Below are 57,671 nucleotides of genomic sequence, written 5' to 3'. Positions count from 1 at the left end.
TTCCACTGCTTCTTCGTCATCAAGTGAATTGGTAATAGCCATCAACACCATGTTGTGTTCATCGCCTTGTGCTGCAATACCGATAACCATCTTCGCGACATCATCTTCATCTTCGCCCCACTGAATACCTTCAGGGTATTGGCAGAAAACAATGCCTGTTTTTTGTACGTATTGTTTTGCTTCGATTGTGCCGTGTGGTACCGCGATAGACTCACCTAAGTAAGTAGACACGAGCTCTTCACGAGCAAACATACCGTCTACGTATTCAGGTAATACGTTGCCAAGTTTTACTAATTGGTCGCCAGCAAACTTAATAGCGTCTTCTTTCTGAGTCGCTTTAAGGCCAAGGAATATGCTGTCGTTAGTCAGTTCAAGCTTGTTGTCTTCTCGTGCTGGCGCTGCTGAAGGAGCTACTTTCGCTTCACCACTTTGCGCGTTTGTCAGTTCTGCAACTAGCTGGTCATAGACACTACCGTCTAGGAAGTTACTCAGAGACATGTGTATTGCACCTGGTACTGTGTTACTAGCACGATCTGTTAAGTCTTTATGCGTAATAACAATTTGCGAATCAGCCGGTAGATTGTTGATTGCGTAATTAGTTACTTCAATGTCTAGGCCTGCTGCGGCTACTTTTTTACGAAGTAAACCCGCCCCCATCGCACTTGAACCCATGCCCGCATCACACGCTACATATACCGCTTTTACATCGGCTAGATTCACGTTTGCTTCTGATGTTGCACCTTTAGAAGACGCTTTCATGTCTTTCATTTGTGCAGATGCTTTTTCTAGTGAATCTTCGTCATCACCACCTTGAGCTGAAGTCTTAAGTAGGATTGAAGCTACGATGAAAGACACAGCGGTTGAAGCAATAACTGAAAGTACGACACCTAGGTAAGAGCCTTTTGGCGTCATCAGTAGAACTGCGAAGATAGAACCTGGAGATGCTGGAGAGATAAGACCAGAGTCAAACATTACGTTAGTGAATACACCCGTCATACCACCTGCGATAACAGCAAGAATTAGACGTGGGTTCATTAGTACGTACGGGAAGTAAATCTCGTGGATACCACCTAGGAAGTGAATGATAGATGCACCGGCAGCAGACTGTTTCGCGCTACCTTTACCAAATACCATGTAAGCAAGTAGAAGACCAAAACCAGGACCTGGGTTAGCTTCAATTAGGAAGAAGATTGAACGACCAATCTCTTCAGATTGCTGGATACCTAGTGGAGAGAAGATACCGTGGTTAATTGCGTTGTTTAGGAAAAGGATTTTCGCAGGTTCAACAAAGATAGAAGCTAGAGGAAGAGCACCTGCTTCAACCATTGCGTTAACACCAGCAGCAAGTCCGCCAGATAGAATCTTAACCGCAGGACCAATCACGACAAACGCGATGATTGCGCAGATCATACCGATGATGCCAGCAGAGAAGTTGTTCACTAGCATTTCGAAACCGCTCTTCACTTTACCGTGAACAGCTTCATCGAATTTCTTAATTGCGATACCACCTAGAGGGCCGACAATCATTGCACCCATGAACATAGGGATATCTGTACCAACGATAACCCCCATTGTCGTGATGGCACCGACTACCGCACCGCGGTCACCACCAACCATTTTACCACCGGTGTAACCGATCAAAAGTGGCAGTAGATATGTGATCATAGGACCAACCATTGATGCTAACGTTTCGTTAGGCCACCAACCTGTTGGGATGAATAGTGCAGTAATGAAACCCCACGCAATGAATGCGCCGATGTTTGGCATTACCATATTGGATAAGAAACGACCAAAGTTTTGAACCTTAATCTTAGCTTCTGGTGATAACATAGGTAGAACCCCGTAATGTATTGGTTGGTCAAATGACCGAAAGTGTTTACTCAAAAGTCGATTAAAATGTATCACAACATTTCTAAAATGCACCTCGACCCAACTTTAGTGATGAACATCACACTCAAAAAACACTTTAGGGTTAACAAGGGCAATTTAGATCACAAAAACACCATGAATTAAAATTACAAAGACAAATTAGTGAGAATAGCTCCCATTTAGCGGTGATATGAATCACATTTTATTTTGTAATACTTAAAAATAAATAGTGACAGGAGTCACACTTAGTAAAAGATAGCATCTATAAACCATATAAACTGTATAAAAGAGCATCGCACCATGTATGAAAAACATGCACCCAGATGAATTAAACTGCTGATTACGTAATTTAATTACAGATTAAGCTACATTTTTCTAAAAATACAAAAGAGAGCAAACACTCATTAAAAACATAGACCAGTGAACTGCAGTTAGCATCAACAGTTGTGTTATTGTATTTCCCTATCCTATACAACAGCCCCTCAACATTAATCAGCAGTTCTACTGCTAATTGAGAAACAGACTATGCCAGACAAGATTTCCACATCAGCACTAGCCAAACAAAAAGGGATAGAAGCGAAGGCTCTATTCAGTGATTTGAAAACAGCTGGCTATATCGTGCGTTCACAGGAGCGTTGGGTACTCACAGAACGAGGCGAAAGCTTTGGTGGGGAATATGTCGAACATAAGAAGTTTGGTGTCTTTATTGTCTGGCCAGAAAAACTACTCATCGACCTAGATTCTTTCTCTGGAAAAACGCTAACGGCAACTCAACTAGGCAGTGCCTTTCAACTTAGCGCAAAAAAAATCAACCTGCTGCTCAGCGAGCTTGGTTGGATAACACGTGAAGAAGATGGTTGGCATGTCACCTCTACAGGCTTAAAAGCCGGTGGTGAGCAAAGGGAAGATAAAGCGACTCAAAACCTATTTGTGGTATGGCACGATTCGTTGGTTCGCAACAAACGTTTGAAGCAGTCTGTTGTCGAATTTCTAGGGCATGATGCTGAAAGCCACTCTACCGATGTCTCGTTTTCTAGCTTTCGTCAGAAATTTGAGGCGAAACACCGAACCTTAGACGGACATTATGTACGTTCAAAGGGAGAGCTGATCATCGATAACTGGCTTTATATGGCGGGAGTGGTTCATGCCTATGAACGTCCGCTCCCAATATCAAAAGAAGTAATGAGCGATTTCTACCTGCCAAGCGGCAAGGTATACATTCAGTTCTGGGGAACAGATTCAGGCCCTATAGAAGAAGACAAACGAAATGCGACCAAGAAAGTTTACCAAGAGCACGGTTTTAGCTTGATTGAACTTAACCCTGAAGATATCCCAAACCTCGACAGCGTACTTCCCTCTTTATTACGCCAATATGGAATCAAAGCTTACTAACTGGCTGATTTCCGAAAACCAACACACATCCAGATCACACTAATCAAATCATTATGGATATTTTTCACCATAGTAATTTGATGTGTTCGCTATTTTTCCCGAGTCATTCTTCTATTATCTTACACCCATCGACTTGAGCTACCCGATTTATTGGGGCATGTTCGATAGCCATTTAAGCGTTCGGTCTTTTAGAGGCTGACTGTTCTAGAAACGACTTCTATAGAGATATAGCCTAAATGCGTTATCCGTTTATTGTTGACGTTACCGAACATAAAACCCTACAACATTTATATTGATAGATATTAGGATTCAACATGACTCATCCAATCATTTCAGATCTAAACACTCGCTACACAGCTAAAAAATACGATGCAGAAAAGCGCATCTCTGCGGAAGACATGGAAGTAATCAAAGAAGCACTTCGTTTATCAGCTTCTTCTATCAACTCTCAGCCTTGGAAATTCATCATCATTGAGAGTGACGCAGCAAAACAACGCTTCCACAATACTTTCGAGAACATGTTCCAGTTTAACCAACCACATGCGAAAGAAGCGTCACATACGATCCTGTTTGCTCACGATCCTAAGTACACTAAAGAGAAATTCGCAAAGCGTGCTGACACCGAAGTAAGTTCTGGTCACCTACCCGCTGAAATGTATGAGCAATTCTTAGGTGCTTACGCATTCGCAGAAATGAACACAGACGAAACGGGTTTCAACGGTAACTGGACTAAGTCTCAAGTGTACATAGCACTAGGTAATACCATGCATACACTGGCTCGTCTTGGTATTGCATCAACACCGATGGAAGGCGTAGATGCCGCTATGATCGGCGAAGAGTTTGCTGACGAACTAGACGGTCACGTTGTTGATGTAGCGCTAGCTATCGGCTACCACAAGGACGGCGAAGACTACAACCACGGTAAACCAAAAGCGCGCCTAGCTCTTGATGAAGTGGTTACTACGTTATAACAGCTACTAAGCTATAAGAGTCACTACGCTGTAATAGCTAAAACAAACAAATCGCACTGCTTTATTTGGCCAGACTCTCGTCTGGCCTTTTTTATATACGAAACCAACCTAGCCTTCTACGATTAAAAGTTCACCGCAAGACCCACACATTGTCGTTGTTACCAAAGCCCTTATATACATATATTTATAATGTGATGAGGCCATATATCTTCCATTGTAAACTTTCAAGGCCGCTTTACTCACGTGAGACGGTGGCCATAACTCAAACACAATGACCGTTCAGAACCTCATAGATTCGATAACGGCTGAACGCTGAGGTTAACACGTACAATCTCTCAAAGGTCAGGCTCCGTGATTAATACGCACAAAAAAAGCCAGTCAACTGACTGGCTTTCTTGTATTCATCTTAGTGCGATTAGCTTATCGCATTTAGGCATAGACGAACATTAACCGATAAACGAGATGTACCCTTGCAGGATAATTAGGTTAACGATATCGATAAAGAAGGCACCAACGATTGGCACAACCATGAAGGCTTGTGGTGACGGGCCAAATCGGTTCACCAAAGAGCCCATATTCATTACCGCTGTTGGTGTTGCACCTAGGCCAAAACCACAGTGACCACCCGCCATAACCGCTGCATCATAGTTAGAACCCATTACTTTGAACGTCACAAAGTAAGAGAAGATACCTAACACCACAGCCTGAACCGCAAGGATAGCCAAGAACGGAATCGCAAGGTCAAAGATGTTCCACAGCTTCAGGCTCATTAACGCCATCGCTAAGAACAGTGACAATGACACCGTACCAAGAATATCAACCGTTTCGCTGTCCGTCTTATGCAGTTTAGTCACTTCAAAAACGTTAGTAATGAACACACCGATAAACAACGCGTAAACGAAGTCAGGAATCATCAACCAAGAAATTTCAAAAGTCGCTACCCACTGCTCTAAATATTTAGCACCCGTAATACAGATAAGAAGAATGAACAATACTTCAATCACCTTCTTCGCCGTCACTTTGTCTTCTTCATATTCGTTGTAAGTAACAAGTTCAGGAAAACGTTCGTGGGTTTGCGTGCCAGTGCCGTACTCAGATTCAAGCTGGTTCTTATCAATCAACTTTTGAGCGACGGGGCTACCGATAATACCACCGATAATCAAACCAAAGGTCGCTGAAGCCATCGCGATTTCTAGAGTATTCGCAATGCCAAACGTATCTGCAAAGGTTTGAGACCAAGCCGCGCCGGTGCCGTGACCGCCAGATAACGTGATAGAACCCGCGATCAAACCCATCAAGGGTTCAAGGCCTAGTGCCGTCGCAAGTGTTACGCCTACACCGTTTTGGATAATGATGTAAACCGAAGCCACCCCTAAGAATAGGAATACCTTAGCACCACCTTTCATCAGCTGTGTGTAGTTAGCCGCAAGGCCGACCGTTGCAAAGAACATCAGCATGAAGGTGTTCTGCAAGGGCAAAGAAAACTCAAGATCAAGGCCGTTAAAGTGCAGACCTGTAATAGCAAAAGCGACAATCAAGCCGCCGACAATGGGCTCTGGGATATTGTACTTTTTGAGAACAGGAAGCTTTGCATTGACGAAATGACCTAGAAACAAAACACTAATCGCGATTAGGAAGGATTCTAGTGGCCCAATTGAAATTAATTGATTCATATAACCTCTATTTTTTACGTTCTCATCTTCCTTAACGAGTCTAGTTTTATCTGTAATTATCTGTGCTGCTCTACCTATATTTATACAAACTGGAGAGAAATTGTAGATTCGAAAAGCGAACACATTACTGCGTTCACTTGGTGCCATGTTAGTGGCACGTTAACTTTTACAGGAGATCAAAGGATTTGTGACAACAATCACCTCTAAAAAGTTGAAAACGGCGTGAGTATTCTTGCCGCTGACTCCGCTTTTTTAATACCTAAAAAAGCAAAAAGGAGCTATTGCTAGCTCCTCTTTCATCACCATCGCTGGTAATTAGAATTTTTTCGGTGCGTAACCAGTCATAACCTCAATACGAAGCTCTTTACCGATCTTGGTCATTGGGTGAACAATCACGAGTCCTTTAACAGACTTCTTTAGTTTACCCATATCCGCTTGCTCAGCCTTAGTAATCTCACGCTTAAATGGCATATCAACCAGAGATTTACGCTCTTGGTTTACATCAAAGCTTTCTTTATGTTTCAGCTGAGCGATTTTCTTGGTTAGCTTCTTAATCTCATCTTCAAATTGACGAACAACAGGACGATCATTACGAGTTTTAGCAGCCGCTAACTTGTTGCGACACTTGTCTAGACGGTTGTTAATTTGTTGAAGTTCGTTTTTAACACTCATAATAATTTCCTAAGATTTAACAAGCCAATTCGGATTGGGGCGCGGATTATAGCACAAGGGTTCACTTGAACCGAAATTTATCTTAAACATCGCAACCTAAACGAATCATTTAAGGCCAACACAATAGGTCTAAAACAGAAACGCCCTTATTCTTTCGAGTAAACAATAAGGGCGAATGAGCATTTCCTAAGGAGCTGATTGACCCCATATTTTTTCGCGAAATTGAGGAATAAGTTGGCCAGCACCAAATTCATTCAGGTGATCGTCATCAACGTATGTTGGGTGATTGTTGATATCCCCTCGGCACTGCTGATCATCACAAAATATCGGTTCAGGGTCTATAAGAGTAACTCGACAGTTTTGGCTGATTTTTTCAAAAGATTTCGTAATCAATGCGGTTCTTTGTCGGTACTCTTCAAGAGGAATAGAAACCGAAATATCAGATTGATTTAGAATCGAATACTTATACATAGTTTTAGGTACATCTTTCTTAAGCTCAGGGATTGGCTTGACCAAATAAACAGGGTTAGATTGACTAAGCTCGCACATGGTCTTTTCAAAACTGGATAAGATTGAGTTCAGGTACTCTTCCGATCTGGTCTGAAACCTTTTGTCTCCTGCGATTAAACTGATCTGTACGTTCGCACTTTGCCATCCATCTTCATTCGAACCATATAGATAGCCACCCATTCTGTTAATGACAACAACAGGAACGTTAGGGTAATTAGTTTTAGCTTTAATTAACGATGCTGAGACAAAATCCCCACACTCTTCTGATAACTCACCACTTGAAAGCACTCTTTTGATACCTGAAATCGTCGGACATGCGCTTCTCGTCCAGTCGATGACCGATGTATCGTTAGGTGCTGACGCCTCAACACTTCTCACTATCGATGCGCCATGACTATCGCCTAAAACAATCGCGGATACGGGTCCTGAGCCATACTGACACTCAGGAGATGGTCCAAATTCGACGTGGCACTCTCCGCTTCGTGGATTCCGGTCATAGACACTTTGTGCAATGACTAGCTGTGTTTTATCCAGGCGCCAAAGTAATCCTTCACTTTCATAAATAACCTGCCCTATCAAGGCAATAAAGGAAGCAAGAATGAGAGGGTAATAGTTCAAAAAGAACTTACCGCCTTTGCGTGTCTCCTTAGGTCGGTAACTTTCAATGAACTTAAATGAAAGGATCCCCATCAATACCGATACCATTACTCCAACTATATTGTGAGTAATAGTGTTGCTCATGAGGTTCTTAATGAAAACACTAATAGGCCAATGCCAGAGATAAATTGAGTAGGAACATAACCCAACCCCTTGTATCAGCCGTGATTTATGAAAGGTAAAATTGAGGTCCAAATTCAAAAGCAGAATTATCGCGGTAGCAATGACCGGAATAAGCGTCACATGACTAGGCCAAAGTGTGCTGCTGTCGATCATGAAAGGAGATATAAACAGTGAGGCAATAGCAACTAACAGCAATAACTGAACATTGGATTTTTTGAATTCAATGGGCTCTCTTTTCAAAGCAACTACCGAACCTGCGAGCAGTTCCCATGCACGAGACGGTAATGTGTAATAAGAAGCCGAACTCCCCAAATACGCATAGTTATAAGCTAGACTTCCTATTAGAGTCGTTCCAATAGCAACGGCTGCACCTTTAGCTCCGAATAACTTGTAGGTCGCCATTAAAACGAGAGGATATAATACATAGAATTGCCATTCTACGGATAAAGACCAAGTGTGAAGCAACCACTTGCTTTGCGCGGCCACATCAAAGTATCCCGACTCTTTTAAATAGGTATGGTTAGAAACAAACCCGACACTGGTGAGAATATGCTTACCTAGTTTTCTTAACGCCCAAGGGTCTAGGTAAATAATGCCAACGAGTAACACAACAAGGCACATGACCGCTAAAGCAGGAATAATGCGTTTTGCCCTCGCTAAGTAAAAGCCCTTTAATAAGAAGGTATTAGTTTCCAAACTCGACATGATAATCTTTGTCATCAGGAAGCCTGAAATGACAAAAAACACATCCACACCTAAAAAGCCGCCAGTGATAAAACCCGGGAAAAAATGGAAAATGACGACGATTGAGACAGCTAATGCACGTAATGCATTGATGTCATACCTGAAATTTTTATTCATTATTTATTCGTTATAACCTTAAATCAATAAACGGCCTAAAACTACCCACAATGAAATTGGCGTAATATACCGGTTTCATTACGCTTCTGTTCTCACTTGTAGTTTTAGTAGTACTCCAATAAACACAAAGTACATGACAGCTAAATCACCATTCCTGAAAGGTGAATCGAATAGACACATGAAAGAAAAATAAACAACCGGTAACAATACAATAGGCGATAGCTTGTATCTAGAATTAAACAAAGGGTACATCAAACTAAGCATGAGAAGGGCAATGCCTACCAAGCCAGATGACGCTGCTTTATCAATATAATTGTTATGCAGGTGTGCATTAACGATAAACCTCTTTCCCGAATTTGTTGGAGTAAATGAGAGTTTATCTAATTGCGCTTCTTTATCGCCTCCAATGCCGAGCAAGGGGCTATCCACAAAGAAGTCGAACCCTGCTTGATACATTTGTAATCTTAAGCCTATGGAAGTATCCATGTTGCCTTGTGATATCTCATGGTACTCATGCAAGCTATAGTCAATACGTTCACTTACCACGTCATATTTCGACATCAAAAACACAGAAAAAACGACCATGGCACTACTACCAAGCAGCGTCTTGTACTGGCGATTCTTTATCATCATTTTGAATAGGACAACTAAACCAATAATAATAACGGCTAGTAGAGGTCCTCTTGAGCCCACCAAAAACATGGATAGAAAGCCTATAAATGCCAAGATAGCTATTGCTTGGGGCATTTTCCCTTCATATGAAATACTGCCAAGTGCGAGCAACAAAACAACAGCGAAGCCCTGTATTGAAGCAAAAATTAGAGCATTAGACGTCAAGCTCCCCCGATCCCCAGAGAGAAAAAAGATATAGTAAGCAACAAGGACAGTTGTACTGACAACAGAAGTGAAACATAAGTTCTGTATATCTGATAACTTAACAAAGCCATTTCGATAAAAAAGGAAAAATACCAAGCCAATCAAAGTTGCCCGCAACTCTTGACTGCTGAAACCATGCAACTCATAAGAGACAACAGCAAAAACAGAGAGCAAGAGCAGTATCCACACCCAGCCATCTTCAAACCAGTCATGCTTCTCCTTGTTTTTTCGGTACAAAAAAGCACAACAGACCGCAATCAATAAAGTGATACCCGCAAGTGGCTTACTCCCCTGACCTAGCCACACCTGAACGGTAACAATCCAAAACAAAGGCAGTGTAATGAGTATCTTTTGAATTAAATTCGTGTTGATTCTAACCATAACTAATCTAAAAATGCTGAGAAGAGTTGCACTCTAAAACAAACTTGCCACTGTCGCAAACGAACTGTAGTGACATACAGCGGAAAACAAAGAAACTCGTCCCTTTAGGGCATTGTCCATGAATCATTTACCTATAATTCATATGTCCAAACTCAGTCCATCTAACGGCTCTAGCACTTACAAAAAGAGCCACACGAATTGATCGAACACCACCCTCCCCGCGTATATCTCCTCGGATTACATTTGAACTAAGGAGCGCTATGTGCCTAATACACCTAGGAAGACCACACGGCCAAAAGCCGAATCAGAAACACCCGTAGAGTCTTCTCTAGAACTCGCTGTGTTTCCCCTTCCCATATTCCTGTTACCTGGAGGGAGACAGAGACTGCGCATTTTCGAGCCCAAATACCTTGCGATGGTTGCACACGCAGCGCAGGGCGATGGCTTTATCATTGCGACTCAAGACAACACCAGCTCCGAACGCCTGAGTTCTTGGGGGACAAAAGTGTCTATTGTCGATTTCAATATGTCCGATGACCAAATTCTGGAAATCGATGTTGAAGGCGAACAGTTGGTGCAACTTCACTCGTCCTTTCGCGACACAGATGATTTAATAAAAAGTGATTTCCGCCCTTTACCTCACTGGCCACAGCACAGCTATAAGGTGCCGAACGTGGTGACTGCGTTTCTTGTCGAGTTGTTTCGAGAACACGATTCAATCAGAGCGCTCTACCCCACACCTAATTTTGAAAGCCCTCAATGGATCTGTGCTCGACTACTCGAAATGATGCCTATCCCATTGGAAAAGAAAACAGAGTTCACCGAACCCGCTAGCTTTCCTTCTTTAGTTCCTTTTTTGAATCAAATCATTACAGGGCAATAAGCTCTTTTATTCACTATAGTTTTGTATAATATAAATTATTTAAATTAGAAGTGATCCCTCTCCGCCTTCACCACGTAATGTTAGACAAATTCGAACAACGGTAATTTGCTATGCAAGTGGAAAGTAGACGTTTGGGGATAGGTAAGGAGCACATCATTATTCCCGATAATAATTCACCTACCAACAACAAAGTTCCTACAGAGCTCTCAAGCTGGTTGATTTCGGTTGGTACAGATCGAGACAAGCAGGCATTTACCTGTTTGTTCAAGTTCTTTGCTCCCAAGATAAAGCGTTTCGGAGTTAGCAAGTTAGGCGGTGAAGCTGCTGCGAATGAGCTGGTTCAAGACACCATGACTAACGTTTGGAAGAAAGCCCATCTTTATAATGCAGATAAGGGCGCTGCGACGACTTGGGTCTACACCGTGATGCGAAATGCCGCTTTTGATATGTTGCGTAAGGTCAAAGCCAAAGCGGAACAGACTATCGCAGACGACATCTGGCCTATCGACGCGATGGTTGCAGAATCTCAAAGCGAGGAACTACCGTTTGGTGATCATTTGATGAGCCGACACGTAATGACTCAAATAGACAAGCTGCCTCTGGCTCAGAAAACCATCGTCAAAGGGGTCTATTTTCAAGAACTCTCTCAAGAGCAACTTGCACAACAACTTGGCGTCCCACTTGGAACGGTGAAATCACGTCTAAGACTCGCTTTAGCCAAACTTAAAGTTCACATGGGGGAACAAAGCCATGATTAAACATCACCCGAACGAAGCAATGTTGAAAGACTTTGTTGACGGCACGCTTGCTGACTCAGTGTCACTAATTGTTTCTAGCCATGTTGAGCTTTGCGAACACTGTCAAAAACAAGTAAGCATGTTGACAGCGCAAGCCGCTGACTCAGTCTTTGAAAGCGATACATCTGCCTTTGAAAAGGACACAGCTGGGCTAAAACTGTCTAACAGCGAAATTGATGCGTTCCTAGCCGACGAAGAATTTGATTTTGATGCTATTGATCATATCACAGCTGATTTGTCTCAGGCTGTCGAAGTCGCTGTTGAAGCGCAACAAGAGACTGTATCCAACACAACCTTCACGATTCCTCGCGCACTCAATTCAGTCGAAAGAAAAGACTGGTTGAACTTGGGCAAGATCTCTCGCGCACGTCTCGACTTCGATGACGAAGCTCACCACACGAGTTTGTTGCACATTGACAAAGATGGACAAGTGCCTTGCCACACTCACAAAGGCTTCGAAATCACCCTTCTTTTAGAAGGCAGCTTTGAAGATGAAATGGGTGTCTACAACAAAGGCGATTTCATCTGGTTGGATGGTAATCACACGCACCAACCTGCGACCAAAGAAGGTTGTGTGTGCTTGACCGTTTCAAGCGATGCGCTCTACTTCACAAAAGGCGTAAGTCAACTATTCAATCCACTTGGAAAATATATCTATTAATCCAGTTGCACGCTATAAATATACAGGATGGCATGATGCTATCCTGTATATCGTCAATACAGCTGAATAAAAACATCTACGGTGTAAAAATTAAAAACACACCCAGCTCTATAAGTATGATTAGCAATGTTGAAATATAAGAAAGTGCTCAGAGCAAGAGCAAAGGAGTTGGCCAATGGAAAAAAAAATTAAAATAGGTATCAGTGCATGTGTCGCTGGACATAAAGTACGTTTCGATACAGGTCATAAACGCTCTCGTTTTTGTACAGACGACCTAGCAGACTACGTGGAATTAGAACCTGTTTGCCCAGAAATGGCTATTGGCCTTCCAACCCCTCGTCCAACCATTCGCCAAACAAGAATGCTGGATGACATTATCCATGTATCTCGCCCAGACGGGTCAGGTGACGTGACCAACAAACTGATCGAGTTCGGTCAAAACTACTCAAAGAACAACCAACACATTGCTGGATTTATTGTGTGTCAGAAGAGTCCCACTTGTGGCATGGAGCGTGTGAAGGTGTACCACCACCATGGTCGCGGCTCTGAATCAACAGGTGTGGGTATGTTCACCCAGCAGATAATGGACGGTAATCCGCTGCTTCCCGTTGAAGAAAATGGTCGTCTTAACGATCCTATTCTGCGTGAGAACTTCATGACTCGAGTGTTCACTTACCAGAAGTGGCTAGACCTTGTTGACGAAGGAATTACGAAGCACAAACTGATTCAATTCCACAGCGTTCACAAGTACTTAGTGATGTGCCACCACGTAGAAGGTTATAAACGATTGGGTAAGCTGTTAGCGGGAAATGATCTCGACATTAACGAGCTTGCAGATCAGTACATCGAAGGTTTGATGACAGCGTTATCACACCATGCGAATCGTGGTAGCCATGCTAATACTTTGCACCACTTACAAGGTTATTTCAAAAAACAATTAAGTAGCGCTCACAAACAAGAGTTGACCAAACAAATTGCAGCTTTTCGAGAAGGTGTTATTCCCCTGTTAGTGCCGTTGACACTGATCAACCACTACTTAATGGAGTACCCGAACGAGTACTTGGAATCCCAGGTTTACCTCAACCCCCACCCACAAGAACTTAAGCTGAGATACGGATATTGAGCGACATTCTATGGATACGACGAGACCTGCGGATTCACGATAACCCGGCTCTCGTCTCTGCAGTTGAAAACGGCGTCTCTATCGCCGTTTTTATTTCAACTCCGCAGCAATGGCAACAACACCACCTTGCTCCAATAAAAGCAGATTTCATTTACCGACACCTCAAGCAGCTCGAATCACAGCTCGCGGAATTCGGTATCACTTTGCTGCACCTAAAAGCCACAGATTTTAACGACCAAGCCACAAAGCTTATCGACTTGTGCAAACAGCTCGATTCTCAGTCTGTTTACACCAATTCAGAGCCGGAAGTGGATGAGCAAGTTCGCGACCAACAACTCATCTCACGCGGTGTGAACCTCCAAATAAGCCACTGCGACGTGATGCTGCCATTGGGTAGCGTACTTAACCAGCAAGGCGAGATGTTCAAGGTATTCACTCCTTTCAAAAACGCTTGGTTAAAACAGGTTCAAGCTAAAGGCATCGAGTGCAGTCATGCTCCGGTGATACCAGCTGAAAGCCCTGATGACCAATGCTTAAAAACGCAGTTACCTGACAGCCTTTCAGCCTATCGACTTGCCGATGATTACGACTTCGATTTCCCTCGTGTTGATTCAAGTCGCTGGCCAATGAGCGAAAATGTGCTAAGCAGCGTGATCCCCAACTTCTTGGCTAACAAAGTCAATGATTATGCACACCTGAGAGACATCCCTTCGGTAAAAGGGACATCTGGACTGTCACCTTACTTGACGATCGGTGCAGTGAGCCCAAGATGGTTAGCGATTCAATTGATTCAGCAACAACCTGATCTGCTATTTGACTCGCAATTACCTGCCTTTTCTTGGCTTAATGAATTGATTTGGCGGGATTTTTATAAGCATTTAATGTTTCATCATCCTAAACTGGTTAAAGGCGCTAACTTTCAACAAAAGTACAATGGCTTAGATTGGTACCAGGATCACCCAAGCTTCAAAGCTTGGTGTGAAGGAAAAACCGGCTATCCGCTAGTTGATGCTGCCATGCGCCAATTGGTTGATACAGGTTGGATGCACAACAGACTAAGAATGGTGGTGGCGAGCTTCCTGACCAAACACCTGCTGATTGACTGGCGTTGGGGCGAGCGATTCTTTATGACGCACCTTATCGATGGCGATTTCAGCGCTAACAATGGTGGTTGGCAGTGGGCTTCAAGTACTGGCTGTGATGCTCAACCTTACTTCCGAATTTTCAATCCAATCACCCAGAGTGAAAAGTTTGATCCGGAAGGAATTTTTATTCGTAAGTACATACCAGAGCTGCAAAATATTCCTGACAAGCATGTGCATTTTCCACATAATTACATTGCAAAAAACGGAATTAACAGCGAATACTGGCAACCCATCGTAGAACACAAAGAAGCACGATTGAGAGCCTTAGCCTTTTTCAAATAATTAGAGTGAATATTATGGATAACTCTCTATGGCTTGATAATTTTCTCAACATGTATCGAGAGCTCGGAACCGACAAATTCGACGTGCTAAAGACGGTTTATCACCCTGATATCGAATTCCAAGATCCGCTGCATCATGTCAGCGGAATTGCTGCGCTAACTCATTACTTCGAAAACATCTACACACAAGTGACTAGCTGTGATTTCCACATCGAGCATGTTTTTGAAGCCGATGGTGAAGCCGCGGTGTATTGGACGATGCGATTCGCTCACAAGCAACTGAATGGCCAAAAGCCTATCGAAGTTCAAGGACACAGCCGTATCAAAATGCTCGATGACCAAGTGATCTATCACAGAGACTACCTCGACGTCGGTTCTATGTTGTACGAGCACATTCCGGTATTGGGCTGCGCAATCAAATCCATCAAAAAAAGAGCGAGCCGATAATGCGTATTATGATCACAGGCGCGACCTCTGGTATCGGCCAATCACTGACACTCAATTATGCTCAACAAGGGCATCAGGTGATTGCCTGTGGCCGTAACCCAGACAAACTACAAGCCTTAGTCGATTCTCACGAGACAGATTTATCTCACTCGTCGATAGAGTCACTTTGCTTTGACCTAACCGATTACCACAACTTCCCCGAGCTAGACCAAAACCAGCAGCTCGACCTGCTGATTTTAAACGCGGGGGATTGTGAGTACATCGACGACCCATTGAATTTTGATGCAGAGCTTTTCGAGCGCGTCATCAACATCAATCTAATCTCAATTGGCTACGCCTTAAAAGCGTGGCTCAAAAATATCAAACCCGGCGGTCGCTTGGTTTTGGTAAGTTCAAGCGCCAGCTTTTTGCCTTTGCCTAGAGCCGAGGCTTATGGTGCTTCAAAGGCGGCACTCACATATTTAGGTAGAACGCTTTCGGTTGACTTAGCACAGCACGATATCCATGTCTCAATTGTGCACCCTGGCTTTGTAGAAACACCATTAACCGAGCGAAATACATTCTCTATGCCTATGATTATTAGTAGTGAGGCCGCAACTCAGCGAATCGTAAACGGTATTGCTCAAGGGAAGAGTGAGATCGATTTCCCAAGACGATTCATCATGTTAATGAAGCTATTAAGAATGCTTCCAACTTCAGTTTGGCAAAAACTCGCTTCAAGGATGGTATAACAATGAAGAAAATCGCCATTATTGGTTCAGGCATCTCTGGACTCACTTGCGCGCATATATTAGATAAGCACCACGACGTAACAGTATTCGAAAAAAATGATTACGTTGGGGGGCACACCGCCACCGTTGATATTGAACATCAAGGCTCGGCGTTTTCTATCGACACAGGCTTTATCGTATTCAACGATCGAACCTATCCAAATTTCAACCAACTCCTCGAGCAACTGGGCGTCGAAAGGCAACCCACCGAGATGAGTTTCAGCGTTCACAACACCACCACTAAGTTTGAATACAACGGCCACAGCATTAATTCGTTGTTCGCTCAGAGGAGCAACATCTTCAAACCTCAATTCTGGTCTTTGGTTTCTGACATTCTCAAGTTCAACAAACTGTGTAAGGCTCAGTTTGAAAGCAATGAGTTTACTCCAGACGTTACCCTTGGCAGTTTCTTGCGTGATAACCAATTTTCTGACTTCTTTAGTCAGCACTACATTCTGCCGATGGGTGCCGCTATTTGGTCGACAAGCTTAGAAGAGATGGAAGAGTTTGAGCTCAAGTTCTTTATCCAGTTCTTCTATAACCATGGCCTACTCGATATTGCTAACCGCCCGCAGTGGTATGTGATTCCTAAAGGGTCTCGCTCTTATGTTGAGATCATCCTTTCGCGTTTGAACAAACCAGTCGCGTTGAACACATCGATCAAACAGGTCACCCGCCAAGAGACTGGCATTACCATTGAATTTGAAGATGGCGGTACACAAGACTTCGATGACGTGATATTCGCTTGTCACTCAGACCAAGCCCTGCAGCTACTGGGTGACGCAACTGAACAAGAGCAACAGGTACTAGGCGAGATCCCTTACAGCCGCAATGAAGTGGTTCTGCACACAGACACCAACCTGCTACCAGACAGAAAACTAGCGTGGGCGAGCTGGAACTACATGCTCGATGGCAATAGTAAACGACCAGCTTGTGTTACGTACAACATGAACATTCTGCAAGGTATCGAAAGCCAAGACACCTTCTGCGTGACCTTGAATCAGAGTGAAGCGATTGCTCCAGAGAAAATCATTCGAAGCTTTGTGTATCACCACCCTGTTCTGAATTCGAACACGGTGAACGCACAGCAGCAACGTGAAAAAATCTGCGGCCAAAACAAGACCCACTTTGCAGGCGCTTATTGGTACAACGGATTCCATGAAGATGGCGTCCACAGTGCACTCGATGTGACTAAACGCTTCGGCCTAGATTTGAGTACGAGTTCAACACTATGAACACGCACACCATGACACCCGACATGGGAATTGCATCCGAAAAGAGTGAAGAGCTCAGCGGCATTTACTGGGGTAACGTACGCCACCGCCGCTTTGGCGATATTACTCATGAATTTAGCTACCAGTTGTACATGATGGGATTAGATCTCGATGAAATCCCTCAAACAACCACTCGCAGTCGCTTATTCGGTACTCAATGGTATAACCCGATTCGCTTTGTCGAATCGGATTATCTCGCTGAAAAAAAAGAAAATTTCACGACTGATGAACCTAAATCACTAAAGCAACGTATAGCTTCCAAAGTACAACAACTTGGTGGGGTTTGGTCTGATTCAAACCGCGTCATAATGTTGGCTCAGTGTCGTTGTTTAGGGGTTTATTTCAGCCCAATCAACTGTTTTTTCTGTTACGACGAGACTGGTGATTGTCGCTACATGTTGGCTGAAGTGAGTAACACGCCTTGGCGAGAAAGACACTATTATCTCATCGACATGCACAAAGAGTTGAAAGTTAAAAAAGAGTTTCACGTTTCACCGTTCATGGATTTAGACATGAACTACTTGTGGAAAATAAAACCACCAACGAAACGGACTTTAGTACACATCGAAAGTCATCGTAGCGACAAGATTTTTGATGCGACACTAGCACTCTCAAAGCAGTCGGTAACAAAAGTAAACATTAGGAAAACGGTACTGCGGATCCCAGCAATGACAATCAAAGTTGTAATGGGTATCTATTTTCAGGCTCTCAAATTATTTCTGAAAAAAGTACCGTTTGTGGCGCATCCAGACTCAGCGTCTAAAACGCCTTAAAGGTATATAAATTGAAGGCTTGGGTTGGCTTAACGAGACCAACAGTTCAACCCTCAGCCAGTAAAACTAAATTTAAAACAATTTCTCAGCGAGGTTTCCATGGAACAGCTTGCCAAACAAAACAACGTAGAACAACAAGCTAAAGCCGTTGCTGTTTCAAGCAACTGCAAATATCGAGCTCTGATTTTCAAGGTTCTAGAACGTCTGCAATTCGCAAAACTCGAAGTGATAGAACGAGACCAACATTCGGTGTTTGGAGACAGAGAAGCGACCTTAAGCGCTCAAATTGTTATCCATGATGCGAGCTTTTATCGAGATGTTGTGATGAGCGGCAGTATTGGTGCATCTGAGGCCTACATTGATGGAAAATGGACCAGCCCAGATCTTACCAAAGTGATTCAAATCATGGCTCGAAATCAAGCACAATTAGACGAGCTTGATGATAAAACACAATGGATATCTCGCATCAAAAACCTTTTATTGCGACGTAAGAATGCCAATACCGAGCAAGGGTCTAAACGCAACATTTTAGCTCACTACGACATCGGTAACGAACTGTACGAGCGATTCCTAGACAGCTCAATGCAATACTCATCGGCTATCTACAGCGAAGACGCGTTAACCCTTTCTCAAGCACAACAAAACAAGATGAAAACCATCTGTGAGCGTTTAGAACTGTCTGAATCAGATAACGTGGTTGAGATAGGCACTGGCTGGGGCGGATTAGCGATATTTATGGCTCAGCACTACGGCTGCCACGTTACGACCACGACCATTTCAGACGCTCAGCACGAGTTGGCAGAACAGCGAGTCAAAGCGCTCGGCTTAACCGAAAAAATCACCCTACTGAAAGAGGATTATCGCAACCTCACTGGTGAGTATGACAAGTTGGTCTCTATCGAGATGATAGAAGCGGTTGGGCACGAGTATCTACAAACCTTCTTTGAAAAGTGCTCTTCTCTGTTGAAGCCTTCAGGAAAAATGCTGATTCAAGCGATTACCATTGCCGACAGTCGTTATGATAAATACCGTAAAGGCGTCGACTTTATTCAGAAGTACATATTCCCCGGTGGTTGTTTACCTTCGGTAGCCGTGATGACTCAACATCTTGCGACCAGCACCGACCTTGTCGTCCAAGAAATTGATGACATTGGCCTGCACTATGCTCGAACGCTTAATGATTGGAACATCGCCTTTGAAAACAGCTGGGAAGAACTCGAATCATTGGGCTATTCAGAAGAGTTTAAACGCCTTTGGGTCTTCTACTTCTGTTACTGCGAAGGGGCATTCCTAGAGCGCGTGATCAGCACTCATCACCTTGTCGCAAGAAAACCTCGTTACTTTGGAGCAAAAGATGAAACGGTTTTGGATTATTAATCTCGTTCTGTTTCAAGCGACCTGGGTTTGCAGCGCATTCTTTACCGCGCAAGCCCCGTTCGTTACGCCACTGATCGTGGTGCTTCACTTCATTCTCTCTCCAACTCGCAGTAGCGACTTGAAAATACTCGTCTTATTACCATTGGGGCTATTGCTTGATAGCCTCATGCTTCACTTCGGCGTGTTTACCGTCGACTCTGATATTGCTAACCAATCTTGGTTCCCAGTTTGGCTCATTTGCCTGTGGATCATGTTCTTAATCAGTTTCAATCACAGTCTGAATTGGCTTTTAAAATGCTCAAAAGTGATCTTGTTTGTCATAGGGTTCGTAGCAGGTACTAGTAGTTATTGGGGAGGCATCAAAGCAGGCGCCCTTCTTACTACCTGGCCAGATGCATCGGTGCTCGCTGCCCTTGCAATAAGTTGGGGGATTTTGTTGCCCTTACTGGTGGCCGCTTACTCCAACTTAGTACAACCCAAAATGGCAACAACGAGGTGACTTATGGCTTATTCACGCAACCCGACACAAACGTTCAAATCTGAGCGAGGTATTGTTCGCACTCATCAGCAAGCAAAAAACACACTTCTAAGCTTTATTACTCTCTCGATGATTTTTGCTGCGTTGTTATTTGCCGGAAACGCCAAAGCCTCTGCTGTCGATGATTTAAGCAAACGTGGCCAAGGCGAAATGAGTTATCTGTTCTGGACTCTCTACTCCGCTGAATTCTACGCGACTCCAACCAACTCTGAACGAGCCTTAAAGCTTGAATATTACCGCTCTATCGATAGCAAAGACCTCGTAGACGCTACCGAAGATCAGTGGAACAAGCTTGGCTACTCTAACAGCAACATTCAACGTTGGTTGAAACCCTTGTACTCGATGTGGCCAAACGTAGAAGCAGGAAACACGCTCACCATTCGTGTCGCTGAAGACAACGTAAGTCGCTTCTATTTCGATGAACAACCGATCGGCACCATCCAAGACAAGCAATTTGGTGAAGCCTTTCTAGCGATTTGGTTATCTGAAAACACATCCGAGCCCGGCCTTCGCAAACAACTATTAGGTTTAAATAAATGAGTCCAAAAACAAAAATAATAAAATTCGCTCTGGCACTGCTTTCTCTCACTTGGTTAGCGGGTTGTGGCTCGGCAAGTTTAGATAACCACGTAGACACCACTCCCGAACTCAAACTTGAAACCTTCTTCAATGGCGAGTTAATGGCCTACGGCATCGTGCTCGACCGTTCTGGCAATTTACTGCGACGTTTTGACGCCAAGCTAATCGCCACGTGGGACGGTGACAATGGAGAGATCAAAGAGTGGTTCTCCTTTGCTGATGGTGAGCGTTCAACTCGCGTTTGGAACCTCATCAAAACCGGTGACAATACCTACACAGGCACCGCCAACGATGTCGTTGGCACGGCATATGGAGAGACCCAAGGTTCAGCGCTTTACTGGAAATACGATTTAGAAATCGAAGTAGACGGTAGCACCTATGAAGTAGTGCTTGATGATTGGATGTTCTTGATGGACGACAAACGCCTGTTTAACAAAACCGAGATGTCTAAGTTCGGCTTTAAAGTTGGTGAAGTGATTTTGTATATCGAGAAACTTTAATTAACTGTCGTTTCTGATTCTCATATCCATCAGCGATCACCTCTACACCAAAAGACAATCTCAGCCCGCAAACAATCTCAACCCACAACAGAAAATTGTGGGTTGTTCTGTTTAATCCCTCGAATAGCATACCTGTATGCTCAAGCCTTTGTGCTAAGATGCGCCACCAGCATACAAATGGGCTAAACTCAGTTGAGCGAACGTGATACACAGTTCCACCAATTATGAGCACTTCCCCATTGGTTTCGCTAAGCGTAGATCCCCTACCATGAATAATTGAAAAGGCTTTAAAGCATGAGCAAGTTGACCTCAGCGGAGCGTAAAGCTCGCGACAATGAACGTTTCTCACAACGTGTAAACGACCGCAGAGAAAAAGGCGAAGACGTAGTTGCTTACGCACTGACCAACAAAAAAGCTGTAAAATTCCTGACTAAGTCAGAGAAAAAACGTTTCAACGAAACAAGAGCAACTCTTCAAGAAGAGAAGCGAGTAAAAGAACAAGAAGAGCTTAACCGAATCGAAGACGCGTTCACGACTAAACAGTTCGACGACGAATAATCACGTTTGATTACTCAAAAGCGCTGCTCTGCTTAGAAAACCTAAGTAAGCGTGATCTTTAATTATTATGTCTGGGTGAGCACGAAAGTGTGCGACAATGCTCGGCGTAAATTCATATTCAAGGTTTATTATGAAACTTCTAGTTCGTAACCTATCGCGCTCTACTGCAGAGCAAGACATCCGTGTTCTATTTTCTGAGTTCGGCTCAGTAAAAGAGTGCAGCCTAGTTTTAGACCAAGAAACTGGCGAATCTAAAGGCTTTGCTTTTGTTGAAATGCCAGAGCACGAAGAAGCTAAAGCGGCACTAAACAAGCTGAACTTGTCAAAGCTTGGCAAAAACACGATTCGTGTAAAAGTAGCGAACTCTTAATCGAGCCACGCTTCATAAGCCACGTGGCTTAGCTTAATGCAGCACAGATGATAAAGCCCGTAACGATATGACGTTTTCCAGCGCAATATCGTTACGGGCTTTTTGCTGCTCGCGATTCTCTTATCACAACACGATCGATTTACTTAAAGCTCGCGCTTATAACCCTTCATGTTCATCAATCGCACGCCTTGCTTCTGCCATTGAACATCCAGATTCCATCACCAGCTGAGCGACCGTCATCGAGGGCGTAGCGGCTAACAACGATGCTAAACACACCACAGGTTTAGGCAGTACTTTGTCTATCGCAATGGCGATCCAACCGTCTTTTTCGTGAGTGAGCAGGGTTTTAAATTCAATCAGTTGATGTTCTTGAGCGACCAATAACCAATTGCGCGAACGACGAACTCGTTTCAACTGACATCCACATTCTGCAGCATGCGCCATCACTTGGCTTTTATCACTCACACGATGTACAAAACTATTCAGTGGGACGCTAAACATAACTCTCTGCTAACCAATCTATTCCTACCATTCAAGAGATCGCTACCTATCTCTCAGTACTTTCTAACTGTTACTCAATAAAACCGTACGTAGGATTACACAGACATAAAAAAACCGCCAGTGATGCACTAAGCAGCCTCGCGGTTTTTCGATGTTAACGTGTGTTGTTTACGCTTTAGTTTCTACCACAATTTCAGTCTTGACCGAGTTCGCGATAAAGCAGTTTTTGTGCGCCAAATGATGCAGTTTGTCGAGTTGTTTGGCTGTTGGTATCTTAGATCCGGAGAACACAATATCAGGTCGCAGAGTCACCTTAGTGACAGACGAGCGGCCTGATTCATCTTCTTCCAGCACACCAATCGCATCATCTACATAAGATTCAATTACGTACTTCTGTTTAGCTGCGATGCCCAAAAAGGTCAGCATGTGACAGCTAGAAAGTGCCGCAATAAAGGCTTCTTCTGGGTCAACATTCGCTTCTACCGAAAACGGCAGTGGCACAACATGAGGTGACGACGAGGCAGGCACAGTGACACCACCATCGAACTCCCATGTGTGGCCGCGGCTGTATTGATTGTCGCTAAAGGCTTCATCTTTCGCTTTTTGCCAACGAATGACCGCACCATATTCAGACATAAACACTTCCTTTTTAATACCTAATAAATTAACGATCAGCGGGGTGATTGACACCATCGTTGGTGACCACTTCACCAATATCAAAAGGATTCACCCCTTCCAAGCAACCGATATTAAAACCATATTCATTTGGGCTTGAGCGGCGTTGGTGATGGGTATAGATGCCGCAGTTTGAGCAGAAGTAATGCTTCGCGGTGTTGGTGTTGAATTGATAAAGCTTAAGATGCTCAGCGCCTTTCAAAACCTTAATACCATCCAACGCCACAGAACCTACAATAGCCCCTCTACGACGGCAGATAGAACAGTCACAACGGCGTGGCTTTTCTATTCCGTTAGGTAGGCTGAGTTCTAACTCAACTGCACCACAATGGCAGGTTGCCTTGTGAAAAGGTTTGATAACCGTGTTACCGACGACTTTCATTGTTCTCTCCAATCACGTCCTTGTAGTCAAACTATCTTAACGAGAGCGATTTACGTTGTCCGTAACCAAGCTTTGAATTTAGCGCTTTTAGAACAATCTACTTATCCATAAAATCTTCAATAGTTCTCAGTTTAACAACGACATCGCCCTACATTAATAATCGTTAATCTAAGCACAACCGATCCTTAATCCTTATGCAAGTAAGCTCTACCTATCAATAAAAATAGAGAGAGAAAAAACGTGAACATACTTGGATACTTACAAAAAATTGGTAAGGCACTGATGGTGCCGATCGCCGTACTGCCTGCCGGTGGTTTGATGCTAGGGTTGGGTTATGCCCTCGACCCATCAGGTTGGGGAGCTAACAGTGCTTTAGCAACCATACTGGTATACGGTGGTAAGGGCATTATGGATAACCAAGCGTGGTTATTCGCGGTTGGTGTCGCTTATGGTTTAGCGAAAGACAATAACGGCGCTGCTGCTCTATCTGGCCTATTAGGTCTGCTCATAGTGGAAATGATCGCGGGTAACGTGAATGTTATCTCACAAATCACTGGTGTTCCTGTTGACCAAATGGGCGCATCTGAACTTATCGCTTCCAATGCAGCGGTGAGTGCGTTCACCGGTATCATGATAGGTATTGTCGCCGCCACTCTATATAACCGATTCCACACCATAAAACTGCCTGCGGCTCTCGGATTTTTTGGTGGTAAGCGTTTCGTTCCAATCATCACTTCTCTGGCCGCGATTAGTATCAGCTTAGTCATGGTTTATGTATGGCCTGTCGTCTACGGAGCACTGGTTGAGTTCGGCATCTCTATTTCTGAAATGGGTGCGACAGGCGCTGGCCTCTATGGTTTCTTTAATCGCTTACTTATTCCTGTTGGCTTGCACCACGCACTCAACCAAGTTTTCCTATTCGATTTAGTGGGCATCAATGACATTTCTAAATTCTGGTCGGGCACCGGTGAACTCGGTGTAACAGGTATTTATCAAGGTGGCTTCTTCCCTGTTATGGGTTATGGCTTACCAGCGGCATGTTTAGCGATGTACCACTGTGCTAAACCAGAAAACAAAAAGAAAGTCGGCGGTATTCTAGGTGCTTCCGCATTAACCGCTATCTTAACCGGCGTAACAGAACCGATTGAGTTTGCCTTCATGTTTGTAGCACCTGTGCTTTATGTTATTCATGCACTTCTTGCCGCTATGTCGCTATACATTGCCGCCAGCATGCAGTGGATCGCTGGCTTTACCTTCAGTGGTGGCTTGATTGACTTCGTGTTGTCTTACAATCTTCCGCTCGCAGTAAAACCTTACATGTTGATACTTCAAGGTCTGTTCTTTGCGACGATTTACTACTCAATATTCCGCTTCGCCATCCTAAAGTTCGATTTAAAAACACCGGGACGTGAAGATGTAGACGTAGCAGAAGTAAACCAAGCTTCATCGAATGAGAAAGCGGCGCAATACTTAAAAGCGCTAGGGGGGCATGCCAACCTAACCAGTATTGATTCATGCATCACAAGACTGCGTTTAACACTTAAAGACATCAGTATTGTTGATGAAGCGACACTGAAAGCGATTGGCGCAATGGGCGTGGTAAAGATTGGGGCTAACAACCTTCAGGTTATTATTGGCACAGAGGCAGAGGAGATCGCTCATGCGATGAGTCAAATCCCTAAAAGCCAAGATCTAACATCGGTCCCACTTCCAAGTTAAACCCAGCGTCACTAAAACACAGCACACGTTGCGATTCACATTACAGCACTCAGGCCAAAGCGATTCGCTTTGGCTTTTTTGCACGCGCAGCGTAAAGAGATTATGGGAGAGAAAAAGACGGGCTCTTGACGATGGGCATGCATAGGACGAACAACCGCTTTAAGACTTTGATTAATCCTAATTCAAAGACCAATTCAGAGTGAGGACGTGCCCCACCTAGGCAGTAATGTGTGCTTACACGGTTGCTCACTTAAACGATAGATCCACTTTATGTTACAGACGCAATATTCAGTTGGTAATAAGCAACAATCTTGATATGTTAGGCGGGTAAATTCGTGCTCGCACGATATTAAAATTTTAGAAAAGGGGTTCAATTTGAAATTTTCGTTAATAAGTCTTTTAGTTACAGGTGCGGCATTATCTTCGAGTAGTTACGGCTATGAGCTAGATAAACAAAAGGAAGCTCTTAATTTAATAGTCACTACGGCGAAAGAACTTTGTGAAAATGTCCCGTTATCAGGAGGGACAGAAGGCGTACAACTTACCAGTGAAGCAAAAGCTAAGGTGAGTGGCATAGTGAAAAAATTAGCTGATTTAGGATTAAAAGGGGCGGTAAAATATGAGAGCAACGAATATGACGGTGTGCTTCAAGAGGATTTGGCTGCAATTGTAAACAAGTCGGCTAATTGTAAAATGGATGTCTGGAGAGATCTCCAAGATAAGCTAGTATTACCTCCTGAGTCAGCTAGTTCGACGAAAAATAGTGAAGCTCTTATTAAAGATCAGAATCCTACAGACATAGAAATTCAATCTATCGAACTTAAAGAATACTGGGGAATTGATGAACCATATGTGGTTGCCGTTGTTAAAAATGACTCCACAGTGTCGGCTAAAAATGTAACTGCTACTTTTTGGAAAGGAACAGACCAAGAAATCATTTCAAAAGATAATATTCATAAGCAATATCACATAAGTAACTTGATCATTCGATCTGGCGCTGAGCATGATTTTCCAATAGCACCATTGTCTAAATATGTACAAGAAATTAGCGAAAGTTCATCACCAGAAGATTTGGTGGACTTTACTGTTTCAAATGAAGACAAGCTCCCTTTTGCTTTGCAAGAGAAATTGTGCGGCAAGCTAGAAAATCAAAGTTGTAGATTTGATTCGTTCACAAAAGGAACATTTGTCCAGTTTAAGTACGACACCATATTTGATGATCGTGTTACGAAAACTACAAGCTTTTCCAATACATTTTTAAATGGAGATGTACGGGTATACTAATTTTTCTAACAAATAAAGAATAAGATGTTGCGCAGCCAACACTACATTCCGAGTGTTGAACAAGCCCGACGCCACTTTATTAAGTCAATTGTACGGTTGGATTTGAAGGACACATTACTTTGGTCTTTAGCGGCGCAATTAACTACCACATAAGTATGGCAACATCTGGGAAGGGGAAGTTACATGTCATGCATTATACGCCTAGACAATCAAGCCCACATCGGCATGGGCTTGTGTTTATTTGTCGTTTGAGACTAAGTGAAGAGGGAAGATCAAAAGACTTAAAATTAGAGCATAAAGCATTGGCAACAGAGCTACACTAAGCCCCATTAAGGTTCCTTCTACATCAAAATAGCCATTTGAAAACGTTAGTATTACTCCTAGAACCAGTCCCAAAAAACCGGTAAAAATAGATGTTAACATCACGTATTTGAAACAGTGTTGCTGTTTCTTTGTTACTAAGAAAACCAGAATACATGGGACAAACACTAAGGACAGACTTGTAAAATCAAAGTAGTTAATCAAATCTTGACCATTGATCAGTGCACGCAATACAACAAGTGATGTTATAGCTATGTAGAGACTTAAAAATGCACGTTTCATTATCGTTACCACCAATATCCATACATTATGCTATTTGGGTCTCTCGGCAATGATAACATTGACTCGCGATCTTCCATGTAACGCCTTTTAAAATTATTGCGCTTAGCCCCAACAGGAGCAAGATTGGCTATTGCCTCTACTAACTTGTTTAGTTGAGGGTTTGATAAAGGAGTACCTCGTTCAAGTGCTTCATGAAGTTCTGGAACAAGTAGTTTGTACCACTCATTTGCTTTCTGTTTGCCAGATATCTGCCCGTAAATCTGCTCTACAGCACTAGATATAAGTGACGCCGACATATACGGCTCCTCTGTTAGTAACTTTTGTGCATTATACTGTTTGCCACTTAGTAAGTAATTGTTCATATTGGCTATTTTTGTAGGCAGAATGACTTTTATTCCTTAATCCGGCTTATAAGGATTAAGGTGTTGTTCTGCCTAAAAACGTCCACTAAGGTTAACGTTCAAAATAGAGGCGCGCTCTTAACCCTGGGATATTGTCTCTTAAGATAAGGTGAGCGTGGTGACGCTTTACTACGGCATCAACCAAAGACAAGCCAAGGCCGTTGCCAAATTCCGTTCTACTTTTATCAGCACGGAACATAGGCCGACATACATTCATCTTATCTTTGTCTGATATCCCGATACCGTTGTCTGCCACCGTGACACCAAAGTAATCAACCACCACTTCAATTTCGCCCTTTTCCGGTGTGTATTTCACTGCATTTTCAACCAAGTTGAAGACAGCCCTAAACAGTAGACTTTTATCCCCCAATACTTCGCACTCTTGGTCTAGCCGACAAACCAAACTCTGTTGCTTCATTTCAGCAATAGGGCTGATAAATTCAATCGCATCTTGAGCTATTTTTCCTAGGTCTACGCGCTCTGTGGCGATCAAGGTTTGCCCGCTATTTAGCTTGGTGATCTCTAACATGCTATTGAATAGGGATAGAATGAGTTCCAACTCATCATGACAAGCAGAGAATTGATTTTGATGTTCGTCGGTCAATGTAGAATCCGATAATACCTCTTCTAAGCGTAACTTTAGCCGAGCCATAGGAGTGCGCATATCGTGAGCCATTCCCACCGTTAACGACTTCAATGACTCTTCATTTTTAGCCATTTGCTCAATCATGAAGTTGAGGTGAATAGCCAAAATATCAAATTCATCATCTTGTTTAGAAACAGGGATTTTTACGCTTTTTTCACCACACAGCACTCGATTCATCGCTTGGTTGACTCTTTCTAAACGCTTTAAGATCAGAACCGTAAAAAACAGAGCCGCGATCAGCATAACTGCAATAGGCAGCACGATGCCCGAAAATACAATCGGGATCAGAGTTTTTCGATACTCTTCTACCGCCTGTCTATCAATACCAATCACCAAGCGATGCGTATCTCCAATGCTAATGTTGGCGGTTTCAGACATAAGAGAAACAACAGGATAAGACGTGGTTAGTAAAGGGCTTGTTCGCTCAGAAAGGCGATAGTAAAAATTGGTGTCAGACGTTTGCTTTACCGCAAGTAACCTTTCAACATCCTCTTTACTTTGATTGGCTGCATAGCTGAATTCGGATGATTCATCTTGCAGTTGTCGAACGAGCTGCGCCCGATGGAACGCATCTGAGTCTTTGTATACCTGCCTAATCACGATGACATTAATCACTGTCACCAGCACAAACAAACCGACTAGAGTCTTAAATACAGAGGAGCGAGTAAGGGAGTAATCATCGACGAAGGACATAACCTGCCCCTCTCACTGTATGAAGCAAATCAGGGCAACCTGCTTCTTCAAGCTTCCTTCTTAAATTGGCGACATGAACATCAATGACATTGGTTTTTGGGTCAAAGTGGTAGCTCCAAATAGCCTCAAACAAGCGCATTCTTGAAACAACTTGCTCACTGTGCTCAACGAAATACTGAATCAGTTGAAATTCTTTAGGCTGAAGCTGAAGTTCTTGATTCATGCACATCACACGGTGTGCTCGTAAATCTATTTTTAGGCAATCGTACGCGAGGCCGTTATCGCTAGAACTTTGACGTTTAGTTCGATTGATAATGATATCAACCCTTGCGACAAGCTCAGCCAGAGCAAAAGGCTTGATCAGATAATCATCACTTCCTGCTTGAAGGCCATTCACGCGCTCTTCCACGCTGTCCATAGCACTCAAAATTAATACCGGTAAATTTTCTTCTGTCGCTTTGATTGCTGAGAGAACTTTCATTCCATCCAAATACGGTAACATGCGATCAAGAATCACCAGTTGATACTCGGAGCTTAACGCCATCATTAAGCCTTTTTTGCCATCTTCTGCTTGGTCGACCGCATAACCATGTTCTTCAAGACCTTTGGCCACAAATTCTCTTGTGGTGGTGTCATCTTCGATAATTAGTATTTTCACTACTTCCCCCTTTATCGGAGATAAATATTATCGTAAACCAAACACTTATCGCCAAAAAAAAGAAAGGCTCGCGTGACTAATGCGAGCCAGATGCAACTTAGGGGGTAAACTGCAATTCGGTAATAAAGTTTATTTGATCAATAAAGCTTCAAAGGCACTATAGATCTATCGTCATTGAGGTTTCATTTTCAATAGATTAACAATAATTAATCTCTGCCTGATTTCTCGACCAAGTCATTAAAATTCTCAAACAGAAAATCCAAAAACAGCCGAATACGTTTCGGCTGATATTTCTTGCTGATATACACCACATTCAAGTCGGCGCTCGATACTGAAGTCGAGGTGTTGAAGTTCTTCATGTAGCCATTAAGTAGCGTCACAAGGCGTTGGTTATTGATGTCATCTTGCACATCGAGTACCGACTTCAACGCAATCCCCTCGCCTTGTAACGCCCAATAACGAATCACTTCGCCATCGTCCGAAAAGCGCTTCGGCACAACCGTCACAGCCTTCTTCATATCATGATCTTGAAAGTGCCATGTCTTAAGTTCTTCATTGCTGCGCAGCATCGCCAGACAAGCATGATCAACCAAATCTTGAGGCTTGATTGGCGTCCCGTGTTTGGCGAGATATTCTGGGGACGCACACAATACACGACGACTCGGAGATAAACGTCTGGATATCAAACTGCTGTCCACCAACTCGCCGTAACGGATCACGATGTCCATGCCTGATTCGGCGATATTCGATAGTTTATCGTTCAAATATAGGTAGGGGATAACGTCGGGGTACTGCTGACAAAACTCCGTCAAAATAGGAAGAATGTACTGTTTGCCGATGTCTTTTGGCGCAGCAATCTTTAGTGAGCCTTTAACTTCTTTGACGCCATTTTGAATCAGGTTTTCAGCCTCACTGACATTATCTAATATCTCAAGACACGCCTTGTAGTACAGCTCCCCAGAATCGGTCAACGAAACATGTCGAGTGCTTCGATTCAATAACTTCACACCATATCGTTCTTCAAGCGCCTGCAGCCTTGCCGTCATGGTCGCTGGTGATAAACCCAGTTCGCGCCCAGCGGCCGCTAAACCATGATGCTTCACAATACTGACGAACATCGCCATGTCTGAAAACTTATCCATTCTTTCGCCTTTCGCCTTTTGCTCTTTTGTCTTACTGATCGCTCGTCTTACCACTCAACCTTATCGCCGCCCTCATTATTCATAAAAACCGAATAATGAATTTGTATTTTAACCAATTATCAAATTTAGTCGAATAAATATAATGACAACCATCAGCAGAACACGCAGGAATTCAAAACATGAAAAACGAACTTACAAACCAAGAAAAGCACACTTTCGTCATCATTGGTGGCACATCAGGTATCGGCAAAGCATTAGCAATGCAATTGAGAAACGAAGACAACACAGTACACATTGCCAGCCGACACACTGGCGTTGATATCAGCAATGAGAAATCGGTTTGTGAATACTTCGAATCGATCGGTGCATTTGATCACTTGGTGATAACCGCGGGGTCATACGCTCCCGCAGGAAAAGTGACAGACGTTGCTATCGCAGACGCAAAAGCAGCATTTGATACCAAGTTTTGGGGAAGCTTAAACGTAGCCAAGCACGCCGCACGTTACATGACTCCAAACGGCTCAATCACGCTAACCACGGGCATGCTGTCACGCAAAGTGGTTGCTGGTACTTACGTAAAAACCGCGATTAATGCCGCGCTAGAAAGTGTAACTAAGGTGCTTGCCAAAGAGCTATCACCGATTCGAGTCAACGCGGTCAGCCCCGGCCTTACGATGACCGAGGCTTACAAAAACATGGACGATTCAGCTCGCTCAACCATGTACGACAACGCGAAAAACAGCCTACCGGCAGGCAAAGTCGGAGAGGCTGGAGATATCGCAATGGGCTATCTATTCGCGATTAACAACCCATACGTAACGGGGTCAATCATCGACATCGATGGCGGTGCTCTACTCGGCTAAAACACCTCGCAAAGAAGCAAAGAAGCAAAGAAGCAAAGAAGCAAAGAACAATCGTTAGGGCGTGTATGTAAACGTCCTAACAAACAAGAATTAACACAGGTACTTCACTATGAAATCAGAAGCGATCCATAAAGAAACTATCCATAAAGAAAAGATGCCATTCCAAGTTTGGATACTGACACTCGCGGCTTTTGCGATTGGCACCGCTGAGTTTGTTATCGCAGGCATTCTTCCACAAATTGCCATATCCCTTTCGATCACCGAAGGTCAAGCGGGCTGCTTAATCAGTGCGTATGCGCTAGCTATCGTTATCGGCGGGCCAATCTTAACCATCTACCTTGCTCGCTTTAACAAGAAGATGGTGCTGATTGGGTTAATGGCACTGTTCATCATCGGTAACGTATTGTCGGCCTTAGCGCCAAGCTACCCATTATTGCTGGCAAGCCGTATTATCGCAGGCTTGGTACAAGGTCCTTTCTATGGTATCGGCGCTGTAGTAGCGACCAATCTAGTGTCTGAAAAAATGGCAGGTCGCGCCGTTGGTCAAATGTTCGCAGGCTTAACGCTCGCTAATGTTCTTGGGGTTCCAGCTGGTACTTGGGTTAGCTTGCAATTCGGTTGGCACACTACCTTCTTTACCGTGGCAGCACTTGGCGCGATTGCGATGATTTCAATCTTAACGTCAATAAAATCTTCAGGTCACAGCGAAGCGAAAGACATCAAAACTCAGCTGCTGGCATTCAAAAATCCAATGCTTCTCATCAGCTTGGCGATCACCGCTTTTGCTTGGTCTGGCTTCATGACGCTTTACGGCTACCTTGCGCCTATCGCCATGCACATCACAGGTTACGGTCAAGAATCAGTAACTTGGATCTTAGTGATTGTTGGTGTCGGCTTAATCATCGGTAACACCTTGGGCGGACGCTCTTCTGACAAAGATTTAGGCAAAGCATCGATGTTTTGGGCTATCGCGATGATCGTTTCATTAGTAGTGGTAGGCCTTGTTGTAGACAACAAAATCCTATTCGTTGCCGCTGCATTTGTTTTTGGTATTGCATCATTTGCGAACGTTCCTGCTATGCAGCTTCGAGTAATGAATCACGGTGGCGAAGGCCAAGAACTAGCAGCAACCGCGAACATCTCAGCCTTTAACTTAGCCAATGCTTTCGGTGGTTTCCTTGGCGGCATGGTACTCGACAGCCAACTAGGCGCAGGAATGATTCCATTCGCAGCCGTTGTTGTCCCAGTGATTGGTTTGTTGCTTATTGCAAAAGCCAACCGAGCTGAAAGGCCACAAAACGACTCTATCTTCAGCCCTGCGGAATCGAAATAGTGACCACCGCACGCTAAATCAATCAATACATGACCGATACAAGGTAAATACCATGAGCAAATTATTCGAAACAGCAGAACTCAAAGATCTAGAACTACAAAACCGTGTGGTTATGGCCCCCATGACACGCGCTCGTACAAGCCAACCTGGAAACGTGCCAAACAACATGATGGCAACCTATTACCAACAACGAGCAAGTGCAGGGCTCATCATCACCGAAGCAACGCAAATTTCGGATGACTCTCAAGGCTACTCATTCACACCCGGCGTTTATACAGATGCACAAATCGAAGGTTGGAAATCAGTAACCACAGCTGCAAAAGAACAAGGTGCCGCAATATTCTGCCAGTTATGGCATGTCGGTCGCGTGTCTCATCCTACTTTTCAAAAGGGCGAATTGCCGATTGCACCGTCAGCTTTGGCTCCAGTAGAAACTCAAGTTTGGATTTCTGATGAGAATGGAAACGGCAACATGGTGGATTGCATTCAACCAAGAGAAATGACACAAGCCGATATCGATCGTGTGGTTCAAGATTTTGCTAACTCAGCGAAGAAAGCGGTCGAGGCAGGGTTCAATGGCGTCGAGATCCACGGCGGCAATGGCTACCTTATCGATCAATTTTTAAGAACCAACTCAAACAAGCGCACCGACAACTATGGCGGCAGCCGCGCGAACCGACTTCGCTTTCTAATTGAAGTCGTGGATGCTGTGATTGAAGCGATTGGTGCCGATAAAGTGGGCGTGCGTTTAGCTCCGTTCATCACCTTCAAAGACATGAACTGCCCAGACATCGTGCCAACGATTCTAGAAGCTTCGAAGGCATTACAAGCGCGTGACATCGCTTATTTACACCTTTCAGAAGCCGATTGGGATGACGCACCTGTGATACCTGAAAGCTTCCGTGTCGAACTAAGAGAACTGTTTTCCAATACCATCATCGTCGCTGGCAGTTACACACCAAAACGCGCCGAAGAAGTATTAAGCAAAGGCTACGCTGACCTTGTCGCATTTGGTCGCCCATTCGTAGCTAACCCAGATCTCGTATCACGCCTACAAAACGGCAACGAACTATCCGATCTCGACGGCGCCACCCTATTCGGCGGCAACGAAAAAGGCTACACCGATTATCCAGCGTTGTAGTGGTAAAGCAATAAACAAACTTCAAGCCTGCAGAGTACTGCAGGCTTAATTGTCTAGAAACGTGACCGAGCCGATACCTTTTTACACTCGAAAACCCAATTGCACATTTTCACTTAAACCACTGTTATATTTGAACTTTACACAAAAATTAAATTATAGAAATATCAATAATAATTCCGGTTTAAACGGATAAATGAGGACTCTCCATTGTTCAATGTAGGACAGGTTTACAATCGACGTGCAGATATACACGGTCATTACAAAGGTCAGCAATATGGCGGTATCGCGACGCCGGCTGCTCACCCATATGTGTTTATCTTCACTAGCGATGCTGGTGAAGAATTTGGCTACTCTGATGGTTTTAGTGCAGACGGCACTTTCCGATATACAGGAGAAGGGCAAGAAGGTGATATGCAAATGGTTAAAGGAAACTTGGCCATCTTTGAGCACCAAAACAACCTCAAAGAGATTCTCTTATTCGAATCAGTCTCAACTGGCTTCGTAAGATTCGTCGGTGTTTGCAACTACATCTGTCATCACATCGAACAGCGCCCAGACAAGAACGATCAACTCCGTGATGCAATAGTTTTCCATTTAGATATCGTCCCTCAAAGTATCGGAAACATCATTCAATCTCCGAAAGTTTCATACCTTACTAAGCCGACTAAAAGTAAGTCTCTGAAGCAATTACGAGACATTGCGTTAGCTTCAACGCCACTTAAAGCTGACCCTAAAGAACAACTCACGCATGTGAAGTATCGCAGTGAAGCAATCAAGCTTTACGCAAAGAAACGAGCAAATGGGCTTTGTGAAGGTTGTGGTGTGCCCTCGCCTTTTGAGACCAAGTCAGGTCCTTACCTAGAAGTACATCACCTGACACGGTTAGCTGATGGTGGAGCTGATTGCCCTGAGAATGTAATTGCACTCTGTCCGACTTGCCATCGTAAAGCACATTACTCTGTGGAAGCTGCAGATTTCAATGCGAAACTCATCGAGAAAGCACTAAAAATTGAAGAGAATCTGTTGTAAATATTTTCGACAGGCAAAAGAAAGGCTCGCGTGACTAGTGCGAGCCTTATGCAGTTTAGGGGGTAAACCACAATCTGATATTAATTTGGGTAATTATTTAACTTATGAGCCAGTATGCACCTGTGCGCATTGATGTACTATTTTTATATGATTCATCGCGATAAATCAATCGATAAAAGTTAGAGTTTGGTCAATTTAAACCATACAGATTGAAATAATTTAGCGATCTACATCTCGAAAATCATCATAAAACCCATAAAAATCAGATCTATAGGCTTCTCATTTGCCAGTAGCCTTCACCATTGGTCGAGAGTTGGCTGTGTAAATAATCAAGCGTATCTGCGACTATTCCTGAAATGCCTTGTGGTGGGTTAAATAACAACAAACCACTGCCGATTAGGCGATCATCATCCTTAGGGTCTCGAAGGCGAAGCTCCGACTTAATCGGACTTGGCAGCAAACCATCTTTCACAGCAGTAACACAGTGATTCAGAATCAGTGAGCTCTTGTCATCCGTATAAAGTGGGTACCAAATCAAGGCAGATACCTTCTCAGACTGCTGATACGCCTTAACCAAGGCATCAATCACCGCGAGATATTCAGAATCGGTTTCATAGGGAGGATCGATAACAATCAGGTGATGATTATCGTGCTTTGCCACATCATCAGGCAGCGCTTTGAGCCCATCACCTGCGGTAATAGTGAGCTTGCTTGAAATATCAAGGTCACGTTGTAACTTCTCAATATTAGTTTGCAGTAAATCAGCTTCATCTTGCTGAATGTCTGAAAAATAGAAACTATCTTGGCTGCGGCCTTGTTGGTAAGTGATGGCGGCAGAACCCGGATACAAAGAGATAAGTTGATTCGGATTGTAGTATTCCAGTACCGACATAAAAGAAGCGAATGCCGGAGGAAGGTAAGCCTTATTGCGCCACAAGTACCCGACCCCTTCGGCAAACTCACCTGCGTGATTGCTTGGTGCGGTGGTTAGGTCATAACACCCTGTACCTGAATGCGTGTCGATAACGTTGAGGCGTGAATGCTGCTGCATTAATGACTGAACAAGTGCACTCAATACTGGATGCTTCAGTGCATCACCATGGTCGCCTACATGACATTGATGTCGATATTCCATTCCCTTGCCTCATTTCTACTGACGTCATATAAACATACTTCATATGATGAGGGCGTGCCTGCTCAATCCATTGTTTTTTTGAAATAGCCTCTCTTTTAACTAACTGACTCTTATAAAAAAATAAAGCCCTTCGTCTTGCTACAAACGAAAGGCTTTGCTGAACTCACTCGTTAGTCAATGAGGACTAAGGCTGAGCGCTATCTAATTAGAAAACTTAAGCAATCAGGAAACTAAGGGTACTCACCCTCAACTTCTACTGGCGCTTTCACTTGATAGTGACAAGGCTGCAATCCAAGTAACTTAGGTAGGGTGATGCCTACTGAAATGGAGGACCACGTACCGCTAACAATACCCACAACGAGTGCAATAGCGAAACCTTGCAGCGCAGCGCCACCCAGTAGCCAAAGCGCTGATACGGTAATTAGCGTCGTTCCTGATGTCACCATGGTGCGTGAGAAGGTCGCTTTAACTGATTCGTTAAGCAGGTTGTCAGTATCACCGTTTGGATTCCCACGAAGCATTTCACGAACACGGTCGGCAATGATGATCGAGTCATTCAATGAATAACCGAGAATCGCTAGCACAGCCGCTAATACAGTCAGGTTGAACTCAAATTGAGTAAAAGCGAACAAACCTAAGATAAGCGTTACGTCATAGATGATCGCGGCAAGAGCACCCAGTGCCAAGCGCCATTCAAAACGTACACTCAGGTACAGCATGATCATTAGGAAACACACCAATACCGCCAAGCCACCTTGGTCAACCATGTCTTGACCTACCTGAGGGCCAACCACGCTGCTGTTGAGCACTTTTACTTGGTCACTCACCGATGACAAAGCATCCACTAAGTTTGGCTGTGGCGCGTCTGTCAGTTGGCTGTAACGAATTGTCCAGCGATCCTGTTCTGCCATACCAACCACTTGCACATCTTGTTGGAAAGCCGTATCAAGTTTGGTTTTTAACGCATCTTTGGTTACTTGATCAGAGAGTTGAACTTCAGCAACTACACCGCCAGTAAAGTCCAAGCCCCAGTTAAAACCTTTCACTGCCACCAGCATCACAGAGCTCATGAACAGCACAATGGAAATCACAGACATCACCTTACGAAGGCGAGTCATATTGCTGTCTGTAATATAGCGGTCTGCAATATTGCTGTTTGAATTAATCATTTTTGAAGTACTCATGCTTAAATCCTTACATCGTGGCGTTGGTCACGCCCCCAAACCAAATTGATGATCGCTCGTGAAGCAAAAATGCCTGTGAACATACTGGTCAGAAGACCTAAGCCCAGTGTCAGAGCGAAGCCCTGAATCGGACCATTACCTATGGTGTATAGAGCCACAGCAACGATCATGGTGGTGACGTTAGCATCGAAAATTGACGAGAAGGCGCTATCGAAACCACGGTCGATAGAGCTAGCAAAGCTGCGTCCCTCTTTCATCTTGTCTCGAATACGTTCGAAGATAAGCACGTTAGTATCCACCGCCATACCGACGGTCAGTACCAAGCCTGCAATACCTGGCAGAGTTAAGACTGCACCTGGTAACAAGGCAATCAAGCCAAACAATGTGGTCATGTTAACCACCAATGCACAGTTCGCGACCCAACCAAGGCGACGGTACCATAGCGCCATAAACGTTAGCGTAAGGCCAAGGCCAAGCGCAAGAGCAGCAAAGCCGTTAGTTACGTTTTCAGCCCCCAAAGATGGGCCAATGGTACGTTCTTCAATGATGGTCACTGGCGCAGTCAATGAACCCGCACGCAGCAGTAACGCAAGCTCTTGCGCTTCAGCCAAGCTGCCAGCACCAGTAATTCTGAAACGGCTGCCCAATTGAGACTGAATGTTTGCCACACTAATCACTTCACTGTCTTGCTTGCTGTTGCCCGCTCTATCACGACTGTATTCGCTGTACACGGTTGCCATTGGCTTACCGATGTTATGACGTGAAAACTCAGACATTTTCTTACCACCAGAAGAATCTAGGGTAATGTTTACTTCTGCGCTGCCCATCTCACCAATGCCACTACGAGCATCAATAATGTGTTCACCGCTCAGTACTGCTTTGCGAGCGACAACGACACGATTGCCATCTGTATCTTTTAGCGTTTGAGTATTGCGAGTTGCATTGTCGTAAACAGAGTAGAACGCCAAAGATGCGGTTGCACCAATCACGTCTTTTGCTGCTGCAGGGTCTTGAACACCTGGCAATTCAATACGAATACGGCTTTCACCTTGGCGTTGAATCGATGCTTCTGTGATGCCTAATTCTTCAATACGGCTGCGCATGATTTGCAGGTTTTGTTGAACGGTTAGGTTGCGTAGCGTTCTTTGCTCTTCTTCAGACTGAGTTAACGTCAGTGACTTATCTGAACGATCACGTAGCCAATGTGGGAACTCTTCACGAATCAGCTTTTGTGCTTTTTCGAAATCGGCGTCGGTACGGAAATCAAACTGAACTTGGTTGTTGACCACTTTACCGCGTGCGTAACGCACCTGACTGGTCACCTCATCGACCATCGCTTGCGCTTGTGCTTGTGCGTGGTAAACCGGTTCCATGTCCACTTCTAATAAGAACTGCACACCACCACGTAAATCAAGACCTAACTGAATCGGTGCAAAGCCCATGTCAGTCAGCCATTTAGGTGCTGCAGGCTCCATAGCAAGCGCAACCGTCGCGTTGTCGAGGAAGCGCTCATTAAGCACTTCTTTGGCTTTCGCTTGTTGCTCGGCGTCTTCTAAGATGACCACTAAACGTTTGTCTTTTTGAAAGGCTGATTTGGCTTGAATGCCTTCGCTAGCAAGATATTGAGTCACTTGAGTAGCGTCGATCGTCTGCTCAGAACGGTTACTGATTTGAACCGAGGCATCTTCGCCAAACCAAGAAGGTAAAGCGCTTAGAATCATGATGATGATGGTGGCAATAAGCACCACGTATTTCCACTTTGAGTAGTGGTTAATTTGTTTTCTTGGAATGCGTTTTTTCACAGTCAAGATCTCTTCTTTTTACCAATCACCGTAGACACGTGCTCAAAAATAGCACCAGAAAAAAGCAGTGATCGAGCGTTTTAACCAGCTAGGATGGCCCGTTATTTACTGCGATTGGTATAACTAATGTTTTGCGAACACGAACGACAACTAGTCACAACCAGAACAAGCTGATTGAACGATAGTGAGGCTAATAATTGTGTGTCGCTATATTGGGTTAATTGGCGAGTTCAACGGGCACGAGGCGACCATCGAACCGACCAATTTGAGGTCAAACGATTAGCTAAGAAGTTCTCGGAAATGCGAGTATTGGATGTTGCCCTCTTTCCACCCCGAAAGCCGGGAAGACGGAGAACTCACAATACTGGTCCAATGCTGCTTAGAGTCCAACAACGGTGTGTTGAAAAGCAGAGAAGCCAGTATTGAAGGTGGAGAGAAGTCGATCAGTAGATGATAAGCAGGCTCAAGATCGGCCACGCTTTCTTGCTCGTTACTGAGCATACGTCTGAAGTTTGCAGCTTGGAGGCTCGACTCGGTGTCATGATAGTTGGAACTGTCACCATAAGGCACGGTACCAAACGGAACCTTATCGCACTCTAAGTAGCTCGACGGATTATCCGTAGTGGCTTGTTTACACTGTTTTTTCGAGGAAGATTGTTCATTTGATGAAAATTGTTCATTCTGCGAAGATTGCTCTTGAGCCGAATGAATTTGGAATGGCTTAGAAGGAAACGAATAGCCGTTAGAATTCACTAAGCCAAAGCTCAGTAAAAACAACATTAAGACTAATCGGGTACCTAGTTTAAGCAATTAACAATAATCCTGAATGGTAAACACTGCGACAATATATAACAGCTATGAAAGTTACAATTGATTTAGAAACACAACCGAACACATTTGACACTACGCTGACAATTGCTGACCTCCTAGCCCTGTATTCACGCATCCAAAGTCGTCAAAAACAAAAAGCCAAGCAATGAATGCTTGGCTTTGAAGGGGTATTTGTCGAAGCACTTTTGGCTATCGTTTTCACGCTCTACTTTAGGCTTTAGGCTTTAGGCTTTAGGCTTTAGGACGCATGATGTTCTTAATCTTACGGCTATTCTCACCAAAAATACGCTGTATTAGATCATTCATATCTTCAGTGGATATCGATCTCGCCACGCGATCAACTTGAGACAAGGCTTCGATATCATAACCATGAAGTAGATAACGAGACACATACCACGCTTGGTCTATAGAGCTCATCTCGAGAGGCGTGAAGTCAGCTTCAAACTGTTTCACAACCGCTTGCATTTCCTCTTCAGAAACGCCTTGTAGAAGGTCTGTAACCACCTTATCTATCGCCACTTCCACTTTATTAACATTTTCTGGCGCTATCATCGCACCGATAACCCACTCATCACTCAACTCATTATCTGCAGACGCTGAGAACGTATAAGGCGAGTAATCTAAGCTTAACTCTTCACGAATATAGGCTTCCAAACGAGTCGCCAGCAAACGTTCCAGTAAGCTATCCATGAAGATATCTTTAGCTGTAAAGGCTTTACCTGTTGTTGGCTCAGAGATGACTCGTAAGATGTACTCTGCGCTATTCACGTTGTTGATGGCTAGATCAATGCGTGGTTCTGATGTTTGTTTGTAAGCCACCTTAAAGTCAGGCACTACCGCTTTTTCCAATGGAATCGAAGCCAAATATTGCTGAACCAAAGGCTTGAGTACGCTTGGATCAATATCACCAACGATCACCAATTGGTTATGCCTCATTTGACCAAACAGTTGCTGATGAAGCTGACTGATATCTTCCACAGAAACGGCTTCAACACGCTCTGTTTCAACAAAGAGGTGACGACCGTCAAGATGATAGAGATTCTGGTTTATTGCGCGTTCAAACTGTCCAACAGAACTGCTCAAGAAAGACTCTCGACCTTGTACAAACTCTTGCTTCACCGCCTCTAACTGCTCGGGATTAATTTTAGGCGCAGTTATGAAAGTATAAAGTGCAGCAAACGTATCTTTAAGCCCATCTTTTTGAATATTAAATTCAACACCATGACGAGTGCTGCCAATAAAAGAGTCGGCTTGAATATTTTCACGGTCAAGGTATGCGTGAAGTTCAGAGCCGGTCAAATCACCGACACCACTTCGCGCGAAAGTAGGTAACGCAATCTCAACGGCAGGGTATAAGCTTGGATCCAAAGCGGCCTTTCCACCCAAGCTCATGTACATCACGCCAACATCATCATTCGCCTGTGCATCGCGCAGGTACCACATATCTATACCATTACTTAGCGTCCATTTTTGAATGTATGGATCGACAGATATTTGTTCAACCAGCACAATATCGCCTTGCGAACTCGGCACAGCAAAAGCACTCCCCGTCAATGCAACCAACGGCGCGGTGCCCGTTTCTCTATTAGTACCTATTTTGCTATTAGTACCCATTTCGCTATAAGTGGCTTTTAAGCTCTCTAACGAGTTATTAATTGCGGCTCTATTTTCAGTCTTATTCATGCCAATGATCATGAAATAATCACCAGAAAGTATGCTTTTTATGTTGTCATTAATCACTTCAAGACTGAAGTTGGAAATGAAATCTCCCATACTGGCCTGATAATCTTTCTGTGATTGAACGATTCGACCAGTCACTAAAGCACTTGCCTTATTGTTCGCGTGATCGACACCGTCCTCTTTATCCCAATCATGCTCAATATTATCGAGCAAGTTTTGGTAGTAGTGCTGTTCACCAACAATCTCCGATTCCGAGACACCGTAATCACGCAATGACGCCAACGTCGAGAGCATCTTTTGCTGAGTCACTTCTCGGCTTCCAACAGGGAATCCAATACTGGTTGATGAGTAAAGCAGAGCACCCATTTCAAGACTGTCTGACGCTATCCATTGAGTCGGCAAAGCCGCATCATTAAATACCGCTTCAAGTCGTTGTTGAATCAATAACTGGGAGGTTTCATCCAACCAACGTTGGTGCTGTTGATCGTGAGTTTCAATGATGTTTGAGCCTCGGTTAAACGTCAGTGAGATACTTGGGGCTTCTCTCTTCGTATACTCAACATAGTCACCTTCGTTGAAAGTGGTGATTTTCTGTTTGACTGGTTTCGGTGTTTCACCACGCTGCCAACTAGAAAACTTTGCTTCGATTAACGGGATCACGGTTTCTATATCCACATCACCTGAAACAACGAGCTCTGCGATTTGAGGTTGATACCAAGTCTGGTAAAAGTCGGTTAGGGTTTGAGAAGTCGCATTTACAACCGATTCTTTGGTTCCCAATGCGTCTTGAGATTGATACGGGCTACCTTCAATAAAGTGGTCATAAAACACTTCTGGGAATGACTTATCGTCAAGGCGAGCCATACGAAACTCCCCAAGAACCACCCCTTTTTCTTTGTCAACTTCTGAACTGGCGAGATCCAACCCATCACCAATGTCACGCATCCACTTCAAGGCAGACTGTAATTGGACGTTATCGGGTAGATCTAGCTGATATACCGTCTCTTCATAAGAGGTGTAGGCATTAATGTCAGCCCCAAAACTAGCACCTGCATCTTCAAATAGGCGAATCACATCGTTTTGAGAGAAGTTCTTACTGCCATTGAATGCCATATGTTCGACGAAATGTGCATAACCTTCTTGTTGAAGAGTTTCTTGAATCGAGCCTGCATGTACGACTAAACGAACAGAAACTGGCGCTTCATGATCAGGATAAACATGATAGGTAAAGCCATTCTCTAGTTGGCCTGAAGTCCAAGCCGGGTCCGGTTGGATGAAGGTTTCGGTGATACTTGATGTTGAACTACAGCCAACCAAGGTAAGGCATATTGCCGTCGCTAAATAATTTGTTTTCATAACAACCTCTTAATGTCATCTGCCGACAATATACATGCAGAGTTAATGATTATTATTTAATATTGAACCGAACGAGTATCTTTGTGATCTGGATCTTTATTTTATAAATTACACTCAGTTATATAAGGCGCGAATTGCGAGTATTTAAAAGTCTCTACCTAGTTTAAAAGACTAGCCCCTACCTAACGAAAAAAGCCAAATGACTGTGCATTTGGCTTAGATTCGACATCATATATTCAGGGTGAAAGCGACTTTTCTGAAAAGTCACTTTACTCAATCAGCTTAACTTTGTGGCCTTAACAAGTTCTTCAACTGGTAGCTGTTATCTCCAAAAATTTCTTTAGCATACTCCGTCATATCTTTACTAGAAATTGAATCTGTCGTTCCCTGTAAGTCAAACAGTGCCTCAACACCATAGTCATGAATTAAGTAACGTGAAATAAACCAAGCTTGTTGCGTGGGCTTATATTGAAGTGGCGTGAGGTCAGCCACTAGCTGTTTAGCTGCCGTTCGAGTCTCTTCTTCAGAGATCCCTTTGACAGCTTCAGCAATAATTTTATCGATCGCCCGTTCAACCTGATCCAAGTTTTCTGGGGCTGTTAAGGAGCCCACAAACCAGTCGTAACTTGGCTCACTGTCTTGAGCGACCGAATACACGTAAGGTGCATAATCCAAGCCTAACTCTTCACGAACATAAGCCGTTAGACGACTCGACAATACGCGCTGCAGCATATCATCCATAAACACATCTTTTGCTGTTTTATCCCGAGCTTGCTGGGAAATTACGCGCAACAAGTACTGACTGCTGTCTTCATTGTTAATCGATACATCTATTCGCTCTTCTGAATCCGTTTTATAAGCCACCTCATAATTAGGAGATTCAACCGCTTCTAGTGGCAATGAAGCAACATATTGGCGTACGAGGGGCTTAATTTCAGATGGCTTAATATCAGCAACGATGACAAGCGTATTGTCTCTTAACTTCTGAAAGAGTTGATGCTGCATATCAAGTATATCTTGAGGTGTAACTGCTTCAACATCTTCACTTTCCAACATGATATGACGACTGCTATCTTGATAGCTGTTGCGATTCACCATCTGGGTAAACTGTCCCAATGGGGTTTCTAGGTAGGCAGTACGACCTTGCGTGAATTCAGACTTCACTGCCTCAAGCTGATCGCTGTCAATTTTAGGTTCGGTCACAATGGTATACAATGCAGCCAAGCCTTCTGCGAGCGTCTTCTTCTTAGTGTTTATTTCCAACCCGTGATGAGTGAAGTTAATGAAGGGGTAAATTTGGATGTCTTTACGTTTCAAATGGGAATTTAATTCCGAGCCACTGAATTTACCAACGCCACTGCGATTCGAAGCTGGAATGGCCACCTCTAGCGCAGGAAATAAAGAAGGATCTAGGGCTGATTTACCACCTTCACTGGCATAGTAAACGCCAACATTATTACCCACCTCAGGGTTTCGTAAATACCAAACCTCGATACCATTGCTCAATGTCCATTGTTGTAAGTTAGGATCCTCACTCACCTGAATTTGTTTCACAATGTCGCCTTGAGATTCTGGCACGCTAAACGCAGAACTTGCGGTAACAAGCAGTGGTTTATTACCTGTCTTTTTATAGGCTTTTCTGACATCTTTTAGCTCGTTATCCATTGCTAGCATGTCTTCCTTAGAAGATAAACCTAACCCCAAAACGTAAGGGCTAGAAAGCAAATCATCTAAGTTATCATTCACAGCCTCGAGATCCGCATTCGCAAGAAACGTTTTCAAACTCGACTTATAATCAAGCTGTGATTGAACGGGTTGGTTAATCACCAATGCTGTCGATTTACCATCAGCATGAGCCACAGCATCCATTTGATCCCAGTTTAATTGAATGTCATCGAGGTTCGCTTGGTATTGCTGAAGCACACTCGCCAACTCATATTCACTTACGCCATAATCACGCAAAGAGGCGAGAGTAGAAACAAACTGCTGCTGACTTTGCTCTCGGCTATCAACAGGAAAACCGACAGTAGTAATCGAATACCTTTGGTACTCTAATAAGTAGGGTGTTGAAGCAACCCACTGCACAGGTAACGCAGCGTCAACAAAGTCAGAATTCAACCTTTGTTGGATAAGTTGTTGAGCAATATCATCTAACCAAAGCTGATGTTGTTGCTCATGGCTCTGTGTCACTCTTTCCCCACGATCAATCACTATCCCTATGCTCGGTGGCTCGACACCAGATCCATACGCCACAAAATCTTGAGTATTGTAATCCACTGACGTGTTCTTCACGGGAACCGGTGTTGTGCCTCTTTGCCAATCAGAGAAAGTATCTTCAATCAAAGGGATCACTTCTGCCAATGTGATATCACCAGAGACAATCACTTCGGTTAACTGAGGTTGATACCAGGTTTGGTAATAGTTATTTAATTCTTGAACATTCGCTTTAGAAACGGATTCTTTATTGCCAATAGGATCGTTACTTTGGTAAGTCGTCCCTTCAACCAGATGATCGTAGAACTTAAACAAGAGAGGTTTATCTTCAACTCGCGTGTATCGAAACTCCCCAAGTATCACACCTTTCTCTTTTTCGATTTCAGCTTCGGACAGCAATAAACCATCGCCAATGTCTCTAAACCAAGCCAGCGCTTTGTTTAGGTTCTTATTGTCGGGCAGATCTAATTTATAGAGGGTTTCTTGGTAAGAGGTATAAGCATTTAAGTCTGCACCAAAACTGGCACCAGATTGCTCAAATAGCTCAACCACCTCATTTCCTGAAAAGTTCTTGCTGCCATTGAACGCCATATGCTCAACAAAGTGGGCGTACCCTTTCTGTTGTTCGCTCTCTTGCAAAGATCCGGCATGCACTAGTAAGCGTACCGAGACCGGTTGTTCTTGGTCAGGGTAGACATGGTAGGTTAATCCGTTATCTAACTCTCCTTTGACCCAGTATGGATCGGATTTCAATAACGTTTGTTGCTGAGGAGTAGAGCTGCAACCTAGCAATGTGGAGCTCAATACGACGACTAAATAGTATGCTTTCATAACGATCTCTTTGAAGGGCTTTCCTCCAATATATCCGATCGCCAAAGTGTAATAATTCGCCATTAAATCAAACGACTAAAATTTTAGAGTCACTCGATATAAGTATGAAAGTGTTTAATTTATAAATTACATGAATTAGTTGTAGAGCCGATATGTAGCGCCTTTTATTCGTTCTCTACATACCTTTAAACAACGCTTGCGAGGCGCGGCTGATCGGTAACTTCTCACCGGAGACATAAGCCGACATTTGGCCTGAGAGCCCTTTCTTCACCTTATCAATGGCCGAGACTTTCACCACCACCGAGCGGTGGATCTGCCAAAACTCATCAGGATTGAGTTGGGCGATCAGCTCTTTTAGTGATACGCGAAGAATGAACTCCTCTAGAGAGCCGCCTTGGCCTTTTTTGAATATCGAGACGTACTTGTCTTCTGCTTTGAAGTAAGCCACATCATCGACGGCGATTAGGTGAATGTCTTCCCCGACACTGGCTTTAAGCCACGTTAGATGTTTCTTCTGCTGTTGATAAAGGGGCTGCGATAGATAAGGAGGCTGCGTTTGCTGTGACGTCGATTGTGATAACTGCTGAAGTTGACTCATTAACGCCGTGATATCGGGTTGTTCTGGCGTAATACCTGATTGTGTTTGATGGCTCGACAGACGCGCTTGAACCTTCTGACAGGTAGCGAGTAGACGCTCTTCGTTGATTGGCTTCAGCAGGTAATCCATAGCATTGTGTTCAAAGGCTTTAACTGCGTATTCGTCATAAGCCGTAATGAACACAATCAATGGCGGCGAATCTAGCTTGTTCAATTGTTTCGCTAGTGAAATTCCATCCAGCTCAGGCATACGAATATCGAGAAACGCCACGTCGGGCTTAAGCTGCTGAATACTTTGCATCGCCTCCAAACCGTTTTGTGCCTTACCGACGATCTCTAACTCCGGCCAAACCTCAGCCAAACTCTTGTCGAGATGGTGCCTTAACAGTGCTTCATCGTCTGCGATAATCGCCGTTACGCTCGGCTGTATTGCTGGGTTGTTCATGGTTAGTCCTTTAAATTCACACTGTAAATCGTCTATTTTTTCGTCACTGTTCTGTGCTTTCTGGTCTGTAATTCTAAGCGGCTGCGTCAGTCAGTGGCAACAAGATCGTAGAGACTACCCCACCCTCAGCTTGTTCAGTAATCGTTAGACTCGCCTTATCACCATAAAGGGTTTCGATTCTTTGACGAATATTGCTTAACCCAACACCATGCCCCGTATTCGCAGAAGGTGTTTTCAACCCTGCACCACTGTCTGACACTTCAATCTTCAACTGCTCGGCTTGTTGAGTAATACGAATATTCACTTGGCCACCCGCCGCTTTGGGTTCGATACCGTGCGTGAGTGCATTCTCGACCAAGGGTTGAATCAAGAAGGGGGGAATCACCTGCAAATCACGAATCTCGTGTGTTTCAATCGAGAACGCTAAGCGCTCACCCAAACGTATCTTTTGGATATTAAGATAAGCGTCTAACAAGTCGACCTCTTGTGCGATGGTCGATTGCTCGGTACGGCTGTTCTTCAGAGTCACACGCAGCAAATCAGTCAGCTTTTCGAGCATCAATTTGGCTTTGGCGCTGTCACTCTCAATCAACACATTGATGGTCGCAAGTGTGTTGAACAAGAAGTGCGGTTCAATTTGGCTTTGCAGTTGCTTAAGCTGACTCAGCACCACAACCTTTTCTTGGTCGGCCTGACGACGCTTGGCCACTTCCAATTCGTTATCGGCACGTAGTTGCTGCTCTCGGGTATAGAAATAGTAATAGCAAACCGAACAGAAGATCACACCCAACAAGACCACAGATTTAAGATCAGAAATATTCGCCCCAAAGAATCCGTTCAGCCAATAGTGCGCGTTCAAGGTACCAAAGGTCATCGCGATCACCATTGATATACCCACTTCAAGCGTTCTGGATGTTCTCTTGAACAACTTAACCAAGATAAAAGAAGAACCGACTGCGCTGTAACCAAAACCAAAACTAATCGCAAGGTTGACCACAAGATCGCCGCCCCAAATAGTCTGTGTGGTGATGGCGATAACAAAACAAAACAAAGTGGTCAGTACAAAGCTTTTAATCCATGAAAACCGACTGTCTGAAGAAGTGTCCATTAAAATCGTCCTTTGATATTTAAAAGAATCATATGACTATCCGGTAAGTTGACGTAAGCAGAATCACTTTTACCGCCTAGAAAGCGTGCAGCAAGTTCCAAATTCAACGATGAATCACCATTATCGAAAGCCAGATAATTAAGCCACTGAGTAGCAATAAAACCACCATCTAGTGGAGACAACATCACATCAAACGTTGGCGTGATATCTTCAAGCCAGCCATGTGTCGAATCCAAAGACCAGTGAAACATGATGTTGTGTTGAACCAAATTGGCGTGCTGATAGCCTTGCGCATAAGAACCAGCCAACAAAGCTGTCATCGGATTAACCGACAAAGACTCTGCACTTTCTATCGCACTTTGCCACTCTGAATGGCTCCAAGCGCGACTATCAAACCAGTATTCCAATACCACATTGTGGCCAGTGTCATTCGCCCATGTTAATCCGGCTAACGCTTGATAGGCCTCGCCCTTTTCTTCTAAATAAACAGGTTTAAGCATGGAATCAGGCTGGTTGTAGCCAAGGCTTTGTCGCTGATAAACCATCGAACCATGAAACTCCCACGCGAGGTTTAATACTGACACCAAACTTGCCCCAAGCAAGCCGTGGCGCACATCATCGTAATAAGCGATCCATTGATACTCGTGGTCGCCAATCAGGTTGTAACGACGTACCCCAAACCCTTGTTGCTGGTTTTGCTTTTCGAATTCATTTACGTCTTGGGAAGTCCACGAAGAATCGCTGTAAAGCAGTGTCCATTCGCCCGTCATATCAAACAGTGACGCCGACGCAACACCCGCGCCCTCTTCTGCGACAATGCCTACTGGGTTTTGGCGATACGGCTTGATGATGTCTAACGGTCGGTAGCCATAGCCCACGCCCCAATCGAGGCGAACCTTGCCGAGCGTGACATCAAGATAGTGATCTCCGATTATTGAATTCAACACCTCAACACCACCTTGCCAAAACAACTCACGCGCAATGAATTCCGATTCAAAGCTCGCCTCTTGCCCTTGATGGTTGTTGCTCAAAATATCGTTGGCTTTGACTGCAAACAGGCCAAGCCAATTGCCGTAACCAACCTCAAGATCCAACAAACCATTGAGTGACTGACGATTGTCAGGTGCTAAAGGGCTAAATGGCGACTCTCGCGATTCAACGGCTTCAGCACTCAGTTGCCAGTCCCACGCTAGGCTCAGTTCATCAGCGTGAATCGTGTTACTCACACAAAACAATGAAAACAAGGAAGCAATTAAAGGCTTGATGTGGAACCGACGACTAGAAGCTTTCATGGCACCCACCTAAAGCCCAGACACGCTATTACGTGATAAGTAAGCAGGGTTGTAGTATTTGTCCGCTAAAGCTTGTTCGCTTACCTCACGGTACTCAATCACGGTTTTCTTACTTGGTTGAATCTTATCGAGCAAGGTCATCGACACTACACTTGGCAGGCCATCACGCACGCCTTCAGTAAACCACGCTTGCTTGGCTAGCTTTCCTGAGCGCAGATACAAATCCGCTTTGACCGGAAATGCGCGGTCTGCCGTTAACCAAAGCTCGATAGATTGATAACTCGCGCCCTTAGTCTTTGCGGTGAGTTTTAAGTGATGGGTATCGAGTGTCTCGCCAGTCGGCATCTCAACTCGTTGCTCAGCAACCCACTCTCCTTGGTAATCTTCACTCCAAGTGAGCGTTGAAATATCCCCTACCGAAGCTTCACCCAATAGCTTTTGCATTGGGGTAATACGAATTGGGCGGCGAGATTTTGGCATCAGCAACCAGTAGTTATCTTCAATCATCAGCATCTTTTGTCCTGCCTCAACAGCTGATTTAAAGACTACTAATGACTCTCGATTTGGCCTTGTGTAGACGTTGTATTCACGGGTTTTGTCCAGTTGCTCGTCTTGATATAACGCCACCAAAGACACTACCTTAGACGCTTGTGCGCTGTTCAAACGATAGCTGTCTGCCTTGGCAATCATCTCGGTAACTTGTTGTGAATCAACCGCCCAGCTTGACGCCGATGCTAGAAGCGAAGCCAAAACAGAGCCCAACGCGAAAGCCAAACCCAAGGTATTCAATGAACGAGTTAATTTACACATAAACCAGTGCCTCCGTGATTGGCTTATTCACGCCTTTGCGAGCAGAGAAATAAGCAGCTAGCAAACATATCGTCAGCACACCTAAAGTGGCGTAACCAACCAATTCCAATGAGAAGTAAATGTTGAGTGGGTAACCCTCGGTTCGACCCGGAGGTGGTGGCATTTGTATATCAACCACCAGCAGTAACAGCGACACCAAACCACTCACTAACGCGCCGATCGCGCTGCCAATCAGTGCCAGCAAACCCGCCTCTTTTAAGAAGCCTGCAACGATTTCAGAAGGGTAACTGCCGAGTGCCGACAAGGTGCCAATTTCACGAGTGCGTTCCGTCACCGACATGGTCATAGTATTAAACAGCGACACAAACACCACCAACGCCATCACTGCGCCCATGATGCCGAAGATCCGGTCGTAAAGATCTTTAACCTTGGTGTAGAAAAACGCGCGATCTTGCCATGGGGTGATCTCGATCTCTGTGCCTTGATCGTTTTGGCTAGCGCTATTTCGATCTAAAGCAGTTTGGATACGCTGTTGAACGGTCGAGGTCTTACTTGTTTCAAATAGGAACACCGATAGGGTGCTGACTTTGTCTGAGGCCAAAAGCTCTTGTGCGGTAGTGATGTGTACATACAGCTGACGTTTGTCTAGCTCAGGAACCCCAGTCGAGTAGATGCCTTGCACCTTAAAATCAAAAGCATTCAAAGCACCGTCACTGGTGGTGGCGAGCAGCGTTACCCAATCGCCAACCGCAACTTTGAGGTTACGAGCAAGGTCAGTTCCCAGCATCACTTGTGGCTCTTGGTTGTCGTATCTTGGGGATTTCACATCCGACAGGGTTTGCCCACTACGCACATCAAGGAATGGACCTTTCATGTCGAACTCACGCTCATTAACACCCGTTCCCATAAAGATGGTCGACTTACTGCCGTTAGACACCAAACCGCTGAAATAGACTCGCGGCTGCACACCACGCACGTCACTATCGCCAATAATGCTCTTGGTTAGCGCTTGAACGTTGTCCAGACCATTGCTCAGCGGCATGTCTTCGTCTTGTTCAAAATATCCCGGCGTGCTCAAAGTAAGATGACCAGTATCTCGCGCTGTCGATTCACGCAGAGATTCATAGGTGTAAAGCCCATAGCCGCCCGCACTGGTCAGCGCAAATACCGCAATCGCGATGATCAATACCGAAAGCAGGCTGCGTCGACCGTTTCTCAATAAATTAAGCCACGCCAAACGCACCGAAGTTGGAAGTAAAAACGTGCTCATTCTTTGCGTTAACTTGCCCATGAGATCGCCTCCGTAGTTGCGGCTTGTGGAGCGAGTTGTCCATCGATTAACTCAATCACTCTGTCGCAACGCTGCGCCATTCTTGGATCATGCGTTGCGACAATAAAGGTGGTGCCCATCTCGTGGCCGAGCTCTTTCATAATGTCGATCACAAGGTTGGCAGTGTGGCTGTCTAAGCTGGCAGTCGGCTCATCGGCAATCACTAGGCTTGGGTTGTGGATTAACGCTCTGGCAATCGCGACACGTTGCTGCTGACCACCTGAAAGGTTGTCTGGGCGGTGATGAACGTAATCCCCCAAACCAACGCGCTCCAGCATATGTTGTGCTCTGCTCTGTTGTTCTTGCTTCGTGCATTGGTTCAACATCAATGGATATGCGACGTTCTCAAGCGCTGTCATCACCGGAACAAGATTGAAGCGCTGAAACACAAAACCCAACAACTGACGACGAAAGCGCGCAGCGGAAATTTGCTCTGTTGGATACGCTTTGCCATCAATGTTTATCTCACCTCGATAGTCCATATCCAACAAACCAAGGATGTTCAACAGTGTGCTTTTCCCTGAACCCGATGGGCCACACAGCGCCACCATCTCACCACGTTTGATTTGGCCATCGATTCCCTTGAGAGCGTCTACGCTTTGACCGCCAGTGAGATACGATTTGCCGATATCCTTAAATTCAATCATTTCGTTGTCCTCTGATTACCCATCATTCTTAAGCGTTCGCAGTTGTTAATGAGCTTTAGTAAACCGCCATTTAGCATTCGCAACGGTTACTTGGCTTTCGCTATTAGGGCCTTCGCCGTCATAGTTTCGATGTTGCCAGCATCGGTGTTTTCCATTTTTTCCAACCACACTTGTGCCTGCTTGAAGTCTTCAGCACGAATCGATGCGGTAATGGCATAACGGTAAATCCACGATGTCGCAGCGAAATGTTGTTGTTGGAAATCATCTTCCGCAAGTAACGAGAGGAACAGGTCATAACCACGATCGAAATGGTTAAACATGTCTGGTAGAGAGGTGTAAGTCACCGCAGCCATGGCGCGAGTTAGGTAAGAATCCGGCAACCCTTGAACTCGGGGTTGTTCATGAATTGGTTGGTCTTCGTCTTTAAGCAGAACAAGAGATTTATCAATAGTCGATAAACCCTTCTCCACATACTTCATTTTGTTCCAAGGCAAGAACGCATCACGCCCCATCAAGGTCTCTGTGCTTCCGAGGTAAACCAAGGTCAGTGGCGTCGCACCGTCTTGTTGCAGCGTGTCATTCAGGCGTTCGTAAGCCACTTCAACCAAATCTTCATTGCCTTGCGCCGCTTGGTTGTAGATATCGAGCACGTCTGAACTTGGGTTGGCCTGCGCCAAAGTGGGTGCAAACGAAACAAGTGCAATCAGTAATGAACGCTTAAGCAGAGAAGTGGTAGAGCCTGAATTTAATGAGTGTGAAGTAGTCATGATTTCTAATCCCTTTCAAATGTTGACGCTGAAAGGTTAACGAGAATTTGTCACGCCGTTTTATCAATGCGACGAATGGTAATTACGAGGAGTGGATGGTTGAACGAAGGCGTGAGCGGTCAAAGATAGGTAAAAATACAGACAAAAAAATAGCCGCTCAATGGCGGCTATCTTGTCATGGTCTAAATGACTAAATCTAGATCAAGGGTGCTTAATTTCTAAAGGAAAAGCACGCTTACATTGACTTATTATTTATCTAGCTTAAAGAAGCTTAGTTCTGAATTGAGTTCTTTCGTTACTTCAACAACGCTTTGGTTTGCTTGAGCTGATTGATCAATGCCTTCAATGTTTTGTTGAACCAGTACGTTCATATTTTCAAGCTGTGTCGATATATCTGTCGTAACGGCACTTTGCTCTTCTGATGCCGTAGCAACGATGGCATTCACTTCTGAAATACTTAAAACCTTTTCTGATATCGAATGAAAAGATTGAGCAAGCTCATCAGTCGTAGACTTTGTTAAACGCATCAGCTCGACGTTTTTCACCATAGATTCATCCGCTTGCTTAGATTGGTCTTGTAACTGCGCGATGATTTCTTGGATATCGATAGTGGACTGCTGAGTTTTCCCAGCCAAAGCTCTTACTTCATCAGCAACAACAGCAAACCCTCTTCCTTGCTCACCGGCTCTAGCCGCTTCAATCGCGGCATTAAGCGCTAACAAGTTGGTTTGCTCAGAGATGTTCTTAATTACCTCAACAACACTGCTGATACGCTCTGAGTGCTCTCTAAGTAAATTCACGACCGTTTGAGTTTCTGATATTGATTCAGAAATTTCTTCTGTCGTGTCAGTTGAGTTTTTCAATGTTCCATGGCTTAGCTGAATAATGTCATTCGCTTCCATTGCTGACTGCTCAGCTCTTTGTGCGTTGTCAGCAACGTCTCTCGCTGTTGAAGATAACTCAGTCGCGGCCGTCGCGATTTGCTCTACCGATGATAGTTCATTCAAAGAGTTACTCTGGGATCGCTCTATCAGAGCTAAAGACTCTTCTTGCTTTTGGTTAATTGAATTCATGCTTACACCTGCCTGTGACAGGATATCATTCAATTTTGCAGACAGTTGAGACAAAGAATCTGAAATAGTGTCGAGCTCATTTCCACCCTCTTTCAATTTAACGTCCGATAAACGTCCATTCTCAAGGGCTTTAATCCAATTTACGATCAATGGTAAATTTCTCAATTCTCTTTTCACTAGGAAATAAGATGAGCCAGAAGCAACGATAGAAGAGAAAAGAACCAGCCACCATGAGAAAGAAGAGTTGGACTCTAAAACTGAATCAGAATGGGCTAATTCTTCCTTAGCGACGTCCAATTGCAATGAGATCAGTTCACCAAGAACGCCTCCCATATCATCAACAAGGAGATAAAGCTGAGTGATCATCTCAGAATCATCAATCATCATATTTCTATGTTTATCAAGAATTAATGGTACTTCTCGCTCCACCTTGTCTATTTTAAGTTGAAGCTCTTTTGCCAACCCCTCTTCTTCTCGTGTTAGCTGCGTTGCCAGATAATGAAGAAATAGCTCATGAGCCTCTTTCATCGCAACAGAAACACCAGAATAAAAAGCCGCCTGTTCTATCATTCCTACATGGTATTTATTCGCCGCATCAATCACGCTTACTGCGTACAAATCAGAAATACTTTTCAAATCAGATAACGGAATGACTCGGTCCTCGTACACCGAGTGAAAACTGTCCATAACCTCATTTGAGGTAGCTTCGCTTTTTAAGTTGCTTACAACTAAAAAAATAGAAAAGAACAGTGGAACTAGAAGAAGCTTTGTTGATATTGATTTCATATAACCCTGAAAAATAATGTATGGAAATTTACTAATAATGATAATCCTATCACACTTTTTAACCAATTTATCATTGACTTGCAATTAAACAACCTAAACAGACCAGTTAAGTTAGCGATCATTTCTCAACTATTTTGTAATGAAATGGCAATATAATCTTATCAATTAAACAATTCATCAGCATGGAGTGAAGCGAAATTAATACAGTTCTCGCAGGACGCGAACGGTGCTGATGGACTTTCAACCAAAACAAGCTTACAACCACTTACATTGTTGGAAAATATGTTATTTTTATTTTTAATAAAAAATAAAAATAGCCGCTAATTAGCGGCTATTTAGGTAATTATTTTCTACTTTCCTCTCTCGTCTAATACTTAGTCTTTCTACTTCTTAGTTTCTTCAACCACAGCTTTCATCAATACTGACGTATCCATGCGGCCTTGTCCTTGGGCAGACAGTGCCTTGTAAGCGTTGTTGGTCTTTTCAGTCAATGGAAGTTGAATACCTTGACGTTCAGCTTCATCTAGGCAGAAGCCTAAATCTTTGATCATCCAATCAATGGCGAAGCCGAAATCGAATTTGTCTTGTGCCATTGTGGTCGCGCGGTTTTCCATCTGCCATGATCCTGCTGCGCCGTTTTTAAGGCAATCAACCAAAGTTGGGATATCCAAACCTGATTTTTCTGCAAGTACCAAGCCTTCAGAAAGGCCATTCAATACGCCTGCGATGCAGATCTGATTGACCATTTTCGCGCGTTGGCCTTGGCCTACTTTACCCATTAGAACTGACGACTTGCCGTAAGCTTCAAATACAGGTTGAAGGTCGTTGAATAGCGCTTGCTCGCCACCACACATGATGGTTAACACGCCGTTTTCTGCACCCGCTTGACCACCAGACACTGGTGCATCCATAAAGCGAACACCCGCTTGCTTCGCGGCCACTTCAAGCTCTTCAGACAGCACTGCAGACGTTGTGGTGTGGTCGACAAGAATCGCGTTTGGCTTCATTGCGGCCAGTGCGCCTGTTTCGCTGGTCGTCATGCTGCGTACGTCGTCATCGTTGCCGACACAAACCAATACTACGTCAGCTTCTGCTACACACTCAGCTACGCTTTCTGCGGCTTTACCTTGGTGTTTATTAGCCCAGTCTAGTGCTTTGCTGTGAGTGCGGTTAAATACCGTTACTTCAAAACCGGCTTTGACTAGGTGGCCTGCCATTGGAAAACCCATAACGCCTAGCCCGATAAAACTTACTTTCATTTCTTTCTCCTTTTTATTCAACTCAGCTCATCGTAATGGAACGATCGAACGCTCTCAATCAAGGTTTCGATAAGCAAGGTCAAAGCCTTCGGCTGATATTTTCTTTCTTTGTACACTAAATACGCTTGGCGATCACCCCGATGATACTCAGGCAGTACTTGAACCAGATTCATCTCTGGAGAAACATGGCGGAAAGGCAGTGAGGCGATACCCAATCCCTTTTGCGCCGCGGCCGCAACAGCATAAATATCATTAACGATGAACTTAGGTTTAATCGTCACCATCTGCTCTAAGCGATCGGATTTGTAGAGCGGTATATCAAACACATCATCGACATTAATCCACTCTTGATGCTCGAGATCGTCTGGATTTTTAATCTCATCACGAGAACCCAAATAATCTGGACTCGCAAAAAAGCCATGTTTAGCTTTAAAAAGTGGCCGTGCGATCATGCCTTCCATGTCCGAAATCTTAAACGTGATCAGTAAGTCACGGTCGGTCTGCGGGATAAACTGTTGTTGGCTCAAGGTAAGGTCGAGCTGAACGTTCGGATATTGAGTGAGGAATTTTTCTACCGTCGACCCTAGAAAGCCACTATAGAAGTTATGAGGTACGGCGAGCTTTATCTTGCCTTGAATAGCGTCACGCTCTTCTAGCAAGCTATTAAAGCCCTGATGAATCGACTCCATGCCGCTGCTCAGTGCAGAAAAGGCCGCCTCGCCGTCTTTGGTGGCCACCAGCTCACGACCTTTCTTTTCTAAAAGGCGGATGCTTAGACGCTCTTCCAAGGCGGTTAACCGACGTGACATGGTCGACACAGGCAGTTGAAGTCGCTTCGATGCCGACAACAAAGAGCCCTCTTCAACCACAGCACAGAATAAGAACAGATCATCAATGTTTCCAAATATGGAATTCATACTTCTATATGTGCCTATTTTTCTCATTAATGGATAGATGTAACCTTATCTCATCAACAACAGAAAATCACGGGAGAACACAGTATGAACAACAAACAATTTTGGGTAACCGCGATTTTATCCTCCCTGACCATGGCGACTATCATGTCTGGGTTAATTTCTGGCTACAAAATGGGATTCAGCCCCGAGTGGCCGCCAATCTGGCTGCAAAGCTTTTTCATTGCTTGGCCGTGTGCCATCGTGCTCAACCTCACCGTGCTCCCTTTGATCAGAAAACTCTCTGCATGGATTTGTAGCCCGAGAGCGCTTTGCATACCTGAGGTCACGGAACGATGATCAAGGGCTTATGCTCTAGGAGCTATGATCTAGAAGCTGCCATCAAGGGGCTGCGATCAAAGAGTCATGCTCACGGATACATGTCTGAATTACGCCCATAAAAAAACCGAGCACTAGGCTTAATGCCGATCAGTTAAGTA

At 44.2% G+C, this 57,671-nt stretch carries 53 protein-coding genes (1 of these 53 running past the window's edge); 24 read left to right on the top strand and 29 right to left on the bottom strand.

Annotated features, from left to right (window positions below; translation table 11 throughout):
* Positions 1-1,830: the 5' portion of a PTS mannitol transporter subunit IICBA gene (locus AB4407_RS13825; protein WP_372120973.1), read on the bottom strand. 57 nt of this gene lie to the left of the window's left edge; the window shows 1,830 of its 1,887 coding nt (coding positions 1-1,830); its start codon is at positions 1,828-1,830; its stop codon lies beyond the left edge, outside the window.
* A gap of 564 nt (positions 1,831-2,394) precedes the next feature.
* On the opposite strand from AB4407_RS13825, the gene AB4407_RS13820 reads away from it, so the two are divergent.
* Together AB4407_RS13820 and AB4407_RS13815 are read left to right on the top strand one after the other, a co-directional pair.
* Positions 2,395-3,261 (top strand): hypothetical protein, encoded by an 867-nt coding sequence (locus tag AB4407_RS13820; protein ID WP_009846100.1) that lies wholly within the window; start codon positions 2,395-2,397, stop codon positions 3,259-3,261.
* 314 nt (positions 3,262-3,575) lie between these two features.
* Entirely contained in the window at positions 3,576-4,232 is a 657-nt protein-coding gene (locus AB4407_RS13815) for an NAD(P)H-dependent oxidoreductase (RefSeq protein ID WP_046223001.1), read from the top strand.
* Between the two features lie 446 nt (positions 4,233-4,678).
* Here AB4407_RS13815 and gltS read toward each other — a convergent pair whose 3' ends face one another.
* From gltS to AB4407_RS13795, 4 genes are all read right to left on the bottom strand, one after another.
* A complete protein-coding gene (gene gltS, locus AB4407_RS13810) occupies positions 4,679-5,905 on the bottom strand; it encodes a sodium/glutamate symporter (protein ID WP_372120972.1) in 1,227 nt (408 codons plus the stop codon).
* A 315-nt stretch (positions 5,906-6,220) separates the two neighbouring features.
* A complete protein-coding gene (locus AB4407_RS13805; protein WP_086051420.1) occupies positions 6,221-6,577 on the bottom strand; it encodes a YibL family ribosome-associated protein in 357 nt (118 codons plus the stop codon).
* A 186-nt stretch (positions 6,578-6,763) separates the two neighbouring features.
* Positions 6,764-8,728, bottom strand: a complete 1,965-nt coding sequence (locus AB4407_RS13800; RefSeq protein ID WP_372120971.1) for an acyltransferase family protein — start codon at positions 8,726-8,728, stop codon at positions 6,764-6,766.
* Positions 8,729-8,806: 78 nt separating this feature from the next.
* Complete coding sequence (locus AB4407_RS13795) at positions 8,807-9,985, bottom strand: O-antigen ligase family protein (protein WP_372120970.1); 1,179 nt, start codon at positions 9,983-9,985, stop codon at positions 8,807-8,809.
* 262 nt (positions 9,986-10,247) lie between these two features.
* On the opposite strand from AB4407_RS13795, the gene AB4407_RS13790 reads away from it, so the two are divergent.
* The 15 genes from AB4407_RS13790 to AB4407_RS13720 all read left to right on the top strand — a co-directional run bounded on the left by AB4407_RS13790 (position 10,248) and on the right by AB4407_RS13720 (position 22,061).
* Positions 10,248-10,868 (top strand): LON peptidase substrate-binding domain-containing protein, encoded by a 621-nt coding sequence (locus AB4407_RS13790; protein ID WP_372120969.1) that lies wholly within the window; start codon positions 10,248-10,250, stop codon positions 10,866-10,868.
* Between the two features lie 110 nt (positions 10,869-10,978).
* Positions 10,979-11,626, top strand: coding sequence for a sigma-70 family RNA polymerase sigma factor (locus AB4407_RS13785; protein WP_372120968.1), 648 nt, complete (start codon positions 10,979-10,981; stop codon positions 11,624-11,626).
* Entirely contained in the window at positions 11,619-12,326 is a 708-nt protein-coding gene (locus tag AB4407_RS13780) for a ChrR family anti-sigma-E factor (protein WP_372120967.1), read from the top strand. Before AB4407_RS13785 ends, AB4407_RS13780 begins: the two co-directional genes overlap by 8 nt.
* Positions 12,327-12,501: 175 nt before the next feature.
* Positions 12,502-13,449, top strand: a complete 948-nt coding sequence (locus tag AB4407_RS13775; protein WP_372120966.1) for a YbgA family protein — start codon at positions 12,502-12,504, stop codon at positions 13,447-13,449.
* On the top strand, positions 13,446-14,876 hold the full coding sequence (phrB, locus tag AB4407_RS13770; RefSeq protein ID WP_372120965.1) for a deoxyribodipyrimidine photo-lyase: 1,431 nt from the start codon (positions 13,446-13,448) through the stop codon (positions 14,874-14,876). Before AB4407_RS13775 ends, phrB begins: the two co-directional genes overlap by 4 nt.
* A gap of 14 nt (positions 14,877-14,890) precedes the next feature.
* Positions 14,891-15,322, top strand: a complete 432-nt coding sequence (locus tag AB4407_RS13765; protein ID WP_372120964.1) for a nuclear transport factor 2 family protein — start codon at positions 14,891-14,893, stop codon at positions 15,320-15,322.
* Complete coding sequence (locus tag AB4407_RS13760; protein WP_372120963.1) at positions 15,322-16,053, top strand: SDR family NAD(P)-dependent oxidoreductase; 732 nt, start codon at positions 15,322-15,324, stop codon at positions 16,051-16,053. Before AB4407_RS13765 ends, AB4407_RS13760 begins: the two co-directional genes overlap by 1 nt.
* A gap of 2 nt (positions 16,054-16,055) precedes the next feature.
* On the top strand, positions 16,056-17,327 hold the full coding sequence (locus AB4407_RS13755; RefSeq protein ID WP_372120962.1) for an NAD(P)/FAD-dependent oxidoreductase: 1,272 nt from the start codon (positions 16,056-16,058) through the stop codon (positions 17,325-17,327).
* A complete protein-coding gene (locus AB4407_RS13750; protein WP_372120961.1) occupies positions 17,324-18,139 on the top strand; it encodes a DUF1365 domain-containing protein in 816 nt (271 codons plus the stop codon). The genes AB4407_RS13755 and AB4407_RS13750 overlap by 4 nt, the downstream gene beginning before the upstream one ends.
* A gap of 99 nt (positions 18,140-18,238) precedes the next feature.
* Positions 18,239-19,516, top strand: a complete 1,278-nt coding sequence (locus tag AB4407_RS13745; protein WP_372120960.1) for a class I SAM-dependent methyltransferase — start codon at positions 18,239-18,241, stop codon at positions 19,514-19,516.
* Positions 19,494-20,015 (top strand): DUF2878 domain-containing protein, encoded by a 522-nt coding sequence (locus tag AB4407_RS13740; RefSeq protein WP_372120959.1) that lies wholly within the window; start codon positions 19,494-19,496, stop codon positions 20,013-20,015. Before AB4407_RS13745 ends, AB4407_RS13740 begins: the two co-directional genes overlap by 23 nt.
* Positions 20,016-20,018: 3 nt before the next feature.
* Positions 20,019-20,594: a chalcone isomerase family protein gene (locus AB4407_RS13735; RefSeq protein WP_372120958.1), complete on the top strand. Its 576-nt coding sequence runs from the start codon at positions 20,019-20,021 to the stop codon at positions 20,592-20,594.
* Positions 20,591-21,133: a DUF3833 domain-containing protein gene (locus AB4407_RS13730; protein WP_372120957.1), complete on the top strand. Its 543-nt coding sequence runs from the start codon at positions 20,591-20,593 to the stop codon at positions 21,131-21,133. Before AB4407_RS13735 ends, AB4407_RS13730 begins: the two co-directional genes overlap by 4 nt.
* Positions 21,134-21,427: 294 nt before the next feature.
* On the top strand, positions 21,428-21,691 hold the full coding sequence (locus AB4407_RS13725) for a DNA polymerase III subunit epsilon (RefSeq protein ID WP_086051435.1): 264 nt from the start codon (positions 21,428-21,430) through the stop codon (positions 21,689-21,691).
* A gap of 130 nt (positions 21,692-21,821) precedes the next feature.
* On the top strand, positions 21,822-22,061 hold the full coding sequence (locus AB4407_RS13720) for an RNA-binding protein (RefSeq protein WP_004732698.1): 240 nt from the start codon (positions 21,822-21,824) through the stop codon (positions 22,059-22,061).
* 156 nt (positions 22,062-22,217) lie between these two features.
* Here the strand turns inward: AB4407_RS13720 and AB4407_RS13715 are convergent, their stop codons facing one another.
* The 3 genes from AB4407_RS13715 to AB4407_RS13705 all read right to left on the bottom strand — a co-directional run bounded on the left by AB4407_RS13715 (position 22,218) and on the right by AB4407_RS13705 (position 23,619).
* Complete coding sequence (locus AB4407_RS13715; RefSeq protein WP_372120956.1) at positions 22,218-22,562, bottom strand: ribosome recycling factor family protein; 345 nt, start codon at positions 22,560-22,562, stop codon at positions 22,218-22,220.
* A gap of 168 nt (positions 22,563-22,730) precedes the next feature.
* Entirely contained in the window at positions 22,731-23,198 is a 468-nt protein-coding gene (locus tag AB4407_RS13710; protein ID WP_372120955.1) for an OsmC family protein, read from the bottom strand.
* A 28-nt stretch (positions 23,199-23,226) separates the two neighbouring features.
* Entirely contained in the window at positions 23,227-23,619 is a 393-nt protein-coding gene (locus AB4407_RS13705; protein ID WP_372120954.1) for a GFA family protein, read from the bottom strand.
* A gap of 240 nt (positions 23,620-23,859) precedes the next feature.
* Here AB4407_RS13705 and nagE point away from each other — a divergent pair, with 240 nt between their 5' ends.
* Both nagE and AB4407_RS13695 read left to right on the top strand, forming a co-directional pair.
* Positions 23,860-25,338 (top strand): N-acetylglucosamine-specific PTS transporter subunit IIBC, encoded by a 1,479-nt coding sequence (gene nagE / locus AB4407_RS13700; RefSeq protein ID WP_372120953.1) that lies wholly within the window; start codon positions 23,860-23,862, stop codon positions 25,336-25,338.
* Positions 25,339-25,713: 375 nt separating this feature from the next.
* Positions 25,714-26,622: a hypothetical protein gene (locus tag AB4407_RS13695; protein ID WP_372120952.1), complete on the top strand. Its 909-nt coding sequence runs from the start codon at positions 25,714-25,716 to the stop codon at positions 26,620-26,622.
* A 237-nt stretch (positions 26,623-26,859) separates the two neighbouring features.
* Here AB4407_RS13695 and AB4407_RS13690 read toward each other — a convergent pair whose 3' ends face one another.
* From AB4407_RS13690 to AB4407_RS13670, 5 genes are all read right to left on the bottom strand, one after another.
* Positions 26,860-27,225 (bottom strand): hypothetical protein, encoded by a 366-nt coding sequence (locus AB4407_RS13690; RefSeq protein WP_372120951.1) that lies wholly within the window; start codon positions 27,223-27,225, stop codon positions 26,860-26,862.
* Between the two features lie 5 nt (positions 27,226-27,230).
* Positions 27,231-27,521: a hypothetical protein gene (locus AB4407_RS13685; RefSeq protein ID WP_372120950.1), complete on the bottom strand. Its 291-nt coding sequence runs from the start codon at positions 27,519-27,521 to the stop codon at positions 27,231-27,233.
* A gap of 157 nt (positions 27,522-27,678) precedes the next feature.
* A complete protein-coding gene (locus AB4407_RS13680; protein ID WP_372120949.1) occupies positions 27,679-28,965 on the bottom strand; it encodes a sensor histidine kinase in 1,287 nt (428 codons plus the stop codon).
* Positions 28,949-29,623 carry a response regulator transcription factor gene (locus AB4407_RS13675; protein ID WP_372120948.1) on the bottom strand — a complete coding sequence of 225 codons (675 nt, stop codon included), beginning with the start codon at positions 29,621-29,623 and terminating at the stop codon, positions 28,949-28,951. The genes AB4407_RS13680 and AB4407_RS13675 overlap by 17 nt, the downstream gene beginning before the upstream one ends.
* A gap of 206 nt (positions 29,624-29,829) precedes the next feature.
* Positions 29,830-30,765 (bottom strand): LysR family transcriptional regulator, encoded by a 936-nt coding sequence (locus AB4407_RS13670; protein WP_372120947.1) that lies wholly within the window; start codon positions 30,763-30,765, stop codon positions 29,830-29,832.
* Positions 30,766-30,944: 179 nt separating this feature from the next.
* Here AB4407_RS13670 and AB4407_RS13665 point away from each other — a divergent pair, with 179 nt between their 5' ends.
* The 4 genes from AB4407_RS13665 (at position 30,945) to AB4407_RS13650 (ending at position 35,131) form a co-directional block, all read left to right on the top strand.
* Entirely contained in the window at positions 30,945-31,628 is a 684-nt protein-coding gene (locus AB4407_RS13665; RefSeq protein ID WP_372120946.1) for an SDR family oxidoreductase, read from the top strand.
* A gap of 124 nt (positions 31,629-31,752) precedes the next feature.
* Positions 31,753-32,961, top strand: coding sequence for an MFS transporter (locus AB4407_RS13660; RefSeq protein ID WP_372120982.1), 1,209 nt, complete (start codon positions 31,753-31,755; stop codon positions 32,959-32,961).
* Positions 32,962-33,013: 52 nt separating this feature from the next.
* Complete coding sequence (locus tag AB4407_RS13655) at positions 33,014-34,102, top strand: alkene reductase (RefSeq protein WP_372120945.1); 1,089 nt, start codon at positions 33,014-33,016, stop codon at positions 34,100-34,102.
* 207 nt (positions 34,103-34,309) lie between these two features.
* Positions 34,310-35,131, top strand: a complete 822-nt coding sequence (locus AB4407_RS13650; RefSeq protein WP_372120944.1) for an HNH endonuclease — start codon at positions 34,310-34,312, stop codon at positions 35,129-35,131.
* A 268-nt stretch (positions 35,132-35,399) separates the two neighbouring features.
* Here AB4407_RS13650 and rlmJ read toward each other — a convergent pair whose 3' ends face one another.
* The 16 genes from rlmJ to AB4407_RS13570 all read right to left on the bottom strand — a co-directional run bounded on the left by rlmJ (position 35,400) and on the right by AB4407_RS13570 (position 57,195).
* Complete coding sequence (gene rlmJ, locus AB4407_RS13645; protein WP_372120943.1) at positions 35,400-36,266, bottom strand: 23S rRNA (adenine(2030)-N(6))-methyltransferase RlmJ; 867 nt, start codon at positions 36,264-36,266, stop codon at positions 35,400-35,402.
* A gap of 230 nt (positions 36,267-36,496) precedes the next feature.
* Positions 36,497-37,450: a protein translocase subunit SecF gene (gene secF / locus AB4407_RS13640; RefSeq protein WP_372120942.1), complete on the bottom strand. Its 954-nt coding sequence runs from the start codon at positions 37,448-37,450 to the stop codon at positions 36,497-36,499.
* A 2-nt stretch (positions 37,451-37,452) separates the two neighbouring features.
* Positions 37,453-39,258, bottom strand: coding sequence for a protein translocase subunit SecD (secD, locus tag AB4407_RS13635; RefSeq protein WP_372120941.1), 1,806 nt, complete (start codon positions 39,256-39,258; stop codon positions 37,453-37,455).
* A gap of 273 nt (positions 39,259-39,531) precedes the next feature.
* Positions 39,532-40,032, bottom strand: a complete 501-nt coding sequence (locus tag AB4407_RS13630) for a hypothetical protein (RefSeq protein WP_372120940.1) — start codon at positions 40,030-40,032, stop codon at positions 39,532-39,534.
* Positions 40,033-40,314: 282 nt separating this feature from the next.
* Entirely contained in the window at positions 40,315-43,119 is a 2,805-nt protein-coding gene (locus AB4407_RS13625; protein WP_372120939.1) for an insulinase family protein, read from the bottom strand.
* A 282-nt stretch (positions 43,120-43,401) separates the two neighbouring features.
* Entirely contained in the window at positions 43,402-46,164 is a 2,763-nt protein-coding gene (locus tag AB4407_RS13620; RefSeq protein ID WP_372120938.1) for a M16 family metallopeptidase, read from the bottom strand.
* A gap of 175 nt (positions 46,165-46,339) precedes the next feature.
* Complete coding sequence (locus AB4407_RS13615; protein ID WP_372120937.1) at positions 46,340-47,206, bottom strand: LytR/AlgR family response regulator transcription factor; 867 nt, start codon at positions 47,204-47,206, stop codon at positions 46,340-46,342.
* A 73-nt stretch (positions 47,207-47,279) separates the two neighbouring features.
* Complete coding sequence (locus AB4407_RS13610) at positions 47,280-48,314, bottom strand: sensor histidine kinase (RefSeq protein WP_372120936.1); 1,035 nt, start codon at positions 48,312-48,314, stop codon at positions 47,280-47,282.
* Positions 48,314-49,606 (bottom strand): hypothetical protein, encoded by a 1,293-nt coding sequence (locus tag AB4407_RS13605; protein ID WP_372120935.1) that lies wholly within the window; start codon positions 49,604-49,606, stop codon positions 48,314-48,316. Before AB4407_RS13605 ends, AB4407_RS13610 begins: the two co-directional genes overlap by 1 nt.
* A gap of 9 nt (positions 49,607-49,615) precedes the next feature.
* Complete coding sequence (locus AB4407_RS13600) at positions 49,616-50,416, bottom strand: outer membrane lipoprotein-sorting protein (protein WP_372120934.1); 801 nt, start codon at positions 50,414-50,416, stop codon at positions 49,616-49,618.
* Entirely contained in the window at positions 50,409-51,707 is a 1,299-nt protein-coding gene (locus AB4407_RS13595) for an FtsX-like permease family protein (RefSeq protein ID WP_123961502.1), read from the bottom strand. The genes AB4407_RS13600 and AB4407_RS13595 overlap by 8 nt, the downstream gene beginning before the upstream one ends.
* On the bottom strand, positions 51,695-52,393 hold the full coding sequence (locus AB4407_RS13590; protein WP_372120933.1) for an ABC transporter ATP-binding protein: 699 nt from the start codon (positions 52,391-52,393) through the stop codon (positions 51,695-51,697). The genes AB4407_RS13595 and AB4407_RS13590 overlap by 13 nt, the downstream gene beginning before the upstream one ends.
* A gap of 86 nt (positions 52,394-52,479) precedes the next feature.
* Complete coding sequence (locus tag AB4407_RS13585; protein ID WP_372120932.1) at positions 52,480-53,160, bottom strand: hypothetical protein; 681 nt, start codon at positions 53,158-53,160, stop codon at positions 52,480-52,482.
* Between the two features lie 248 nt (positions 53,161-53,408).
* Positions 53,409-55,019 (bottom strand): methyl-accepting chemotaxis protein, encoded by a 1,611-nt coding sequence (locus AB4407_RS13580; protein WP_372120931.1) that lies wholly within the window; start codon positions 55,017-55,019, stop codon positions 53,409-53,411.
* Positions 55,020-55,402: 383 nt separating this feature from the next.
* The gene (locus tag AB4407_RS13575; protein ID WP_372120930.1) at positions 55,403-56,278 is read right to left on the bottom strand and encodes an NAD(P)-dependent oxidoreductase; all 876 of its coding nucleotides are present in this window, start codon (positions 56,276-56,278) and stop codon (positions 55,403-55,405) included.
* Positions 56,279-56,295: 17 nt separating this feature from the next.
* The gene (locus AB4407_RS13570) at positions 56,296-57,195 is read right to left on the bottom strand and encodes a LysR family transcriptional regulator (protein ID WP_372120929.1); all 900 of its coding nucleotides are present in this window, start codon (positions 57,193-57,195) and stop codon (positions 56,296-56,298) included.
* A gap of 84 nt (positions 57,196-57,279) precedes the next feature.
* Here AB4407_RS13570 and AB4407_RS13565 point away from each other — a divergent pair, with 84 nt between their 5' ends.
* A complete protein-coding gene (locus AB4407_RS13565) occupies positions 57,280-57,531 on the top strand; it encodes a DUF2798 domain-containing protein (protein ID WP_372120927.1) in 252 nt (83 codons plus the stop codon).
* The last annotated feature ends 140 nt before the right edge of the window (positions 57,532-57,671 follow it).

The organism is Vibrio sp. 10N.261.46.E11, from assembly GCF_041472735.1.
In the GTDB taxonomy this organism is placed as follows: domain Bacteria; phylum Pseudomonadota; class Gammaproteobacteria; order Enterobacterales; family Vibrionaceae; genus Vibrio.
The sequence above is the reverse complement of the archived record's forward strand: the minus strand, read 5'-3'. Positions and strand labels throughout refer to the sequence as shown.

What these genes read in the sequence shown, in the direction of transcription:
- AB4407_RS13815 (WP_046223001.1), top strand. Translation starts at nt 3,576, where the DNA reads ATGACTCATCCAATCATTTCAGATCTAAACACTCGCTACACAGCTAAA.
- AB4407_RS13655 (WP_372120945.1), top strand. Translation starts at nt 33,014, where the DNA reads ATGAGCAAATTATTCGAAACAGCAGAACTCAAAGATCTAGAACTACAA.
- AB4407_RS13775 (WP_372120966.1), top strand. Translation starts at nt 12,502, where the DNA reads ATGGAAAAAAAAATTAAAATAGGTATCAGTGCATGTGTCGCTGGACAT.
- AB4407_RS13570 (WP_372120929.1), bottom strand. Translation starts at nt 57,195, where the DNA reads ATGAATTCCATATTTGGAAACATTGATGATCTGTTCTTATTCTGTGCT.
- AB4407_RS13600 (WP_372120934.1), bottom strand. Translation starts at nt 50,416, where the DNA reads ATGTGTAAATTAACTCGTTCATTGAATACCTTGGGTTTGGCTTTCGCG.
- AB4407_RS13755 (WP_372120962.1), top strand. Translation starts at nt 16,056, where the DNA reads ATGAAGAAAATCGCCATTATTGGTTCAGGCATCTCTGGACTCACTTGC.
- AB4407_RS13625 (WP_372120939.1), bottom strand. Translation starts at nt 43,119, where the DNA reads ATGAAAACAAATTATTTAGCGACGGCAATATGCCTTACCTTGGTTGGC.
- AB4407_RS13800 (WP_372120971.1), bottom strand. Translation starts at nt 8,728, where the DNA reads ATGAATAAAAATTTCAGGTATGACATCAATGCATTACGTGCATTAGCT.
- AB4407_RS13785 (WP_372120968.1), top strand. Translation starts at nt 10,979, where the DNA reads ATGCAAGTGGAAAGTAGACGTTTGGGGATAGGTAAGGAGCACATCATT.
- AB4407_RS13730 (WP_372120957.1), top strand. Translation starts at nt 20,591, where the DNA reads ATGAGTCCAAAAACAAAAATAATAAAATTCGCTCTGGCACTGCTTTCT.
- AB4407_RS13750 (WP_372120961.1), top strand. Translation starts at nt 17,324, where the DNA reads ATGAACACGCACACCATGACACCCGACATGGGAATTGCATCCGAAAAG.
- AB4407_RS13620 (WP_372120938.1), bottom strand. Translation starts at nt 46,164, where the DNA reads ATGAAAGCATACTATTTAGTCGTCGTATTGAGCTCCACATTGCTAGGT.
- AB4407_RS13575 (WP_372120930.1), bottom strand. Translation starts at nt 56,278, where the DNA reads ATGAAAGTAAGTTTTATCGGGCTAGGCGTTATGGGTTTTCCAATGGCA.
- AB4407_RS13590 (WP_372120933.1), bottom strand. Translation starts at nt 52,393, where the DNA reads ATGATTGAATTTAAGGATATCGGCAAATCGTATCTCACTGGCGGTCAA.
- secF (WP_372120942.1), bottom strand. Translation starts at nt 37,450, where the DNA reads ATGAGTACTTCAAAAATGATTAATTCAAACAGCAATATTGCAGACCGC.
- AB4407_RS13585 (WP_372120932.1), bottom strand. Translation starts at nt 53,160, where the DNA reads ATGACTACTTCACACTCATTAAATTCAGGCTCTACCACTTCTCTGCTT.
- AB4407_RS13795 (WP_372120970.1), bottom strand. Translation starts at nt 9,985, where the DNA reads ATGGTTAGAATCAACACGAATTTAATTCAAAAGATACTCATTACACTG.
- AB4407_RS13720 (WP_004732698.1), top strand. Translation starts at nt 21,822, where the DNA reads ATGAAACTTCTAGTTCGTAACCTATCGCGCTCTACTGCAGAGCAAGAC.
- AB4407_RS13690 (WP_372120951.1), bottom strand. Translation starts at nt 27,225, where the DNA reads ATGAAACGTGCATTTTTAAGTCTCTACATAGCTATAACATCACTTGTT.
- AB4407_RS13805 (WP_086051420.1), bottom strand. Translation starts at nt 6,577, where the DNA reads ATGAGTGTTAAAAACGAACTTCAACAAATTAACAACCGTCTAGACAAG.
- AB4407_RS13760 (WP_372120963.1), top strand. Translation starts at nt 15,322, where the DNA reads ATGCGTATTATGATCACAGGCGCGACCTCTGGTATCGGCCAATCACTG.
- AB4407_RS13615 (WP_372120937.1), bottom strand. Translation starts at nt 47,206, where the DNA reads ATGAACAACCCAGCAATACAGCCGAGCGTAACGGCGATTATCGCAGAC.
- AB4407_RS13685 (WP_372120950.1), bottom strand. Translation starts at nt 27,521, where the DNA reads ATGTCGGCGTCACTTATATCTAGTGCTGTAGAGCAGATTTACGGGCAG.
- AB4407_RS13740 (WP_372120959.1), top strand. Translation starts at nt 19,494, where the DNA reads ATGAAACGGTTTTGGATTATTAATCTCGTTCTGTTTCAAGCGACCTGG.
- AB4407_RS13610 (WP_372120936.1), bottom strand. Translation starts at nt 48,314, where the DNA reads ATGGACACTTCTTCAGACAGTCGGTTTTCATGGATTAAAAGCTTTGTA.
- AB4407_RS13710 (WP_372120955.1), bottom strand. Translation starts at nt 23,198, where the DNA reads ATGTCTGAATATGGTGCGGTCATTCGTTGGCAAAAAGCGAAAGATGAA.
- AB4407_RS13820 (WP_009846100.1), top strand. Translation starts at nt 2,395, where the DNA reads ATGCCAGACAAGATTTCCACATCAGCACTAGCCAAACAAAAAGGGATA.
- AB4407_RS13665 (WP_372120946.1), top strand. Translation starts at nt 30,945, where the DNA reads ATGAAAAACGAACTTACAAACCAAGAAAAGCACACTTTCGTCATCATT.
- AB4407_RS13670 (WP_372120947.1), bottom strand. Translation starts at nt 30,765, where the DNA reads ATGGATAAGTTTTCAGACATGGCGATGTTCGTCAGTATTGTGAAGCAT.
- AB4407_RS13780 (WP_372120967.1), top strand. Translation starts at nt 11,619, where the DNA reads ATGATTAAACATCACCCGAACGAAGCAATGTTGAAAGACTTTGTTGAC.
- AB4407_RS13565 (WP_372120927.1), top strand. Translation starts at nt 57,280, where the DNA reads ATGAACAACAAACAATTTTGGGTAACCGCGATTTTATCCTCCCTGACC.
- AB4407_RS13605 (WP_372120935.1), bottom strand. Translation starts at nt 49,606, where the DNA reads ATGAAAGCTTCTAGTCGTCGGTTCCACATCAAGCCTTTAATTGCTTCC.
- AB4407_RS13765 (WP_372120964.1), top strand. Translation starts at nt 14,891, where the DNA reads ATGGATAACTCTCTATGGCTTGATAATTTTCTCAACATGTATCGAGAG.
- gltS (WP_372120972.1), bottom strand. Translation starts at nt 5,905, where the DNA reads ATGAATCAATTAATTTCAATTGGGCCACTAGAATCCTTCCTAATCGCG.
- AB4407_RS13595 (WP_123961502.1), bottom strand. Translation starts at nt 51,707, where the DNA reads ATGGGCAAGTTAACGCAAAGAATGAGCACGTTTTTACTTCCAACTTCG.
- AB4407_RS13715 (WP_372120956.1), bottom strand. Translation starts at nt 22,562, where the DNA reads ATGTTTAGCGTCCCACTGAATAGTTTTGTACATCGTGTGAGTGATAAA.
- AB4407_RS13680 (WP_372120949.1), bottom strand. Translation starts at nt 28,965, where the DNA reads ATGTCCTTCGTCGATGATTACTCCCTTACTCGCTCCTCTGTATTTAAG.
- rlmJ (WP_372120943.1), bottom strand. Translation starts at nt 36,266, where the DNA reads ATGGAATATCGACATCAATGTCATGTAGGCGACCATGGTGATGCACTG.
- AB4407_RS13580 (WP_372120931.1), bottom strand. Translation starts at nt 55,019, where the DNA reads ATGAAATCAATATCAACAAAGCTTCTTCTAGTTCCACTGTTCTTTTCT.
- AB4407_RS13630 (WP_372120940.1), bottom strand. Translation starts at nt 40,032, where the DNA reads ATGTTGTTTTTACTGAGCTTTGGCTTAGTGAATTCTAACGGCTATTCG.
- AB4407_RS13745 (WP_372120960.1), top strand. Translation starts at nt 18,239, where the DNA reads ATGGAACAGCTTGCCAAACAAAACAACGTAGAACAACAAGCTAAAGCC.
- AB4407_RS13725 (WP_086051435.1), top strand. Translation starts at nt 21,428, where the DNA reads ATGAGCAAGTTGACCTCAGCGGAGCGTAAAGCTCGCGACAATGAACGT.
- AB4407_RS13705 (WP_372120954.1), bottom strand. Translation starts at nt 23,619, where the DNA reads ATGAAAGTCGTCGGTAACACGGTTATCAAACCTTTTCACAAGGCAACC.
- AB4407_RS13735 (WP_372120958.1), top strand. Translation starts at nt 20,019, where the DNA reads ATGGCTTATTCACGCAACCCGACACAAACGTTCAAATCTGAGCGAGGT.